Origin of the sequence: Dongia sp. (assembly GCF_041910485.1) — a bacterium.
GTDB lineage: Bacteria > Pseudomonadota > Alphaproteobacteria > Dongiales > Dongiaceae > Dongia.
On sequence record NZ_JAYRQR010000052.1, the window covers coordinates 1 to 54,408 of the forward strand.

Consider the following 54,408-nt stretch of genomic DNA (forward strand, 5'->3'; position numbering starts at 1 on the left):
GCCACCTCGAGAAAGGCGCGTCTGGCACCACGCGCCGCGGCATCGCCCATCAGCCGGTCGAGGAGGGCGTGACCGAGTCCCTTGCCGCGGGCGGACGGCAGGGTTCCCAGCAACAGCAGCTCGACCTCGTCAGCAGCCTGCAAGGTCAGGCCGAAGGCAAGCGGTGCATCGGCGTCGCTGGCGATGAGGGAAGCGGCACCGGGCATGGCCAGAACGTCGCTGAAGGATTTCTCCGACCAGGGCTGGTCCCAGCCTTCGGTGAAACACAGGCGATGGAGCTCGGCGAGGAGGGGCGCGTCGAAGAGCCCGGCGCTGCGGAAGCTCGGTGGCATCATGCGCCGGCAGCCGGTTTGGGCTTCGAGACGTCGGCTTCGCGGATATAGAGCGGCAGCGGCTTTTCGGCATAACGCGCTTCGCCATCGGCCGCGAGGCGCAGGATGCTCAAGGCGTCGCCGGCCGCCGGATGAAGGACGGTTCCGGGGGCAAAGGGATGCGGCCACAGGCCCGTGCCATCGCCGGTCACCAGCGCCGGCGGTGCCGCTGCGATGTCGGCTGCAATCTCGGGGAGCGACATGAAGCGCGGCGCTGCGCGGTAGCGCAGGGCGGTATCGAGGCGGGCGAGATAGGGTTCGTCGCGCCGGCTGTCGATGAGGACCAGGATGTCGCCGGTGAGATTCGCGCGGATGTCAGCGGGCACGGTTTCTGCCGCCGCGCGGAAATTGCTGATGCCGATGACCGGGCAGTCCAGGGCCAGGCCCAGGCCCCGCGCGGTCGCCAGCGCGATGCGGAGCCCTGTGAACCCACCGGGGCCGATGCCGGCAGCAATGAGGTCGAGATCGGCAAGGGCGATGTCGGCCAGGTCTGCGACACGCTCCAGCATCGGTACCAATTGCGCGGCGTGGCCATGCTTCATCACCAGCTTTTCCTGCGCCAGGACGACAAGCTCATCGCCGCCCGCCCGATCATTTCCAGCCCGATCATTTCCAACGCGGCCGATCGCCGCCGAGCAGGAATCGCCGGCGGCGTCGAGGGCCAGGATCAGGCGGGCGGGCTTTTGGCCATCGGGCATCGTCGGGTCCGGATCGTTAAGGGCGTTGCATGTCGCCGGCGGGTCTATCTCGCCAGCGGGCAATCTGCTAAAGGCGGTTTAGAACGCTGACGCAACGGTGGCAAGATGAGCCTCATTGAAATTACGCCGCAGGAATTCGACCTCGATATTTCGCTGGTCTATGCGACGCCCGACAATCTTTCCGGCAAGATCATTTACAGCAATGCCGATTGCTATCTCCAGGAGAAGGCCGCCGACCATCTGCGCAAGGCCGTCCACCTCGCCCAGCCGCTGGGCCTCCGGCTGAAGATCTTCGACGCCTACCGCCCGTCCGAGGCGCAATGGGCGCTGTGGAACGCCCTGCCGGACCCGGAATTCGTCGCCGATCCTAGGCGCGGCTCGCCCCATACCAGGGGGGTCGCCATCGACCTTACCCTCACCGATGCGGCGACGGGGCAGGAACTGGAGATGGGGACGGGCTTCGACGAGGCGGTGCCGCAATCGCATCACGGCTCGACCGAGGTCCCGGTCGCGGCCCAGCGCAACCGCTTCATCCTGATGGGGATCATGATGGCGGCGGGCTGGGACAATTACAAAAACGAGTGGTGGCACTACCAGCTCTTCAACAGCCGCGACTATCCGCTCATTGAACAGGCGCAGCTGAAGCGGCCGATGGTCACCGCCGCCTGATCCAGGCTAGGCCTAATCCGCGACGGCGTGGAGTGCCGGCCCGTCGCTCACCGGCCCGTCGCTCACTGGTCGGCGCGGCTTCCGGAGCAGCAGCAGCAGCGGCAGGGCGCACAGCGTCACCCACATCATCAGCACGAAATCGTCGATATAGGCGATGCCGGCCGCCTGGCGGTTGAGCTCGGCGTCGAGGGCGGCAAGGCCCGCCGTGGAATCGAGCGACCATTGCGGCGGCGCATAGGGCGCATGCATCAGCGGGTTGAAGATGTTGACATGCTCGCCGAGGATCGCGTGGTTGATCTGCGTGTTGCGCGAGAGCAAGGCGGTGACGATCGAGATGCCGATCGAGCTGCCGATATTGCGCATCAGGCTGAACATCGCCGCCGCTTCGGTGCGGAGATGCGGCGCCAGGGTCGAGAAGGTGAGGGTGCTCAGCGGCACGAAGATGAGGCCGAGGCCGAGCCCCTGGATGATGCCGCTCTCGACCAGCATGTATTCGGTGACGTCGAGGTTGAAGCGCCCCATTTGCCATAGCGAGAAGGAGGTGAGGGCGAGGCCGAAGAAAATGAGGATGCGCGTATCCACTTTTCCCATCAGGCGGCCCACCAGCATCATCGAGACCATCGTTCCGAATCCGCGCGGCGCCAGCAGATAGCCGGTGGTGACGACCGGATAGCCTTTCAAGTGCTGCAGGAAGGGCGGCAGCAGCGCCATCGTCGCCAGAAGAATGATGCCGACGATGAAGATGAAGACGAGACCCACCACGAAATTGCGGTCGAGGAAGAGATGCCGGTCGAGGAACGGGCGGTGGTGCGTCAGCATGTGGGCGACGAAAAGATAGAGGCCCAAGGCCGCGATGCCACCTTCGATCACGATCTCGGTCGATTCGAACCAGGCCTGCAGCTCGCCGCGGTCGAGCATCATCTGCAGCGCGCCGATGGCGATGGCGAGGAAAGCGAAGCCCAGGAAATCGAACGGCCGGTCGGGGTCCTTCTGCGTCTCCGGCACGAAGGCGAGAATGCCGGAGAGCGCCAGGATGCCGAAGGGCAGGTTGATGAGGAAGACCCAGCGCCAATTGTAATATTCGGTGAGGAGCCCACCCAGGGTCGGCCCCAAGATCGGGCCGATCATGACGCCCACACCCCACATCGCCATCGCCTTGCCGTGCTTTTCGCGCGGGAAGGTGTCGAGGAGGATGGCCTGGCTCAAGGGCACGAGGGCCGCGCCGAAGACGCCCTGCAGCAGGCGATAGAGCACGATCTGATTCAGCGTGAAGGCAGCACCGCATAGCAGCGAGGCGGCGGTGAAGCCCACCACCGACCAGACGAAGAGCCGCTTGCGGCCGAAGCGCGTGGCGATGAAGCCGGTGGCCGGCGTCATGATGCCCGCCGCCACGATATAGGAGGTCAGCACCCAGGAAATCTGGTCCTGGGTCGCCGACAGCGAGCCCTGCATGTGCGGCAGCGCCACATTGGCGATGGTCGTGTCCAGCGCCTGCATGATGGTCGCCAGCATCACCGAAACGGTGATGAGGGCCGGCGATGATTTGCCCGAAAGTGACATGGCGGTCGGCTGCGGCCTTATTCGACGCCGACCCAGGCCGCCGCCGATTTGATGAAGCCCGGCAGCAGGCGGTGATGCTCGGTGTCGATGTCGACGACGGCGCTCATGCCGGCGCGCAAGGGCTTGTCGGCCCCTTCCGCCGTGGGGAGGATATGGAGGCGCACGGGTATGCGCTGCACCACCTTCACCCAATTGCCGGTGGCGTTCTGCGCGGGCAGCGCGCTGAACTCGGCACCGGTCGCGGCGCCGATGCTTTCCACGGTCGCCGCGAAGGTGGTGCCGGGATAGGTGTCGACGCTGATCTCCGCCTTTTGCCCCGGCCGCACGAAGGTCAGGTCCGTTTCCTTGAAATTGGCTTCGACCCACATCTCCTTTTCCGAGACCAGGCTGAAGACCGGGCGGCCCGCCGTCGCATAATCGCCGGGGCGCAGATTGTCGATCTGCGAGATGATGCCGTTGTCGGGGGCGAGGATCACGGCATGGCGCAGGTCGCGTTCCGCCGCGTCGACCTTGGCCTGGGCAGCGCGGATGCGGGGATGATCCTCAGGCCTCACATCGGGATCGCCGCCGAGCTCGGCGAGGATCCGGTGCATGTCCTCGCTGATCGAGGCGACCTGGCGCTGCGCCACGTCGCGCTCGTTGCGGGCGGCGTCGAATTCCGATTCCGAAATCACCTTGCCGGCGATGAGCTTCTGGCGGCGGTTATATTCGCGCTGCGCCATGCCGAGCGTGGAATTGGCCGCTTCGAGATCCTGCTGGCGCTGGCGGTAGCTGGCCTTCAAGGCCGCGATCTCGTTCCCCACCGCATCGAGATCGGCCTTCGCCTGGGCGAGGTTGATGTCGAGCGGCTCGGTATCGAGGCGCAGCAACGGATCGCCGGCATGGACGGCCTCATTCTCATGCGCCAGGACCTCGGTGACGCGGCCGGAAATATCGGTGCTGACCTGCACCATATGCGCCTTCAGATAGGCATTGTCGGTATCGACGAAACGGCCGCCGGTCACATAGACGTAGAGCGCACCGGCTGTGACCAGCGCGGGGACGGCCCCCAGCAGCAGCGGGCGGCGCCAGCGCTGCCAGGCCGACCGGCGCGGCGCAAGCTCGGTGGTTGTAAGCGGGGTGGGATTTCCATCAGGCATTTGTTGCTTCTCGGATCGTGGGAGCGGCCGCAGCCGGCCCAGGGTTCTGCTCGGGATTCTTCAGGGCATTGGCAAGATTGGCGCGCATCTGGATGAGGTTGCGGTAGAGCGCCTCGCGTTCGCTGTCGGCGAGGCCCGCCAACATCAGGTCGCGGGTCTCAGCGCCGAGGATCTGCATCTCAGCGAGGATCGGGCGCGCCTTTGCGGTGAGATAGATGAGCCGCGCGCGGCGGTCCTTGGGGTCGATGCGGCGCTCGATCCAGTCTGCTTCCTCCAGCCGGTCGAGCAGGCGCACCAAGGTGATGGGCTCGACATCGAGGACGTCGGCGATGGCGGCCTGGTTCGATCCCTCGTTGCGCGACAGATGCGCGAGGACCGACCATTGCGCCCGGGTGAGACCCAGCGCCTTCGCCCGTCGGTCGAAATCCCGCCGCATCAGCCGCGCCGTGTCATAGAGCAGGAAGCCGATGCTGGGTTCCGTCGGATCAAAAGGTTTGTTCACGCCACACCTCGTTACTAGACGAGGCATAATATAAGCTAGCTTATTATATGTTCAAGCAGATGATTTTAGAATATTAACTAATTGATATTGCTGCTATTCCATCGCCACCCCACCAATCCGCCGCGAAATGGTCTGCGATTGGGGCGTGAGGAAGGGGAACCTGCTTCTTAAGGGAATCTTTGCAGCTGGCGTGATTTCTGCGCCGCATCAATTCGGCGCCGCGCCGAAGAATCAGACGAAGTTGACTATCTTGGCTCTATCGGGACGCTACCGCAGAATTACAGACACATCGTTCCTCCAGACCTGCTCGCCGGCTGTCGCCGACTATTATCGCTATTGGGACGGCAAGCGCCGTGGCCGGGCGATGCCGGCGCGGGCCGATCTCGATCCGCTGGAGATGAAGCCCTGGCTGCCGGGAATCATCCTGGTTGATATCTTCTCCTATCCGGACCGGATGGTTTACCGGCTCGTCGGATCGCAATCGGTCGAGATGCGCGGGCGCAATGTCACCGGCCTCACCGTGCAGGAAGGGTTTCACGGCCCCAGCCTTGATGAAGTGATCGAAAACTACCGGCTGGTCGTCACCGAACAGAAGCCGGTCTACGACATCGAGGGGCTCTATTCGGCGAACGGCAATCTGAAGGACAGCGAATCACTGCTGCTGCCTTTGTCGAGCGACGGGGTCACCGTCGACAAAGTCATCATCTATATCGTCATCAATCCCGTGCTGCACGATCTGCCGAGCTTCTGATCTGCTGTGACGGCTAAATCCAACTCGGGCGCGTGGTGGGGGCCAAGCCGGATTCCGCTGCATCGGCACATTGGGCGAGACTGCCGAAGCGGACGGCACGCTGGGTGAGCCCCGGCGCGTAATGCGCATATTTGCCGGAATTGGTCATGAGCACCTTGGCCGTCGGTGGGAAGACCGGCTCCGAGATCGAACACCAGCAAAGATCGGGCACGATTTTGACGCCGGCCGCTTTGAGGGTGGCGGCGGTGCCATCAGCTTCGATCGACGCCAGCGTCGCGCGGCCCAGCGTGATGATGGCGGCAACGGTTTCATGCACCTGGCGGCCGGCGATCAAGGCGGCAAAGGACCGGCACTCGGCCGCCGAGAAATGCGGGCTGCCCAGCGCCACGAGATCGATCTTCTCGGGACCGGCATTGAACTGATCCCAGAGGCGACGGAAATCGGCGCCATCGATGCGAACAGTCTCGGCATCTTCGACCGGCGGCAGATCGGCTTCCGGCGTGATGCCGGCAATGTGCAGCATGGGTGCGGCCGACGTAGTGCCGAAGGCGCCGCAGAGTGCCTTGAGATCGTCTTCGCTCGGCGCGCATTTTTCGAGACCGCGGATCAGTGGAATGCGATCGGGTGCCGCGCGGCCGACCAGCCAACCCAGCATGGGCCAGAAGGCATCGTCGGCGCCTTGGGGTTTCGCGACGTCGATGATGAGGCGCGGGCGGCGGTTCTCGGGAAGATAGACGCCCGATTGCGGTGCGCGGCCGGTCAGCGCCATGCAGAGGTCGAGAAAGTCGGGATGCTTCACCGTGCGTGCGCCCAGCACGCTGTTGGCATAGATGACGGCATTCGATTCCGCCCAGGCGATATCCTCGCCCTTCGCCGGATTGTCGCCCAGCAAGTAGGGCGCGCAGGTGAAGCTGGGTCGGGCGCCCATCTCGACATAAGCATCGGCCAGACGGCTCGCCGGCCCGCCGAAACTTTCGGCAACGCCCTGCGCCCGCCAATTGGCGTGATCGACCGAGATGGCGTTCATCGTCGTCGGCACGGCGACGCGCCCGCCCATATCGGCCATCTTGCGCGCGAAGGTGAGGAAGGCAGGCCCGGCATAGATGCAGCCGTCGATATGGACGCGGCTGATGTCGGTCAGCTGTTCGGCCCCTTGCGCGGCAGCCATGCTGCAGATGATTTCCATCGCCGTCCGCGCGGCAGGGCCATTCTCGCCCGCGAGCAGGGCACGGTCCCCTGCCGTCAGCTTGAGAGCGGTGCCATTCACCGGTGTCAGGTCGATCCGCAAATCGCCGGCAACCAGTTGCGTCGGCGTGATCGACGCGGTTTCCTTGCGGGCAACGGCCTCATAATCGTCCGGCGTCAGGCGCAGCACCGCAATCTTGCGGTCGAACATCTGGCTGGCGACGAGGGCGCCCAGGGTGAGCACATCCTCGGCCTCGCGGAAGATGAGTGCCGCAGGCGCGCGACCAACCAGGGCAAGGCCCAGCAGGACACCGCTGCCGGTACAGGAGCCACGGCTGGTCGGCATCAGCACGACACGCCCGGCGAGCGATTGCCCATGCTGCGGATGGTGGGCGTCGATGATAGTGCCCGTTTCGGGATCGACACCGCCCCAGAAACTGAGGCCCTGTTCGCAGACAAGGACCGGGCCGGCAATCGTGGCGGGAACGATGATCCGTGCCATGATTTTCTCGCCCTGTCCTCTTGCCGTGGGGGGGGCTATTGGCGCCGGTAGTCGAACTTCCGCGCCAGCCAGCAGCCGAGTTGCAGGCCCGTGACCTTGCCGGCGCTGTCGCGCTGCAAATCGATGGTCCAATCGCCGGGCGGAAAATGATCGATCCCGCGCGGACAGGGCATGACCCAGAGATCGCGGCCGATCGCTTCCAGCTGTTCCATGCGCCCGTCACCGAGAGCACCCGAGCAAGCTGCATAAAGCGCGCCGCCGGCATCGGCGATGTCGAGTGTCGCACCAAGTTCCGCGCAATGGTAGGTGCCGGCGAAATCCGCCTTGGCCTCGCCGTTTCGCGCGACCAGCAGTGAGCGCTGATTGTCGGCTGGGATGTCGAGCCAGATGCCGTCAGTGGTGGGGCGGATACGTGTGCCCGATCGATCCTGCACGGCCGAGCCGTCATCGAGAAGCGTCAGGGTCTCGGGGCCCGTCGCATAGTGCAGCTGGATCTGCCGCGGTCCCGACTTGGTCAGGCGAACGGAAAGGCCGGTTTCAGGTTCCAGATAGGTACCGAGCCAAGCGGGCGCCGGCAGTGCGCTGCCCTCGGCCGGTTTCTCGATGCCGAGGATGGCGGACAAAATTTCGTCGGCAGCGGCACCCGGGCTTGCATCGTGATTGAACATGACGACGACCGAAAGGCGCTCGTCGGCCAGGTGGACGCGTTGGCTGCGCCAGCCGCGCAAGGCACCGCCATGCCGTGTTGACTGACGGCCGGACACGGTTTCTCGCGCCAGGCCGTAGCCATAGCCGGCGACGGCGCCATCATTGAAGGTGACCGGTTCCGAGATGCGGCGATAGAGACCCTTCACATCGTCGCGCGTCGCGTCGATGAAGGCCTCCCAGGCAATCATGTCGTCGAGCGAGGCGCCGATCGAGGCATCGCCGCCGGACCAGAACATGCCGTTGGCGGCCGGGCGGAAGCCGGTCGCAACCGTGCCTTCATAGCCGTCGGATCCGTCCGGCATCGAGCGCGTGTCGGCGGCGATGAAGGCGCTTGTCATGCCGACGGGACCAAAGATGCGCGCGCGAATGAGCTCGGCATAGGAGCGGCCGGTGCGGGCGGTGAGGATATCGGAGAGGATGCGGAAGTTCTGATTGCAATAGGAATAGCGCGAACCCGGCGCGAATTGCCTGCCGCGCGTATTGTTGATGAGGCGAGCCGTCTCGCGATCGGCGAAGGGCGTTTCAGCCAGTCCGCCCATCAGCATGGCGACGGCCCAGTAATCCTTGAGGCCCGATTGGTTGTGGGCCAGCTGCTGGGCGGTGGGGATCGCACCTTCAAGATGCGGCAGGCGTGCCTTCACATCGGCATCAAGCACGCTCATATCCGGAAAGGCGTCGCGGATGAGGGCGCAGGTGAAATGCTTGGTGATGGAGCAGATGCGGAACAGGGATTGCGGCGTGAAAGGCAGTCGCCGCTCCAGATTCGACCAGCCCCAAGTGTGGCGCACGATCGGCTTGCCATCCTTCAGAACGGCGACGGCGCCGCCGGGTCCGGCATAGGTCTGCGGCAGAGTATTGAGAACCCGGTCGAGGCGGGCGGCAAACGACATGATCTGATCCCGGATGGTGTTGGTGCGATAGGTTCAGCGCCGCTTGCGACGGCGGTCAAGCGAATCCGCCAGCAGGCAGAGAATCTCGAACATCAAGGTCGCGCCGACCAGGGCCGTGTTGCCGGTCTGGTCGAAGGGCGGCGACACTTCGACGACATCGCCGCCGATGAGGTCGAGCCCCTGCAGGCCCCTGAGCACCGTCTGGGCTTCCAGCGTCGTATAGCCGCCGATTTCCGGCGTGCCGGTGCCCGGCGTAAAGGCCGGGTCGATGCCGTCGACATCGAAGCTGATATAGGTGGGGCCGTCGCCCACCACGCGGCGCGCCTCGGCGATCACCTTCTCGACGCCGATCCGGGCGAACTCCTCCATATAGATGACGCGCATGCCGCTGCTTTCGGCAAAGGCCATGTCGTCGGCGCTGTAGATGGAGCCGCGGATGCCGATCTGCACCGTGCGCTTGGGATCAAGGAGGCCTTCCTCGACCGCGCGGCGGAAGGGCGTGCCGTGGGTATAGAGATTGTCGCCGAAATAGCGGTCGTTGGTGTCGGAATGGGCATCGAAATGGATCATGCCGACGGGGCGCTGGCGGGCGATGCCGCGAAAGATCGGCAGCGTGATGAGATGATCGCCACCGGCCGAGAGCGGCACGGCGCCGGCGGCATGGAGCTTGGCATAGAAGGTTTCGATCCGCTTCAGCGCATCCATGAGGTCGATCGGGTTGACTGGGGCATCGCCGAAATCGGCGACGCGGGCGAGTTCATAGGGCGCGATGCGGCTGACATGGTGCACCTTGCGCATGAAGCTCGACATGTTGCGGATTTCGCGCGGCCCGTGGCGGGCGCCGGCGCGGTTGGTGGTGCCGCCATCCCAGGGCACGCCGATGAGGGCGATGTCGACCGCGGCCGGGTCGGTCATGTGCGGCAGGCGCATGAAGGTCGGAATGGCGCCGAAACGCGGAACGATGACGGCGTCGACGGGTTGCGGATTGCTGTTCTGGCCGCTCACGATGCTTCTCCCCAAATTCAGTCGGGCGGAGCATACAAGGGCGGAACCGGCAAAGTCACGGGCCAATGGCGCAGGCAAGATCGGTGCAGTGGTTCCCTAAGCGATGCGGCCCCCTAGGCGACTCGGTCCCCTAGGCAATCCGGCCTGTTAAACAATCCGGCAGGCCTCGGCAAAATCGAGGCGCGGGTTGCGGGGATGGAGTGCCGCCTTGTCGCCATAGCCGATATTGCAGATGAAGTTCGACCGCCAGCTGGTGCCGCCGAAGAAAATCTCATCGACCTTCTTCTTGTCGAAGCCAGACATCGGCCCGCAATCGAGGCCCAGCGACCGGCAGGCGATGATGAAATAGGCGGCCTGCAGTGTGCTGTTGCGAAAGGCGGTCTCCTCGATCGCGGCGGGCTTTCCGGCAAACCAGGAACGCGCCGTGGGATCGTGGAAGAGGCGCGGCATCAATTCATAGAATTCCATGTCCATCGCGAAGATCGCCGTCACGGGTGCCGCCATCGTCTTGGCACGGTTCCCTTCCGAAAGGCACGGTTCGAACTTCTTCTTTGCCTCCGCACCCTTCACGAAGAGGATGCGCATGGGCTGGGAATTGCCGCTGGTCGGTCCCATGCGCGCCAGTTCATAGGCCTGCTGCAGGAGAGCATCGGGCACCGGCTGCTGAAGCCATTTCGCATGCGTGCGCGCTTCGCGGAACACGAGGTCGAGGGCGGCATCATCGAGCGGGCGGGGTTGGCTGTTCATCTGGTCGTTCCTGCTTGGCCCAAGAAGGTGGGCATGAATCGAAAAGGGCGCCGCTGGGGCGCCCCTTTCTTGTCTTGGTGATCGGTTCAGACCGGCCGGACTTCGAGGACTTCCGGCACATAATGGCGCAACATGTTCTCGATGCCCATCTTGAGGGTCGCGGTCGAACTCGGGCAACCCGAGCAGGAGCCCTGCATGTGCAGATAGACGACGCCGTCCTCGAACGAGTGGAAGACGATGTCGCCACCGTCCTGCGCCACGGCCGGGCGCACGCGGGTCTCGAGCAGTTCCTTGATCTGGATGACGATCTCGTCGTCATCCTCGTCGGTGGCGGCCGGTGCGCTCTCACCCTCGCCCAGCATGACGGGCTGGTTGGTGGTGAAATGCTCCATGATGACACCCAGGAGCGCCGGCTTCAGCAGCGCCCAATCCTTCTCGTCGGCCTTGGTCACGGTGACGAAATCGTTGCCGAGGAAGACGCGGCGCACGCCATCGACGCCGAACAGGCGGCTGGCGAGGGGTGAACGCTCGGCACCTTCGGCGCGGGCGAAATCGGCGGTGCCTTCGCCCATGACGGCGCGGCCGGGCAGGAATTTGAGGGTCGCCGGATTCGGCGTCTCTTCGGTCTGGATGAACATGGCGGAACTCCGCTGAAAAAGAAGCTTCTGTTGGTCCCCAAGGTAGCGCGCGCGGCCGGGCCTTCAACCCTTATTTTGCGCGGCACTTTCACCCCTAATGGCAATGTGGTCACAGGGCTTCTAGCCGGGCAGAGAAATTTCGGGGTGCAGCCATGCAGGTATTTCTCCCTGCCGGGCCTCTTTTTGGTTAAGCTGTGACTGCCTAAATAGCATTCGCATCCTTGCCAAGGCTTCCTGAATGGCCACGTCGCCGCAACCGCATATGCCCGCCAATGACGACGATCTCAGCGACGGCATGCCGCGGGTCATGCAGCCGCGCGAGGCCAGCTCTGCGCCGGCCGCAGATGTGCGGGCGCGGCGCGATGGCGCATTTCGTCCGGCAAAGGGCCCGCACGCCGATCCCAGCATCGCCTCGCCCCATATCGTGCCGCTGGTGGCCCGTGCCATGGCGGGCGAAGCGTGTCTCGGCTGTCCGGCGGTCGAGCAGGCGTTCAGGTGGCTGCTCGATGAAGGCCGCCTCATCGGCGATCTCGGCGAGCTGGTGACGTCGCTCGCCCACCTCCTCAGCGACAATGGTTTCCCGTTGCTGCGCTTCTTTGTCTCGGTGCGCACGCTGCATCCGCAGATTGCCGCCATCGGCTATGCCTGGAGCCGCGGCGACGAGCAGGCGCGCCGCGTCGCCCGCGACCATGCCGTTCTCTCCAGCCCCGAATTCCTCACCTCGCCGCTGCGCATTCTCTATCAGGGCGACGAGCCGGAAATCCGCCGTCGCCTGACCGGTCCGGAAGCGCGCTTCGACTTTCCGATTCTCGAGGACATGAAGAAGGCCGGCGCCACCGACTATGTGATCTTCGCCATCCGCCTGCCGGGCGGCGTGCGGTCCTCGGTCTCGATCACGACCGATGCGCCGCAGGGTTTCCAGGACTTCCAGCTGGACTCCTTCCGCACCCTCATCCCGCTTCTCAGCCTCGTCATCGAAGCGCGGGAATGGGCCTATATCGCGCGCTCCTTGATGCATGTCTATCTGGGGCAAGGGGCGGGCCAGGCGGTGCTCTCAGGGCAGATCCAGCGCGGCGATGCGCGCACGATTGCGGCCGCCATCTGGTATTGCGACCTGCGGCATTTCACGCAGATGTCGAACGAGATGCCGCGTGATCTCGTCATCGCGACGCTCAACGATTATTTCGACACGATCGCGAAGCCGGTGGTCGAGCGCGGCGGCGAGATATTGAAATTCATCGGCGACGCCATGCTGGCGATCTTTCCGATGGAGGACGATCTCGACCGCGACAACAAGATCCGCATCGCCCTCGACGCGGCGCTGGGGGCGCTTGATGGCCTGCGCGACCTCAACGAATTGCGCATGGCGAACGGCCAGCCGGCGCTCCATGTCGGCATCGGGCTCCATGCGGGCTCGGTCTCCTATGGCAATATCGGCGCCGTGCAAGGCGAAGATGCGCGGCTCGATTTCACCGTCATCGGGCCGGCGGTCAATCTGGCGACGCGACTCGAAGGGCTTTGTCCGCAGCTCGACCAGCCGCTTCTGGCCTCGCGCCAGTTTGCGTCCGTTTGCGGCTCCCGCCTCAAGTTCCTGGGGACCCATCCGGTGCGCGGTTTCGCCGAGCCGCAGGATGTTTTCGGTCTTCCTTAACTGAATATCAGTTAATCAGCGGATTTGCTGCAATGCGGCAGTCGATCTGAAAGAAAAACCATTTCATTTCAATATATTAACGGCAGACCGACTGCGTTAACAGATTCATGTTGCGCTGCGGTATTAGTATGATTATAGTTGGATCAGGTTCTGGGAGGCTGCTGAAAGACAAATCCTGAAGGACCATTCACATGCAGCTTCTGTCGACGATCAATCTCACCCTCCGCCGCTGGCAGCGTTACAGCGAAGTGCGGCGAGAACTTGCCACCTATACCGATCGCGAACTCGCCGATATGGGCCTTGGCCGTGGCGACATCCGCACCATCGCCCAGGAAGCGGCCGCCGCGGTGGTTCTGCCTGAGCCGGTTGCGCGCCCGCATTTCGCCAAGGTGGCGCACTCCTGACAACCTTTCGTCCGGCTTGATGGGGATCGCGACGGCTTCTGCCGTCAGCGATCCACCATGCTCATATGCTGGGCGCCATAGCGGGGGCCGGCGACCTTGCCCGGCGCCAGCGCCGCATCGAGGGCCTGCAGCTCCGCCGCCGACAAGGTGAGCGTCGCGGCGGCGAGGTTTTCGAGGAGATAGCTCTCCCGCTTCGTCCCCGGAATGGGGACGATGAACGCGCCCTTGGCGAGCAGCCAGGCGAGTGCCATCTGCCCCGGCTTCACACCCTTCTTGGCGGCAAGGTCTTGCACCAGCGTCGCCGCCTTCATGTTGGCGTCGAAATGGTCGCCCTGAAAGCGCGGATCGTTGCGGCGGAAATCGCCCTCCCCATAGCTCTCGCCGCGCTGTGCCGTGCCGGTCAGGAACCCGCGCCCCAGCGGACTGAACGGCACCAGGCCGATGCCGAGTTCCTTGAGCAGCGGAATGATCTCCGGCTCCAGATTGCGCTCCCACAGCGAATATTCGCTCTGCAGCGCCGAGACCGGATGAACCTTGTGCGCGCGGCGGATGGTGGCGGTACCTGCTTCGGAGAGGCCGAAGAAGCGGACCTTGCCCGCCTTCACCAGATCGGCGACCGTGCCGGCCACATCCTCGATCGGCACATTCTTGTCGACGCGGTGCTGGTAGAGCAGATCGATATGGTCGGTCTTGAGGCGCTTGAGCGATGCCTCGACCACGTCGCGGATATGGCTGGGGCGGCTGTCGGTGCCGGTGATCTTGCCATCCTCGATCCGGAAGCCGAACTTGGTGGCGATCGTGACTTCATCGCGCTTCCCCGTCAGTGCCCGGCCGAGCAGTTCCTCGTTGCGGAAGGGGCCGTAGACCTCGGCGGTATCTAGGAAAGTGCAGCCCTCGGCGATGGCGCGGTGGATGACGGCGATCGATTCCTGATCGTTCGCCGGCCCGTAGGATTGGCTCATCCCCATGCAGCCGAGGCCGATCGCCGAAACCTCAAGACCTTCTGAACCCAGTTTGCGTTTCGGTATCAAAGCAGACCTCCTGGACATGAAAGACGCGCAGGGATACCCCATCGCGCGCAGGCATATTCTATTTTGAATGCGGACGGCGCCCGATCAAGTCCGCGTCCTTGCTCGAAACTCGCCAGATCTGGCTCGTTTCTGCTGGGCACAAAAAGAAACAGCGCGCCCACCGGATGGCGGGCGCGCCGAAATTCCTTGATCCGATCTCGCGCGGTTACTTCGGCGCGATCGTCATGATCATCTGGCGGCCTTCGAGCTTCGGGTAGCTTTCCACCTTGATCAGCTCGTCGAGCTCGGTCCGCACCTTGTCGAGCACTTTCATGCCCAATTCCTGGTGCATCATCTCGCGACCACGGAAGCGCATGGTGACCTTCACCTTGTCGCCTTCCTCAAGGAAGCTTTTGATCGCGCGCATCTTCACGTCGTAATCATGCTCCTCGATGCCGGGGCGCATCTTGATCTCTTTGACCTCGATGACCTTCTGCTTCTTCTTGGCTTCGTTCTTGCGCTTCTGCGCTTCGTATTTGAACTTGCCGTAATCGAGGATCTTGCAGACCGGCGGAACCGCCGTGGGCGAAATCTCAACGAGGTCAAGGCCGGCATCGGCCGCCATGTTGAGGGCGTCGCGGGTGGAAACCACACCCAACATCTCGCCATCTTCCTTGACGAGGCGCACTTCGCGCACGCTGATCTGATGATTGACGCGGGGACCCTTGTCCTGGGTGGGCGCGGCTTCTTGGGACGGGAACCTAGCTATGGTCTTCTCCTATCGTGGTGTGCCAGTCGACTGGCGGGATAATGCCTCTTGGAAGGCAATGCACCCGCCGATGTTCCCATCGACGGGTGTATGCAGGTGATTATGCCAAAATTTCAGGCAACCCCGCAAGGTGGGCTTGCAAAATAGGCCCGCAGGGCAGGGTGCTGCGACGGCGTGTCATGAGCGGTCGAGCGGCGATTTCGCCTCTTCGGCCAAGGCCGCCACCGCTTCGTCGAGCGTAAAGGTTTTCTGTCCTTCCTCGCCCAGGCGCCGAATGGCAAGCGTCCCAGCCTCTTCGTCCCGCTTGCCGACGGCAATGATGACGGGAATCTTCCCCAGACTGTGTTCGCGGACCTTGTAATTGATCTTCTCGTTGCGGAAGTCGGTTTCGACCAAAAGACCGGCCTGCGCCAGGCGCTTGGCGATCTTCTGCGCATAGGGCTCGACGTCAGAGACGATCGAACACACTACAGCTTGCGTCGGCGCCAGCCACAGCGGGAACTTGCCGGCATGGTGCTCGATAAGGATGCCGACGAAACGCTCCAGCGACCCGAAGATGGCGCGGTGCAGCATCACCGGCCGGTGCTTCTGTCCGTCCTCACCCACATAGGAGGCGTCCAGACGCTCGGGCAGCACGAAGTCGCATTGCAGCGTCCCGCACTGCCAGTCGCGGCCGATCGTGTCGCGCAGCACGAATTCAAGCTTGGGGCCATAGAAGGCGCCTTCGCCCGGATTGAGCGTGAATTCGAGCCCGGCGGCGGTGGTTGCGGTCTTCAGTGCCTCTTCGGCCTTGTCCCAGATCGCATCCGATCCAGCGCGCTTTTCCGGCCGGTCGGAGAATTTGACCTTCACTTCCTCGAAGCCGAAATCCTTGTAGACCGACAGCAGGAAGTCGCAGAACGCCTTCGTCTCGCTGACGATCTGGTCCTCGGTGCAGAAGATATGCGCATCGTCCTGGGTGAAGGCCCGCACGCGCATGATGCCGTGGAGCGCACCCGAGGGTTCATTGCGGTGGCAGGCGCCGAACTCAGCCAAGCGGATGGGTAGGTCGCGGTAGCTCTTCAATCCCTGGCGGAAGATCTGCACGTGACCCGGGCAGTTCATCGGCTTCAGGGCCAATTGCTTGTTCTTGTCCTCATCGTCCGGGATGATGAACATCGCTTCGCGGAATTTCTCCCAATGCCCCGACTTCTCCCAGAAGGAGCGGTCGAGAATCTGGGGCGTCTTCACTTCCTGATAGCCGTTCTGTTCCAGGCGGCGGCGGATATAGCTTTCAAGCTTGCGGTAAAGGCGCCAGCCGCGCGGATGCCAGAAGACCGAACCCACCGCTTCTTCCTGCTGGTGGAACAGGTTCATCTCGCGCCCCAGGCGCCGGTGGTCGCGCTTCTCCGCTTCCTCAAGCTGCAGCAGATAGGCCGCCAGCTGCTTCTCGTCGGCAAAGCAGGTGCCATAGACGCGCTGCAGCTGCGGATTGTTGGCATCACCCCGCCAATAGGCACCGGCGACCTTCATCAGCTTGAAGGCCTTGCCGAGCTTGCCGGTCGAAGGAAGATGCGGGCCGGTGCAGAGGTCGAGCCACTTGCCCTGGCGATAGATCGAGATGTCTTCATCGGCCGGGATCTCGCCGATCCATTCCGCCTTGAAGCGCTCGCCGATCGTCTTGAAATATTCGACCGCCTGGTCGCGCGTCCAGATCTCGCGCGTGATCGCCTCATCGCGATCGACGATCTCCTTCATCTTCTTCTCGATGGCGGCGAAATCCTCGACGCTGAACGGCTCGTTGCGGAAGAAGTCGTAATAGAAGCCGTTCTCGGTCGACGGACCGAAAGTGATCTGCGTCCCGGGAAAAAGCTCCTGCACCGCTTCGGCGAGCACGTGCGCGCAATCGTGGCGCAGCAGCTCCAGCGCGTCGGTGTGGGTTCGGGTGACGATCTCAACCTTGGCGTCGGCGGCGATGACGGTTGAAAGGTCGCGGACCTTCCCGTCGAACTTGATAGCCAAAGCGGCCTTGGCAAGGCCGGGGCCGATGGACGCGGCAAGTTCGGTGCCCGTAACTGGGCCCGGAAACTCGCGCTTGGCGCCATCCGGCAGCGTGATCGTCAGCATGATACCCTTGAAATTGCGTGGTTTCAGGTGGATTTCCAGCGGCCTTCCGGCCCGGAACGGCGGACTTTAGGGGGATTCCGGGGGCTGTCAAGAAGTCGCGCCAGCGCAGCCCTCAGCCAGCGAGGAGCGATCTCTCGCGAGACGGCGGGGCGTCAACCGTCGGCAAAGGCTTGTCCACACGGCGCAGCATCAAGGTGAAACGGGCGCCACCACCCGGATTGTCGCTGATGCGGAGCGAGCCGCCGTGGGTTTCCGCCAGACGTTGGGCGATTGCGAGGCCCAGGCCCGCACCGCCGCTGCCTTCGCGGCCCTGGCTGTCGCGCGGCCGACGCCGCGCCCCTTGCCAGAAGCGGCGGAACAGCATTTCCCGTTCCTCCGGCGGCACACCGGGGCCGTGATCGCTGACCGTGACACCGCCCTCGTGATCGACACTGATCTCGACCTCGGTCTCGGGCGGCGTGAAGCGCAGGGCGTTCTCGACCAAATTGCGCAACGCCTGGTGGATCGCATCCTTGTTGCCGCGCACGAGCACCGGATGCTCGGCCCCACTGACGCCGACACTGCGCCGCCGCCGAACCGCGAGCGGCGCAAACAAAGCGGCGAGGTCGATAGCGATTTCAGCAAGATCGGCCGTGTCTTTCGGGTCGATGGTCAGGGACTCGAGCTGGGCGACCAGGAGCAGCTGGTTGACGAGGCGCGTCATGCGCTCGACATCGCTTTTGAGGGCATCGGTTCCAGGATTGCGCGGCAGCGTATCCAGATGGGCCGAAAGAATGGCCAGCGGCGTTCTGAGTTCATGTGCGGCATCAGCGAGGAAATCCCGCTGCGCCTGGAAGCCTTGGTCGAGACGGTCGAGTGCCCGATTGATGGCAAGGACCGGCGATTGCAGCTCGGAAGGCAGTTCCTCCGTCGGCAGGCGCAATCCCGTCTGCTGCGGGCCGATGCGGGCGGCAAGGCGCCGCAGCCTTTCAAGCGGCCGCAGGGCCGAGCGCAGCGACAAGGTCAGCGCCAGCACAAGGACCAGAAGAAGTGGAATGCCGACCGGCACGAATTCGCCCAGCCACTCATAGACCAGGGCGTAAAGACCTGAATCGGTCGGTGTGTCGATATCGGCGAATTCAAGGATGAACTTCTGACCCGAGACGCTGATGGGAACGGCTATGACGTAGATATTGTCGCCGCTGACACTGTCGATATGCCAGGTGAGATTATAGCTGTTCTCCGGCAGATCGCCGGTATGGTGCGTCACCGACATTTTCTGGATGGCGGCCAGCGTGTCCTTGTTGCCGCCCCGCGTGATCTCGGTTCCGTCACCGCGCCGGAGCACGAAGGCCTTTTCGTCGTAGAGCCTGACTTCATCGACAGTAACGGCACCTCCATCCCCAACATGTATCCGGGGCTCGATGAGGTCGATATAGCTGAGGAGGCTGTCGGTCGGCAGTTCCGTATCGTCGCTGCGCGACAGCAGAAAGGTGGCGAGGCCCGTCAGCAGGAACGCAAGAATGAACACGCCGAGCAGGCGCACGGTGAGCCGCGATTGCAGCGATGATCCGAGACGGGACATGAAGCAAGCCTAACCCCCAAGGGCGGGCTGGGTCTAGGTCGCCGGTTCCATCACCATGTAGCCGACGCCGCGCACCGTGTGGAGGTTGATGTCGGCGCCGAGCGAGCCCAGCTTCTTGCGGAGGCGCGAGACCAGGACCTCGAGCGCGTTTGAACCGACTTCGTCGCTGAAGCTGTAGAGTCCCTCTTCGATGGCGCCGCGGCTGACCACCTTGCCGGGACGCCGCAGCAGAATTTCCATCAGGGCGAGCTCACGCCGTGTCAGCGTTGCCGTGTGGCCCTGGATCATGAAGCTGGGTCCAGCCGTATCGAGGCAGATATTGCCAAGCGTCAATTGAACGCCGAGCGCGGCACCGGGCCGGCGCAGCAGCGCCTTTACCCGCGCCACCAGTTCCTCCATCGCGAAGGGCTTGGCCAGATAATCGTCGGCCCCGGCATTGAGGCCGCCGACGCGGTCGCTCAACCCGTCGCGGGCGGTGAGGATGAGGACCGGCGTCCGGTCCCCGGCGCCCCGCCGCTCCTTGAGGAGCGTCAGGCCATCGCCATCCGGCAGGCCCAGATCCAGGATCACCGCATCGAAGCGGCTGGCATCGAAAGCAGCTGCGGCTTCGGCGAAGGAGCCGGCGCGGTCGATCGCAAAGCCCGCATCGCTCAGGCCTTTTTCCAGGAATTCGGACAGGCGGTCATTGTCTTCGATCAGCAGCAGGCGCATGGGTCGATCTTCCAATCTGGCAAAGCTGCATCACGCTAGTTTGGACCGCTGACAGGAACCTGACAAGCCTCGGAATTCTGTCAGCTGCAAATTCCCGTGCCGAAACCGCTACTTAGATGATATTCAGCCAGCATGATGCAACGATTTGACCCGGACTTGCCGATCGCGCCCCTGCTGCCTGAGATCAAGGCCGCTTTGGCGGGCGGCCCCAATCTGGTGCTGGAGGCACCGCCCGGTGCCGGCAAAACCACCCAGGTCCCCCTGGCCTTGCTGGACGCTCCCTGGGGCAATGCCGGCAAGATCATCCTCCTCGAACCCAGGCGCCTCGCGGCGCGAGGGGCGGCGGCACGGCTTGCCGCCCATCTCGGTGAATCCGTCGGCGAGACGGTCGGCTACCGCGTTCGCCTCGACCGCAAGATCGGGCCGAAGACGCGCATCGAATGCGTCACCACCGGCCTTTTCATGCGCCAGCTGCAGGGGGATCCGGAGCTTAGAGGCGTCGCGGCACTTCTTTTCGACGAGTTCCACGAACGCAGCGTCGACGCCGATCTGGCGCTGGCCTTCGCGCTGGAAGCGCAAGCCGGTTTGCGGCCGGATCTGCGCCTTCTCGTCATGTCGGCGACCCTCGACGGCGCCGCCATCGCGCGCCTGTTGCCGGCGGCGAAGCGCCTGACCAGCGAAGGCCGCGCCTTTCCGGTCACGACCCATCATCTGGGCGATGACAGTTCGACTTGGATCGAGAAGCAGATGGCCGCTGCCATCCGTAAGGCCCTCCAGGAAGAAACGGGCGACATCCTTGCCTTCCTGCCGGGCCTCGCTGAGATCCGGCGCACCGAGCGCGAGCTGGGCCATGTCCCCGGTGCCGTCGTACTGCCGCTGCATGGTGATCTGCCGCTGCCCGAACAGGAGCGCGCCATCCGTGCCGACGATGCCGGCCGGCGCAAGATCGTGCTTTCGACCAGCATCGCCGAAAGCTCGCTCACCATCGCCGGCATCCGCATCGTCATCGACAGCGGGCAGCGCCGTGTGGCGCGCTTCGATCCGGCAACGGGCATGACGCGCCTTGTCACCGCCAAAGTGTCGCTTGCCAATGCCGAGCAACGGCGCGGCCGTGCCGGTCGCCTGGGGCCGGGTGTCTGCTATCGCCTGTGGAGCGCCAACAGCGAGCGCGCCTTGGCGCAGCAGCCGGCACCGGAGATTCTGGAAATCGATCTGGCGCCCTTGGCGCTGGAGCTGGCTGCCTGGGGTGTTGAGGACCCGGCCACCCTCGCTCTCCTCGATCCGCCGCCGCCCGCCGCACTCATGCAGGCGCGCGAATTGCTGCGGGAATTGGGCGCGCTCGACGATGCGCATCGCATCACAGCGCATGGCCGCGCGATGGCGGAACTGGGGCTCCATCCCCGGCTGGCGCATATGTTGATCACCGCCAAGGGGCGCGGGCGCGGTGCCTTGGCCTGCGATATCGCGGCGCTTCTGTCCGAGCGCGATCTGGTGAGCGGGTCGGGGCGCGGTGCCGACCTTGGCGAACGGCTGGAGCTGCTGCGTTCTGGTGGTGGCGACCGCGCCGCCCGCGCGCGCATCCAGCAATCGGCCAAGGATTGGCGCCGGCAATTGGGCATCGCCGCCGATGTCGACGGCAGCCGCCAGGAAGCCGGCAGCATCGTGGCCCTCGCTTATCCCGATCGCCTGGCGCAGCAGCGCGGCGGCAAGGGGCAATACCGCCTCGCTTCCGGTCGCGGTGCCGAACTTGCCATCGAAGATCCGCTGTCGCGCGAGCCCTATCTCGCCGTGGCGACCCTCGATGCCGGCCAGAAATCGGCCCGCATTTATCTCGCGGCGCCGATCTCGCTCGGCGATATTGAAACGGACTTCGCCGACCTCATCGAGACGCGCGAGAGCGTTACGTGGAACAGCCGCGACCAGATCGTCGAGGCCAAGCGCGAGCGGCGCCTCCTCGCCCTCGTGCTCGAGGAAAAGCCGCTGCAGAAGCCAGATCCCGAGCTGGTGCGCGCGGCGATGCTGGGCGGCATTCGAGAGATGGGGCTCGATGTTCTTCCCTGGAGCGCGGCGACGAAGACCTTGCGGGCGCGCGTCGCCTTCCTGGCGCGCACTCTGCCGGAAAAGGATTGGCCGGACTGGTCCGATGCGGCGTTGCTCGACACCTTGCCCGGCTGGCTGGGGCCGCATCTCGACGGCATCTCGCGCCGCGCACATCTCGACCGGCTCGATCTCCATGCCGCCTTGTGGGAATCGCTCGATTGGCAACAGCGCCAGGCGCTCGATCAACTGGCGCCGACTCATCTCGATGTTCCTTCCGGCTCACGCGTGCCGCTCGATTATGACAGCGGCGATCAGCCGGTGCTGGCCGTGCGGCTTCAGGAGATGTTCGGTGCCCTTGAGACACCGCGCATCGCCGGTGGCCGCGCGCCGGTGCTGCTGCACCTTCTCTCGCCGGCGCGGCGGCCGGTCCAGGTGACGCAGGACCTCGCCAGTTTCTGGAAGAATGCCTACAAGGCGGTGAAAGCCGATTTGAAAGGCCAATATCCGAAACATTATTGGCCGGACGATCCCTTGATCGCCGAGCCCACGGCGCGGGCGAAGCCACGGCCGCGCTAACGCGGCCCGCGCCAATACCGATAGCGGTAAAGCTCCCGCACAAATCCCATGCCGCGATAGAGGCGGATGGCGATGTCGTTGTCGGCGACCACTTGCAGGCAGGCGCCTTCGACACCTTGCTCGATGCCCCAGGCGAGTATGGCGCCGACCAGGCGCTTGGCATGACCGCGCCCCCGATGCGCCGCATCCGTGATGAGGGATTCCACCACCAGCAGCCGGTCATGAAGGGCGACGAAGCCCATCGCGACCACCGCGCCATCGATGGTCAACGACATGAAGGCGGCGGGCAGGGTGAGTTCGCCGACGATGGCGCGATAGGTGGCGCGCTCCTTGTCGCTTAGGCCCTTCATCGCCCACATGCGTGCGAACCAGGCTTCGTCCGGCAGGCTTGCAATCGTCACATCCGGGTCGCGCCGCATGCGTCCCGGCGGCAAATCGCAATAGAGGGTCAGCGTCTCGCCTTCCGGCCGATAGGAATGGGTGGCGAGCTGCGCCGCGATCTCCGGCGGCGGCAGCTCGGGCGTACGGATGATGGTGGGCAGGCCCGCTTGCGCATAGGCTGCATCAGCGGCCTTCAGCATGGGCGTGATGTCGCTGCCGGTCGCCCGCAACGGATTGGCCGAATTGCCGCGCCGGCTGAGACCGCCGGAGAAGCGGAACACCCAATCGCCGCAGATTTCTTCGCTCAATGATGGCCAGGCGAGATGGCAGGCGCGCTCCACGCGCCAGGAAAGATCGACCCCATCCAACATCAATTGCCCACGATCAATAGTCCCCGGTCTCGCCCGGCGGATTGCTGAAAGCGGGGAAGGAAGCGAGATGCCGGACACTCGCGAACTGAGTCAGTGCCCAGCGCACCGAGGGGAAGGCAAGCTCGCCCCAGGGAATGTCGGCATAGTCGAAAAGACCCACTTCCAGGCTTTCCTCCCCGGCGCTGATGGCGGGATCGACCAGGCGCGCGCGATAGATCAATTGGACCTGGGAGAGGCGCGGGATCGTGTAGGCGGCCAGCAGCCGCTCGATCTCGATCTTCGCATTGGCTTCCTCCCACGCCTCCCGCGCGGCACCCGTCTCGGCGCTTTCATGCAACTCCATGAAACCGGCGGGCAGGGTCCAGAAGCCCTTGCGCGGGTTGATGGCGCGGCGGCACAGCAGGATTTTCTCACCGCTGGTGACGACGGCTCCCACAACGACCTTGGGGTTTTCATAGGCGATGAAGCCGCAATCGGCGCAGACCTGGCGCAGCCGGTTGTCGCCTTCCGGCACGCGGTGCTCGAAATTCGGCTCTTTGGTCACTGGATTGGTCAAGGGCGTTTCCGGCATGGGTCAACTGTGGCGGAAGGTGGGTGACGCCGCAAGCATTCCTCGCCTATCTTGCCGCAAGACATGCAGCCGATTCCAACCCAGCCCTCCCAATCCAACGAATGGCGTGACGATTTCGGGTCGCCGACCGGCGCGCGCCGTGCCGGCGTGCGCGCCGCCATCGGGGCGCCCGCGTTGGTGCTCGGCGCCAGCTATGTCGGTTTCGGCGCCTTCGTGCATCAATCGGGGCTAACGCTCTTCCAGGGCCTCGCCTCCACGACGACCGGCTGGGCGCTGCCTGGGCAGATCGCCCTTATCGAGATCTTCGCCGCCGGGGGGTCGATCCTTGCCGCCGCCATCGCCGTCGGCCTTGCCAATGCGCGCCTCCTCCCGATGGTGGTGACCTTGCTGCCCATCCTGCGCCAGGGCGAAGGGTCGGCCAGCCCGCGCCTCATCCACTATTTCGCGGCGCATTTCATCGCGCTCACCGGCTGGGCGGTTTCCATGCAGCGCGCGCCGGACATGCCGCCCGACCAGCGCCTGCCCTTTTTCCTGGGCTTCACCAGCGTCATCTGGTCGGCGACTTTCTTCGCGACGGGGCTTGGCTTTTTCCTGGTCGGTATTCTGCCGACACCGGTGACGCTGAGCCTCGTCTTCCTGAACCCGCTTTACTTCATGCTGCTGTTCATCGCCGATCTCGCGCGCAAGGAACGTGCCCTCGCCCTCATCATCGGCGCGATCGCGGGGCCGCTCCTCCATCTTGTCAGCCCGGATTGGGGGCTGCTGATAACCGGCATCGGTGGCGGCACCATCGCCTTCCTGCTCACCCAGCGGGGGCGGCCGTGATGCTGGCTTGGTGGTTCATCCTTGTGGGTGCCCTTGTCACCTATGCCTGGCGGGCGGCGGGCGTGGCGCTTTCCGGCCGCATCGATCCCAATTCGGCGCTGATGCGCTGGATCTCCTGTGTCGCCTACGCGCTGCTTGCCGGCCTCATCGCCCGCCTCATCGTGGCGCCGCAGGGTGCGGTGGGCGAGGTTGCCCTCTGGATCCGTCTTGGCGCCGCGGGAATAGCGATTCTCGCTTATTTCCTGTTCCGCCGCTCGATCCCGCTGGCCGTCGCCGCCGGTGCGGGCTTCCTGATGGCGATCACGGCTGTTCTTTGACCAGATTCGCCTCGCCATCCCAATAGCGGCGGCGCGCCGACATGTCGAAGACGCAATCGGCGCTCTCCAGGACATTCAGCGCCATCTTGTTGGATTGGGGATAGACACAGACATCTCCCGCCTTGCGTTCGCCCACCATCAAATAGCGGCAGGGGCCGGACCCACTGTTCATGAAGGAATGGCCCAACTTTTGGCCGGCCGGAAAGCAGACATAATCGCCGGGCTTCAGAACGGTTGAGTCGGTTCCTTGCAGCAGCGTCACTTCGCCCTCCAGGATCAGTGCCTGCTCTTCTTCCGCCATGTGATAATGCAGTGGGCACAGACGTTGCCCCGGCGCCGGCGCCTCGATCATGACGCCCACATGATAGTCGCGCCCGACCGCCGCCATGGTCAGATGCTTGGCGAAGCCACCGAAGCGCGCATCGATCCGGGTTTCCTCCCACGCCAGATCATGGGCCGAGATCGGCGCGTGCGGCGGTGGGTCCGCCACGGTGGACGCCGTCTTTGGGGTGGGCGGAGCGGCCCCTGCCGGCACTTCGCCGTCCCAATAGCTGCGCCGGGCCGCAAGATCCAGCACGGTTCGATCAAGCCCGCGTACCAGCACCTTGTTGGAGTCGGGATAGACGCAGACCTCGTTCGGGTTGCGCTCGCCGATCACCACATAGGTCGCAGGCTCAGTGCCTTCGTTGATCAGGCAATGCCCGGCCTTCTGCCCGGCGGGGAAGCAGACATAATCTCCTTCTTTCATCGTGTGCCGCCTGTCGCCCAGCCGCAATGTCACCGATCCCGACAGGATGAAGACATGCTCTTCCTCAAGGAGGTGATAGTGGAACGGGGCGCTTTGGTTGCCCGGCGGCAGTTCCTCGATCGCCATGCCGACATGATAGGTATCGCCGACGGCCGCACGCGTCAGATGTTTGGTGCGCGTGGCAAAGCGCGGGACATCGGCCCATTCCTCCCACGGCATATCCTGGGTGGCGATGGGTGTACTGCGTGGATCGGTCGGCATCGGCCGGCAACCTCCGTGGCGAAGAATATGCCGACAATCTAGGCCCGGCCTGTCCCCTTCATCAATCGCAGCCCATCCGTTTCCGCAGGATCGTTCAAGATCGACGCCGAGCTTTGTGCTTCGCTCATGCCATGCAAGAAACATTGAGCTTTGTCGTCGCCGCCCTGGCCCTTACCGGCAGTCCCGGTCCGGCGACCTTGGGATTGGCTGCAGCGGGCGCCGCCTTCGGCCTTCGTCGCAGCCGGTGGCTGATCGCCGGCATCGTGGCCGGTGTCCTCGCTGTTCTGCTGCTGACCGTCAGTGGTCTCTTCGCCCTCATCCTGGCGCAACCGGGCTTGGCCCTTGCCGTCACCATCGCTGCGGCACTCTACATGCTCTATCTCGCCTTCCGCATCGCGACCGCGCCGCTCATCACCGAACAAGTGCCTGGGGCTGCCGCACCCGGTTTCGGGCAAGGGCTCTTTCTGGGGCTCGGCAATCCAAAAGCCTATGCGGCGATGGCGGCACTTTGCTCCGGCTTCACCTTGCTGCCGGGCCAACCGTTCCCCGATGCGCTGGCAAAGCTCGCACTCGTGGCGGCTACCATCATTCCGGTCAACATCGCCTGGAGCCTGCTCGGCGTGACGCTCACGCGCTGGCTCCGCGACCCGCGCCTGGGGCGCGCCATCAACGTCCTCTTTGCTCTGCTGCTGATGGCCTCGGTCGCGCTGACATTCCTCGTCTGACGGCGATCGCGCCGACAGAGCCTAATCGTCGAAATCCTCGATCTCGAGCGTCGCGAACATGGCGACGAGGGCTTTGCCCCTGGCTGACGTACCGCTGGCTGACGAACCGCTGGCCGATGTGCCGCCGATATTGAGGTCGATGCCCAAGGCAAAGGGTTGCGTCGTGGAGATGTTCTCGTTGACCGCGACCCCGGCTATGCGCAAGCCATCGACCATGTCGAAGTCGAATCTGACGCCGGTGACGCCGCCGAAGACGAGCGCGCAGGGCCGCTCACCGGGATAGTCCGGCGACCCTTCGAGACACCAATAGAGGTCGTCCACGAAAATACGCAGCGCCTGATCTTCGACATCGACCGTGATGCCGTTGATGCCGACATCGCGCAGCCCGCCCAGCGCGGCGAAGAACTCGATCGGATCGTCGATCACGTCGCTTTCGGTCTCGTCGCTCATGATTTCAGCGCCGTGACGCCGGGCAATTCCTTGCCCTCAAGCCATTCCAGGAACGCGCCGCCGGCCGTCGAGATATAGGAGAAATCATCCTCCGCCCCGGCATGGGCGAGGGCCGCGACCGTGTCGCCGCCACCGGCGACCGAGAGCAGCTTCTTTGCCTTCGACAAGGCGGCGGCATGCTTGGCAACCGCGACCGTGCCCTGGTCGAAGGGCGCGGTTTCGAAGGCGCCGAGCGGCCCGTTCCAGACCAGCGTCTTTGATTCATCAAGATGCTTGTTGATGGCGGCGATGGATTTGGGACCCACATCCAGGATCATCTGGTCGGCGGGAACGGCCTTCACGTCCACCACCTTGTTGGCGGCGCCGGCTTTGAACTCGCCCGCGACAACGGCATCGACCGGCAGCACGATGGTGCAATTGGCGGCCTTGGCTTTCGCCAGAATTTCACGCGCCGTGTCGGCGAGGTCGCGCTCGGCCAGCGACTTGCCGACCTCGATCCCTTGCGCGAAGAGGAAAGTGTTGGCCATGCCGCCGCCGATCACCAGCCGGTCGACCTTGGTGACGAGGTTGCCGAGGAGGTCGAGCTTGGTCGATACCTTGGCACCGCCCACCAGCGCCGTCACGGGCCGCTGCGGCTTCTCAAGCGCTGCACCCAGATGGTCGAGCTCTTCCTGCATCAGGCGCCCGGCGGCGGCGGGCAGCAGATGCGCGAGCCCTTCCGTCGAGGCATGGGCGCGATGCGCGCAGGAGAAGGCGTCGTTCACATAGATGTCGCCGAGCTTGGCAAGTGCCGCCGCGAACGCTTTGTCATTGGCTTCTTCGGCATCGTGGAAGCGCAGGTTCTCAAGGAGGGTTACCTCGCCATCCTTCAAGGTCGCCACCACGTCTTCGGCCGGCTTGCCGATGCAATCCTCGGCGAAGGCCACGCTTTTGCCCAAGGCCTTTGCGAGCGGCTCGACCAGCGGCTGCAGCGAAAACTCCGCCGCGCGCTTTCCCTTCGGCCGACCGAAATGCGACAGGATGATGACGCGACCGCCTTTCGCAGCGATCTCCTTCAAGGTCGCGGCGGAGCGTTCGATGCGGGTCGCGTCCGTGACCTTGCCATCCTTCATCGGCACGTTGAGGTCGCAGCGCACGAGCACGCGCTTGGCCGAAAGCTGAAGGTCGTCGAGGGTGCGGAATTGAGGCATTGGTTAAGGTTCCCGGGCTGCAAAGGGGATGAAGCGTCTGGCGGTGAGGTGCCATAGCTCATCCCCGAATGCAACAGCGGGTGCCGGGTGCGCGTCCGGCCTCGATCGGCAGTCCAGCTATTTGGTAAAGGGCAGGGTCGAGATCACGGCGCGCCGCAGGCCGGCGGGCGTTTCAACCTCGACCGCCCCGCCCGGGGCCCAATGCCCGCGATCGAGCATGGCAAAGGCCAGATTGGCGCCGAAATCGGGCGAATAGACGGCCGAGCTGACGGCGCCGACGCGCTTGCCTGCCACAAGGACCGGCCAGGGCTCGACGCAAGAAGGCAGTACGCCATCCGCGATGCGCAGGCCCATGATCTTGCGCGCAACCCCGTCGGCGGCGATGCGCCGCAGGGCCTCGGCACCGATGCAGGTCGGGGCGGCATCGATCTGGCAATATTTGTCGAGGCCGCATTCCAGCGGGTTGTTGGCAATCGTCATATCATTGCCATAGGAGAGAAGGCCGCCCTCGATCCGCTCGATGAGATTGGGGCAACCGGGTCCAATCTCAAGATCCGCACCCGCCGCCATGCAGGCATCCCACAAGGTGAGGCCAAGCTCGGCGCGGTCGAGATAGATCTCGAACCCACCCTGCTTGCTCCAGCCCGACCGGGCGACGATCAGCGGATGGCCCTGGAAGGACAGGGTGCGGAAGCGGAAGAAGCCGATGCTGCGCACATCCTCGCCGAAGATACGCGCCGCCACATCCTCCGCCTTCGGCCCCTGGATGGCGAGCGGCCAGACATCGGGCTCGCTCACCCGCACGTCGAGGCCGTAGCCGAGCGCCAGCCCCTTTGCCCACAGCAGCACGTCCGAATCCGCGATGGAGAGCCAGAAGCGATCCTCGGCCAGCTTCAGGATGACCGGATCGTTGATGAGCATGCCCGCCTCGTCGACCAGCGGGGCATAAAGGCATTGCCCGACCTGCGCCTTCGACAGGTTGCGCGGCGTCATCATCTGCACCAGCTTGGCGGCGTCGGGACCTTTGACCTCGACCTGACGCTCGCAACCCACATCCCAGACCTGCACATGGGATTTCAGATGCCGGTAATCCTCCTCCATCGAACGGAAGGCGGTCGGCAACAGCATGTGGTTGTAGACCGTATAGCCCTGAACGCCCGACGCCTCGACGCGGGGCGTAAAGGGTGTCGCGCGCGTGCGGCGCGAGACGGCCAGGATGGGGCGCTGGGATGGCAACGACATGGAACGAACCTCAGGCTGATTGATTTTCAGCATGATCGGCGGTTTGACGCCCAGTAAAAACGGGCCTAATAGTGATCCATTCATCAATAAAATCGATGATCAGGATGCGCCATCTGCCACCCTTGCGGGCGATCCGCGCCTTTGAAGCCTGTTACCGGCTGGGCAGCTTCACCCGCGCCGCAGCCGAGCTCAATGTCGGCCAGCCGGCGATCAGCCATCAGATCCGCCTGCTCGAAGAAGATCTCGGCGCGGACCTCTTTGAAAAGCGGGGACCGGTGTCGCGGCCGACCGCCATCGCCGATGAATTCTACGGCAGCGTCGCCCTGTCCCTGTCGGGCCTTGCGGAAGCGAGCCGCCGTATCCGCCGCCGCGGCGCGCAGGACATGCTGACCATCGCGACCTATCCGGGGATCGCGACCTTCTGGGTCCTGCCGCGCCTTGCCGCGCATCGGGTGAAGGCGGGGTCGGTTGACAACGCCACTTTGTCCTGCCGCGTGGTGACGGCGGAACGCGATGCCGATATCGACTTGGCCGACGTCGATGCGGCCATTCTCTTCGGCGATGGCACTTGGCCGGGCTTCGAGAGTCGCCTGCTGTTGTCCGAGCGCGTCGTACCGGTGGCGAGCCCCAACCTGGCGCGGCAATTGAAATCGAAGAGTGCCGCCGATCTATTGCGCGACGGTCCGCTCATTCATCTCGAAGATCCGGAAGCGCGCTGGTTCACCTGGCGCGATTGGCAGCAGCAATTCGCGCCGAAGGCGAAATCGATCGACCAGAGCCTCGTCGTCACCAATCATGGTGTCGCCATCTATCAGGCGCTGCAGGGGGCGGGCGTCGCCCTGGGTTGGCAGGGCGTCATTGCCGATCTCCTTGCCAGCGGTGTGCTGGTCAGCCTCTCCGATCAGCCACTGGAATCGCCGCGCGGCTATCATCTGGTGAGCCGCCCGGGCTGGCTCGACGGGCCGGCCGGCCGACGCCTGCTGGCCCATCTGGGGCATGAATCCGCTTAAGCATTGGCCCATCTTCGTTTCTGGCCTAGACTCGGGGCCTATTGGCAGCGGCGGGAAAAAGAGCGTTCATGAGCTATCAATCGGCCCTCATCACCGGCGCGTCCTCCGGCATCGGGGCGGCCTTCGCCCGGGCCTTGCCGCGCGCCACGGCCCTGCTGCTGCATGGGCGCGACCGCGACCGCTTGAACGCGCTGGCGCAGGAACTGGCGCTCAACGGGCGCCAGGTGCGCACCATCGTCGCCGATCTCGTCGATCCGGAAGGGCGCTATGCGGTGATCGGTGCCGCCGAGAATGCCGGCGTCGACCTCGTCATCAACAATGCGGGCATCGGGCAATTGGGCCGCGTCATCGACAATCCGGATCTTCGTGAGATGGAGATGGTGCAGGTCAATGTGGCAGCGCCGGTCGAGATCACGCGCGGGCTTCTTCCCATGCTGCTGCGCCATGCCCATGAACGGGGAAGCCGCGCCGGGCTCATCAATGTCGCAAGTACGGCGGCCTTCGCGCCGATGCCGCTCTTTGCGACCTATGCCGCCACCAAGACCTTCCTGCTGAACTATACCGAGGCGCTGGCCGAGGAACTGGCCGATGAGCCCATCGATGTGCTGGCGCTCTGCCCCGGTGCGACTGAGACCCGCTTTTTCGAACGCGCCCAGGCCGGCCGGCCGCCGATGACGACGATGCACAGCGCCGAACGCGTGGCCCAGGAAGGCCTGCGCGCCCTGGGTCAGGAACGCGTGCATGTGGTGGGACCCACCAACTATCTCGCCTCCATCGCCATGCGCTTCCTGCCACGCCGTTTCCTCACCGCCGCCGTCGAGAACACGCTGCAGAAGTGGAAGTGAGCCTTAGCGCTGCCGCTTCAAGAGGACGTAGAGCGCGCCTTCGCCGCCATGTTCGGGGCGGGCTTGCGAGAGGGCGAGGACCAGGCGGCGGAACGCGGGCTCGTTGAGCCAGCGCGGCACGTTGGTCTTGAGAATCCCGGATTTCGACTGGGTCATGCCCTTCCCCGTGATGACAAGGACCTTGCGCTTCCCGTGCTTGAAGGCGCGTTCGAGGAAGTGCAGCAGGGCGTCATGCGCCTCGGCCTGGGTGCGGCCGTGGAGGTCGATCTTGCCTTCGATGGGAATCTGCCCACGGCGGAAGCGTTCGGCCTGGCGCTGGTCGATCCCGGGCATGGCGCCGGGGGCGGGGTTGGGGACCAATGGGGGCGGTGGTGCCTTCGCCGCAGGGGGTGATTTCGGCGTCGGAGAAGGGCCTTTCGGGGGCGTTTTCGGACGCTTCCCCGGCGGTGCCGGCGGGCTTTTTTGGGGCTCCGCCTCGGTTGCCTTCAGGGCCGCCTTCTTCTGGCGTTTGGGCTTGAGCGGCGTCACCGTGCTGGCAACAGCCTGCCACAGGGCAAGCTCTTGCTCGGAGAGACGCCGCTTCCCAGCCACGGGATCAGGTGGGGGTCAGAAAACGGTCAGCCGGCCGCCTTCTGCGCCTCGGCCTGCTTCAGCATTTCCTCGCGGCGCTCGCGGTACATGGCGACGAAATCGACCGGGTTGATGAGGAGCGGCGGGAAGCCGCCGGCCGCCACCGCATTGGCAATGACCTGACGCGCGAAGGGGAAAAGGAGGCGCGGCGCCTCGATCATGACCAGCGGCAGCACATGCTCCTGCGGCACGCGCCCGAGGCGGAAGGTGCCGGCATATTCGCATTCGGTGAGATAGACCGAGCGCTCGCCGATCTTGGCATCGACCGACATGAACAGGGTGACTTCGATATCCGGCGGGGTCAGCGGCTTGACGCGGACATCGACGCGGATCGTGCCGGTGGGCGCCTCGGTGAGCGCTGCCGGGGTTTCGGAGCCCAGCGGATTCTCGAACGAAAAATCCTTCAGGAACTGGTGCACGACCACCAAGGCCGGGCCGGTCTCGGCCGGGTCCTGCGCGCCGTTGCCGGTCGGGGTCTGGTTCTGGTCGGTCATGCATCGCTCCTGAAAACAAATGGTCCTGAAAGGTCGCGGGTTCGCTACCACCCTTTGCCCTGGAAAGGCAACTGGCACGCATGGGTGCTTGATTCGGATGCGCCTCCCTGCGCAAGCTGTGCACTGACTTTTTCATGAGAGGAATCAGCAGGATGGCCCGTTACGCGATCATCGTCGGCACCGGTTCGGGCCTGTCTGCAGCCCTGGCGCGCGCCGCCGCCGCCGATGGGATGAAACTGGTCCTCGTCGCCCGCGACATCGCCAAATTGGCGCCGCTGGTGGCGGAACTGGGCGCCCGGGCCGTCGCCTGCGATGCGAGTGAGGCTGCGGGCGTCGCCCGCCTGTTCGCCGTCGCCGAGCGGGATTTCGGAGTCCCGGAACTGGTCGTCTTCAATGCCAGCTACCGGGCACGGGGGCCGATTGCCGAGATCGACCCGGTCGAGGCCGAGGCGGCCCTGCGCAACAGCGCGCTGGCGGGCTTCCTGGTGGGCCAGGGTGCCGCGCGGCTGATGCTGGGCGAAGGCAAGGGCTCGATCTTTTTCACCGGCGCCACCGCCGGGGTCAAAGGCTTCGCCGGCTCGGCGCCCTTCGCGATGGGGAAGTTCGCGCTGCGGGGGCTTGCCCAAAGCATGGCGCGCGAACTCGGTCCCAAGGGCATCCATGTCGCCCATTTCATCATCGATGGCGGGATCGCAGGGACACGCGGCGCGCGCGCGGCCAACGAAGACGATGTGCTGCTGTCGCCCCAGGCGATTGCCGACACCTATCTCAACATCCACAAGCAGCATCGCAGCGCCTGGACCCATGAGATCGATCTGCGGCCGTGGAACGAGAGCTTCTAGGGGCGGCTCAAGCTTTCTTCAGCGACAGGTAGACACTGTCGAAGAATTTGCCGCCGATCTCGAACGTATCCTTGGCAAAGCCCACGCGGCGGAAGCCGTTGCGTTCAAGGAGGCGCAGCGAGGCGGCATTGTCGGGATCGACGTCGGCCGTAAGCTCGTCGAAGCCCAGTTCATCGAAACCGAAGGCGATCATCGCCTTCAGCGCCTCGCTCGCAAAACCCTGTCCCTGAAAAGCGGGATCGAACAGGAAACCGAGTTCCGGCCCGTCCCAGAAGGCGATGCGGCCGATCATGTGCCCGCCGCTGAGGACGGCAAAATCATGCGCCTTCCCTTCGGCCTGGGCTTCGACGCTGGCCCGCACCCAGCCTTCCGTCTGGGCAAGGTCGGTGTGCGGCAGGGTCGACCAGAAGCGCATCACCTCAGGGTCGATGAACCAGGGATGCAGGGCCGCCGCATCCGTCAGCACCAGCGGTCGCAAGGTGAGGCGCGGTGTCGTGAGGCGGCGATCCATCAGCGGTGCCTTCGATCAGGCCCGGGCACGGAGATTCCGCGCGCGCGTCGGGTCGAAGGGGACCAGCTCGGCATTGGCGGCGGAATGGCCGGTCAATTGCAGGATGAAGCCCCAATGGCTCACCACCGCGACATGCTGCCAATCGGTGAAGGCGGCAGCGCGGGCATGGAAGGTCTGGCAGCGCGCCTCGACCTGCTCGCGCGTTTCGTCGAGATTGGGCCACCAGATTTCGTCGATATGGTCGAAGCCGAGCGCAGGCCAGCGTTCCTGAAGGAGGCTCCGCGCCGTGCCGATGTCGCAATGGTAATGCGCATGTTCATGGACGCTGTGCTCGATCTCGATCGGCACGCCCAGGGTGCGCGCCACGATCTCGGCCGTTTCGATGGCGCGCGTATAGGGGCTGGCCAGCACGCGGCGGATCGGATGAGCGTGCGATTTGAGCTTTTCGGCGCTCATCGCCACCTGGCGGCGCCCCAGGTCGGTGAGCTTCGGATCGGGAATGCCGGGATCGCGCCCGGTTCGTTCCTGGTGGGCGTTGAATTCGGACTGGCCGTGGCGGATCAGGATCATGTCACTCGGGTCGCTGGTCGATGATGGGTGGGGCCGGGCGCCGCTTCTCTCCGGAAGATGCCTCTTCCTCCGGCTCGACCACTTCGAACTCACCTTCGATAATGGTGGTGCCGCGCCGGTCGAAGGGGCCGGATGAAGAATAGGTGCCGGTGTCGCGGCGGTAAATGCGGGTTTCGAAATGCCGCGCCATGCGCCGCAGCAGGAAGTTCCGCGTCGGCGGCAGGAGCAGGATGAGGGCGAGGGCATCGCTGACGAAACCCGGTACGATGAGGAGGATGCCGGCCGTCACCATCACCGCCGCGTCGATCATGCTGTGACCGGGTTCGCGCCCTTCATTCATGGCGGTCTGCAGCTTGATCAGCGCATTGACCCCGCCGTGGCGGATGAGGCTCAAGCCCAGCAGCCCCGCCAGGAGCAGCCATAACAGGGTGAAACCGAGCCCGATCCGACCGCCGATGACGACGAAACCGGCGATTTCCAGGATGGGGAGGGCGCAAATGATGGCGACGATGATGCGAATCATGGCCGGGCCCGGCTTAAATCGGTGAAATTGGCGTGAAACCAGCGGGTTGCCGGCCTGTTGGTGCATGGAAGGGGCACGATTTCCTGTTATCCGTGTCTCGTGGGGCGGATGATCGCCCGCGACTTGCTGTAACTGGGCCGACTTACTATGTAGAATGCCGGTTCAACGCTTTAGCCCATGCCTGCGGGTGGGTCCAGCCGGCTCGGCCGCGCCCGATCCCGTGACTAGGTGGTGCCGGTGCTCCTGCAGGGCAAGGGCACCGCACGAGCAACAAGGATTTCTGCTTTTGCAGCATCTCGATATCGTCTTTTTCGCCATCGTCGCCGTGGTCCTGGGCTGGAAGCTCTATTCCGTGCTCGGCCGCCGCACCGGCAATGAGCGCCGGGTCGATCCCTTTGCCCGGCCGGACCCGAAGGATCTGGGGACGCCGAAGGATCTGGGGCGCAACCGCGAGACTGGCGAGGCGCCGACGCCGATCCGCCGGCCCACCCTCGTCCGGTCCGACCGGGAACCGGCCGTGGAGCCCCAGGCCGAACCCGCCTCGCGTAGCGGCATGTCCCCGCGCGACCGGCGCCAAATCGAAGCCGATATCGCCCGCGCATCCGATTCCGTCCGTGACGGCCTTGCCGCCATCGCCAAGGCGGACCCGACTTTCAACCCGGTCGATTTCATCGGCGGCGCCAAGATCGCCTTCGACATGATCGTCGAGGGCTTTGCCGCCGGCGAAACCAAGATGCTGCAATCGCTGCTGGCGCGGGACCTTTATGAAAGCTTCGCGTCGGTTATTGCCGACCGTCAGGCCAAGGGCTTGAAGCAGAAGACCGAGGTCATCGGCATCACCCAGGCGCAGATCGTCGGGGCAGAGCTCAGCGGCCGCATTGCCCGCGTCACGGTGAAGTTCGTCAGCGAACAGACCAGCGTTACCGAGGATGCGCAAGGGAATGTGGTCGAAGGCGATGCCACCCATGTCGACAGCATCATCGATATCTGGACCTTCGCGCGCGACACGGGTTCGCGCGATCCGAACTGGCAATTGGTGATGACCGAACAGCCCAACTGACGGTCGGCAGATTCAATCAAAGGCTTCGGGGGAAGCGATCCGGGGATGCGGGGGACGAGCCATCAGAACGGTAGGAGGCGGTGGCCGGCACGCATCGGCGCCGCCCTGTCGTTCGTTCTTCTTGCCGCCTGCACGCCGCCCGAAGCGCCACCCGGACTCAAGGTCAGTCCGGCCGCCTATTCGATGTTGCCCGGCTGGGATGCGGATGCCTTTGACGGCGTCGTTCCGGCCCTGCTCAATTCCTGCAAGGCGATTGCGAAACAAGCCGACGATGCCGAGATCGGCCCGAAAGCCTTGGGTGGCGTCGCTGCCGATTGGCGCCAGCCCTGCGCCGCGGCCAAGGAATTGTCGGGCACCGACACAGCGGCCGTGAAGGGTTTCTTCGAACGCTGGTTCGTCCCCTTCCAGGCCGAGGATGTGCGGGGGAACGGCGGTCTTTTCACCGGCTATTACGAAGCCGAGATCGAAGCCGCGAAATCGCCGGATTCGCTCCACATGTACCCGCTCTACCGGGCGCCCAAGCAGGCCGTGACCTTCACGCGGGCCGAGATCGAGGCAGGCGCCCTGCGCGGCCAGGGGCTCGAGTTCCTGTGGCTCAAGGACCCGGTCGACGCCTTCTTCCTGCAGATCCAGGGGTCGGGCATCGTCAAGCTGGCGGGCGGCGGCGAGATGCGCGTCGGCTATGCCGGCAATAACGGCCAGGCCTTCGTCGCCATCGGCAAGCTGATGATCGCGGAAGGGATCATCGACAGAAAATCCGCCTCGATGCAGACGATCCGCGACTGGCTGCGCGCCAATCCGGGTAAAGCCCAGGCAATGATGAACCGCAACCCGCGCTTCATCTTCTTCCGCGAGGTGAAGGAAAACGGCCCAGTGGGGGCGATGGGTGTGACACTCACCGCCGGCCGCAGCTTGGCGGTCGATCCGGCTTTCGTGCCGCTGGGCCTGCCCTTGTGGCTCGACACCACCTGGCCCATCGCGCATGGCGCCATCAAGAAGGGCAGCCCCTTGCGCCGCTTGATGCTGGCCCAGGATGTGGGAACCGCCATCAAGGGACCGGTGCGCGGCGATTTTTTCTGGGGCAGCGGCGAGGAGGCCCTGAACTTTGCCGGCGCCATGAAGAATCCCGGCAAATGGTACATGCTCTTGCCAGTGACGGCGGCAGCGCGCAAAACTCTCAACGTCGTCGATATCGTCAGCAGTCTGAAGTGACCCAGCCAGAAGTGAGCCAGTGTGAGTAGCCAGCCGGTAACGACCCCGAACCCAAATCGGGTGGGTGGGGTCAGTGGCGCCAATGTCGCCTTGTTCGTAACTTGCCTTGTCGATCTGTTCCGCCCCAGCGTCGGCTTTGCCGCGGTGAAGCTGCTGGAACAGGCCGGTTGCCGTGTCCATGTGCCCGACGCGCAGACCTGCTGCGGGCAGCCCGCCTATAATTCCGGCGACCGCGACATGGCCGTGGCGTTGGCGCAGCAGACCATCGCCGCCTTTGAGGGGTTTGACTTCATCGTGGCGCCCTCAGGTTCCTGTGGCGGCATGATCAAGCACCACTACCCGCAATTGCTGGCCGAGGATGCCGAATGGGGCCCGCGCGCCAAGGCCGTCGCCGAGCGTACCTTCGAGCTGACGCAGTTCCTCGCTGAACAATGCGGCCGGACCGATTTCGGGGCGGCACTCGACGCGCATTGCACCTATCACGATTCCTGTTCGTCCCTGCGCGAGATGAATGTGAAGGCGGCGCCGCGCCAGCTGCTTGGCAAGGTGGACGGTCTGAAGCTCACCGAAATGCAGGAGACGGATGCCTGCTGCGGCTTCGGCGGCACCTTCTGCGTCAAATTCCCCGACGTCTCCAATTCGATGGCGGCCCGCAAGGTGGAGACGATCAACGCGACCGGCGCCGATTTGCTGCTCGCTGGCGATATGGGCTGTCTCATGAATCTTGCCGGCAAGATGCAGCGCGACGGATCGAAGGTGAAAGTGCGCCATGTGGCCGAAGTGCTGGCCGGCATGACGGAAGAGCCGGCGATCGGTGAGGAGCGCGGCTCATGAGCATGGTTCCCACCAGCAATGCCTTCAAGGAGAACGCGACCGGCGCCTTGAAGGATGCGCCGTTGCAGGAGGCCCTCGGCATCGCGCGCTCGCATTCGATCCAGACGCGTCTCAACACCATCGCCAAGATGCCGGAATTCGAGCGCCTGCGCGATATCGGCCGCGATTTGAAGAATCACGTCATCGCCAATCTCGACACCTATCTGCTGCAGTTCGAACAGTCGGTGATCGCGCGCGGCGGCCATGTGCATTGGTGCCCGGATGGCGAATCCGCCCGCGCCAAGGTGCTCGAAATCTGCCGCACCGTGAATGCCAAGACCGTCACCAAGGGCAAGACGATGATCGGCGAGGAGATCGGCATCAACGATTTCCTCTTTTCGAACGGGATCGAGCCGGTCGAAACGGATCTCGGCGAGTACATCATCCAATTGCGCGGCGAGACGCCGAGCCACATCATCGGTCCGGCGCTCCATGTGACGCAGGCCCAGGTCGAGGAAACGTTTCGCGAAGCGCATACGGATCTCGACCCCAAGCGCAATCTCGAAGATCCGGCGACCTTGATGGCCGAGGCGCGCGAGAAGCTGCGCACCGGGTTCTTGAAGGCCGATGTCGGCATCACCGGCGCCAATTTCCTCATCGCCGACGAAGGCGCCACCACCATCGTCACCAACGAGGGCAATGGCGATCTGACGCAGACCCTGCCGCGCATCCATATCGTGCTCGCCTCCATCGAAAAGGTGGTGCCGAGCCTCAAGGATGCGATGACCCTGCTGCGCATCCTGGCGCGTTCGGCGACGGGCCAGGAACAATCGGTCTACACGACCTTCTCCAGCGGGCCGCGCCGGCCGGGCGATCTCGACGGGCCGGAGGAATTCCACGTCGTCCTCATCGACAATGGCCGTTCATCCTATCTCGGCACCGAGTTCGAGGAGATGCTGCGCTGCATCCGCTGCGGCGCCTGCCTCGATCATTGCCCGGTCTATCATTCGGTCGGCGGCCACGCCTATGGCTGGGTCTATTCCGGTCCGATCGGCTCGCTGCTGACACCGGCCATCGTCGGTGTCGAGAACGCGAAGCCCTTGCCAAATGCCTCGACGCTCTGCGGGCGCTGTGAATCGGTCTGTCCGATGCGCATTCCGATCCCGAAGATGCTGCGGCATTGGCGCGAGCAGGAATTCTCCCGCGCCATCACGCCGCCCACGGAACGTTCGGGCCTGCGCTTCTGGGCCTTCATGGCGCGGCGGCCGAAACTCTATCGTCTCGCCACCCGCATCGGGGCGCGCGTGTTGAGGGGCCTCGCCGGGTCACGCGGCCGTTTGGCCACGGCACCCTTGGCTGGCGGCTGGACCAAGCATCGCGATCTGCCGGCACCGCAAGGGAAGACCTTCCACGAACTCTGGAAAGAGAAACAGGGAGGCCGCCCATGAGTGCTGGAAACATGGGGGGCACAGGCCGCGACCGCATGCTGGCCTCGATCAAGGCAGGCATCTCGCGACAGGCCGAGCGTCGCCACGGGGCGGCCGGACCCGCCAAGCCGACACCGATCATCCCGGCACGCGCCACCGCGCCGGGCGTCGATGTGGTCGATCTCTTCCGCACCATGCTCATCAATGCCAAGGCAACCCTCGACGAAGTGAAAACCCGCGATGAGGTGCCGGCGGCGGTGCAGAAATATCTTGCCGCCAACAATGCCGAGGCGCGCATCAAGGTTTCGCCGGATCGCCGCGTGAGCTCAATCCCCTGGGGCAATGTGCCGTTGCTGGAGATCTCCAGCGGCCGCTCGCACGGGCTCGATCCGACCAGCGTCACCCCGGCGGTGGCGGTGGTGGCGGAGACCGGGACCGTCATCCTGCAATCCTCCGACGAAACGCCGACGACGCTGCATTTCCTCCCCGACCAGCATGTGGTCGTGGTGTCGAAAAGCCAGATCGTCGGCACCTATGAGGATGCGTTGGCGCGCGTCAAACGCGGCCCCGATGGCGGCCTGCCGCGCACGGTCAATTTCGTGACCGGCCCGTCGCGCAGTGCCGATATCGGCAAGATCCTGCTGATGGGGGCGCACGGCCCCAAGAAACTCCACGTCATCGTGGTAGACGAGGAACTCTGATGGGGCAGCGCCTCCGCAGATTCGGTGGGGCAACGCCCGGCGGGTCCTGGGAGGCAATCTTCGCGACGCCCGACCCACGCCTCAAGCGCGCGATCCTCGGCGACTATCAGGGATGGGTCGAGCATGGCAGCAAGCCCGTGCTGCGGCGGCACCTGCCCAATGTCATGGTGCCGGTCATCATCAATCTCGGGCCTCTCTGGCAGGTGACGTCGCCGGCACTTGCCGGTGGCAAAGAGGTGACGATCGACTCGTTCCTCGCCGGCATGCACGACCGCTTCGCCACCAGCTATTCCAGCGGTAACAGCTGCTGCATCCAGGTCAATTTCACCCCCCTTGGCGCCTATCGCCTGTTCGGCCTGCCGATGGCGGAGCTCACCAACACGATCGTCGGATTCACCGAACTGCTCGGCGCCGAGGCGGACCGCCTCATTACGCGGCTGCGCGAGAACGGCGATTGGGCGGCGCGTTTTGCCATCCTCGAAGATTTCCTGCTGCGGCGCCTCGCCGCCGGGCGGGAGGGGCGGCGCGAGATCGCCTTCGTGTTGCGGCAGCTGGAGAAGAGCGCAGGGGCCTTGCCGATCGGCGATCTCGCCGCGACGATCGGCTGGAGCCGCAAGAAGCTGATCCACAGCTTCCAGCGCGAAACGGGTCTCGCACCCAAGGGCATCGGGCGCATCTACCGGCTCAACCGCATGCTGTCGCTGCTGCACGGCATCGGGCAACAAAGTGGCGACCGCGTCAGCCTCGCCGAACTCGCCCATGAAAGCGGCTATTACGACCAGGCGCATTTCAATCGCGATTTTCGGAGTTTTGCCGGTGTCACGCCCGGCGACTACCTGGCCGAGATCGCGCCGGACGTCCTGCGCGGCCCGGCCAATTAGACGGCGGGAAAATTCGTCCAAGACCGGAACCAATGCCGCCGGCTAACGTCCCGCCATCAAGACGATGGAGGATGACATGGCGGCAAAGCTTTTCCCGGCGATGAAATTCGACGATGCGCCGGAGGCGCTCGACTGGCTGAAATCGGCTTTCGGATTCGAGCCTCATGTGGTGCACAAGGACGAGAGCGGCGGCATCGCCCATGCCGAGATGAAACTCGGCGACGGGCTCATCATGCTCGGCGGGAAGCGACCGCCGGAGGCGACCAATCCCTGGTGCACGGAGCCGATGGGTGTCTATGTCTGCGTCGAGGATATCGAGACGCATTATGCCAAGGCAAAGGCGGCCGGTGCGGAAATCGTTCGCCCGCTCAGCGACACGCCCTATGGCGCCCGCGAATACTCCGCCCGCGATTGCGGCGGGCATCTCTGGTCTTTCGGAACCTATGATCCGTGGAAGGCGTGAGGGGGGGGAGTGAGGGGCAGCCTATTGCAGCCAGATCGCTTCCTTGAGCTTGGCGATGAAGGCCTTGTGGGCGGCGCGTTCTTCCTCGCTCGGCGCGTGCGGGCGCGGCGCGCGCACCGGGCGGTTGCCGGCCGAGCCGCGCTTGGCGAAATTGAGATCGATGGTGGCGCTCGTTTCTTCCGCCAGAATGAGGCCCGTCTGCCGTCCGCCGAGGAGTTCGAGATAGACGTCGGCCAAGAGCTGCGCGTCGAGCAGCGCCCCGTGGAGCGTGCGGTTCGAATTGTCGATGTTGAAACGCTTGCAGAGCGCATCGAGCGAGGCGGGGGCGCCCGGAAACTTGGTGCGCGCCATCTTCACCGTGTCGATCGCGCGCTGGAAGGGAATGGCGCGGCTACCGGCCTTTTCGAGTTCGAAGTTGATGAACTTCATGTCGAATTCGGCATTGTGGATGACCAGCGGATCCTCCGCCACGAAGGCGATGAACTCTTCCACCACCTCGGCGAATTTCGGCTTGTCGGCGAGGAAGGCGGTGGAAAGCCCGTGGATGCGGAACGCGGCATCCGGCATCTCGCGCTCGGGGTTGATATAGCGGTGGAAATTGCGCCCGGTCGGGATGTGGTTTTCCAGCTCGATACAGCCGATTTCGACCAGCCGATCGCCGGTCAGGGGATCGAAGCCGGTGGTTTCGGTGTCGAGGACGATTTCACGCATGCAGCTCTATCCGGGCGGTGTGGGCGGGCAGGTTCCGCCAGGGAAGATGCCGGGGAAAGAAGCGGCTGGCAAGGTTTGCGACCAGGGTCGGATCGCCGGTCGTGTAGGCGCGGATTTCGGCGGGCAGATTGCCGAAATGCTTCATTTCCGGATGCCGGAAAAGATAGGCGGTGAGCGACTCGGCCGTGCGCAAGGGCTGCGACAGGATGCGGACATTCTCGGGGAGGGCCGCGCGGAAGAGATGCTCGACGAGCGGGTAATGGGTGCAGCCGAGGACCACGCTGTCGAGCGGCGCACCATCCAACTGCGCCAGAAGTTCGCCCACATAGCGCGTCACCATCGCGGCGAGCTCCGCTTCCTCGGCGCCCGCCTCAATGCGGCCGGCAAGGTCCGGGCAGGCCTGCTGGAAGATGCGCACGCGCGGCGCCCGTTTTTCGACCTCATGCACATAGGCGCCGGATGCCACCGTGGCGCGGGTGGCGAAGACACCGAGCGTCTCAGGGGCCCGGGCCCAATCGCTCGCACCCGCTTCGGCATGCCAGGGATTGTGCGCGATCTCCTCGATCATGGGGACGAGGACGCCGAGGCACCGGTGATGGGGAAAATGCTGCGGCAGCCATTCCTGCTGCAGGCGACGGAGGGCCACCGCCGCCGCCGTGTTGCAGGCGAGGACCACCAAGGTGCAGCCGAGCGCAAAGAGGCTGGCGACACCATCTCTCGTCAGTTGGTAGATCTCCTCGGGCGAGCGCTGGCCATAGGGCGCGTGGCCGTGATCGCCGAGATAGATGAAGCCCTGCCGCGGCAGGCGCCGGTGCAGGGCATCGAGAATGGTGAGGCCGCCATGGCCGGAATCAAAGAGGCCGATCATCGCCCTAGTCGATTGCACTCCTCCATTTCGATCGAGCGGATCGATCGGATTTGAGTTGGCCGACGATGCGCGCCAGGGCGGCGAGGGTGGGGCGGCGGCCGAGGCCCGTATCCACCACCCAATCCGCCCGGCGGCGCTTTTCCCGGTCGGGCATCTGCTGGCCGAGGATCTGCTGGAACCGTGCCGGCGACATGCCCGGCCTTTTCATTACACGCTGACTTTGGAGGAATTGTGGCGCCGTCACCACGATGACGGCATCGCAGCGCTTTTCGCCCCCGGTCTCGAACAGCAGCGGAATGTCGAGCACCACCACATCGTGCCGGGCGTGGCGGCAGCGGTTGATGAAGGCACGCTCCGCTCCGCGCACCAGGGGGTGGAGGATGGCTTCAAGCCGTTTGAGTTCGGCGGGCTGGCCGAAGACCCGGGCACCCAGCGCCTTGCGGTCGACGGCCCCCGCCCGGGTGACGCCGGGAAAGGCCGCCTCGACTGCCCCGACAGCCTTGCCGCCTTTGCCCAGCAGGGCATGGACGGCGGCATCGGCGTCGTGGACGGGTAGCCGCAGCGCCCGCAGCATCGAAGCCGCGGTCGATTTCCCCATGCCGATGGAACCGGTAAGACCCAGGATGATCATGGTCATCGATTGGCCTGCCGGACGGACCCGTGTCAAGCGCCCTCGGCCGAGAGGCGTCTTTCTCTTGTGTCCCCCGTCACCAACCCTGCGGATGGCATTTGGACCCGGCGCCGTTTCATGGGCTATAAGGGTCGGAACGGCTCAGTTCTGCGAAAAATCAGGCATTCCGCTTTCATGACCTCCACCGGCCTCGTCGTTTTCGGCCTCGTCAGCCTGCTCGGCCTCATGAGCCTGCTGCCGCCCCTGGCGGGCCGGCTGCGCCTACCCTATTCGGTGCTTCTCGCCGTGGTCGGCGTGACGCTCGGCATCGTCGTCACCCTGCGGCCGGATCAGGCCATCCCCTCGTCAATGCTGCATGACGTGATCGACGCGTTGGGCAGCGTCGAGGTCTCGTCCGAAGCCTTCATTCTCATCTTCCTGCCGGCACTCCTTTTCGAGGTGGCGCTCGCCATCGACGTCCGGCGCCTGGTCGACGACATCGCCCCGGTCCTCACCATGGCGGTGGTCGCGGTGGTCATCTGCGCCCTGACCGTGGGCTTCACACTGGCGCAAGCCTCGCCCTTCGGCCTCATCGCCTGCCTGCTCTTGGGCTCGATCGTCGCCACCACGGACCCGGCGGCCGTCGTCGGCATCTTCCGCGAGGTGGGTGTGCCCAAACGGCTCACCACCCTGGTCGAGGGCGAGAGCCTCCTCAACGACGCCGCTGCCATCGCGATCTTTACCCTGCTCCTCGACATGCTGCTTTCGGGTGGCGACGGCAGCATCGGCGGCACGGTCGGGCGTTTCTTCATCAGCTTCGGTGGCGGGGCGATGGCAGGCTTCCTGATGGGGCGGGCCGCCTGCGCTCTCTTTCCGCTGCTGGGCGGCTGGCCGCAGGCCGAGATCACCCTCACCATCGCGCTCGCGTATCTGAGCTTCGTGGTGCCAGAACACTATTTCCATGTCTCCGGCGTCGTCGCCTGCGTCACGGCGGGCCTGGTCCTGGGGTCCATCGGCAAGACGCGCATGCACAGCCACACCTTCGAGCAGATGGAGGGTGTGTGGGGCCAGCTCGCTTTCTGGGCCAACTCGCTCATCTTCCTGCTCGCCGCCATGTTCGTGCCGCGCATCATGGAAGGGACCAGCCTCAAGGAAATCGGCTTCATCATCCTGGTCTATCTGGCGACGCTTGCCGCCCGTTTCTGCACCGTCTTCGTGCTGCTGCCGCTGCTCACGCGCGCTGGGCTGATGCAGCGCATCAACAATCGGATCAAGACGGTGATCGTCTGGGGCGGATTGCGCGGCGCCGTGTCATTGGCCCTCGCCCTCGCCGTGATCGAGAACAAATCGGTGCCGGCGGCGACGCGTGATTTCATCGCCACCTCGGTCACGGGCTTTGTGTTGATGACGCTTTTCATCAACGGCATCACGCTGCGCCCGATGGTGGGCTTCTTCCGCCTCAACCGCCTGAATCCGGTGGCGCGGGGTGTCCGCGACCGGGCCAAGCTGATGACGCTGACCGATGTGGCGGCACAACTGGCCGACATCTCCCAGCGCGAAGGCGTCGACCGCGAAATCGCCGACGCAGCGCTCTCAAATCTCGAAGCCCGTCTGGCCGTCGCCCGCGCCCGTTCGCATCGCGGCGTCGAGTTGATGGCGGACGAGATGGTGAAGGTGGGACTGACCGTCGCCGCCGCCCACGAGGTGGAGCGTTGTTATGCTCTCCTCAACGCCCGCATCGTCGACCGGCATATCGCCGAAATGCTGTTGCGGGAAGCCCAGTATGTGCGCGAAGCCGTGCGCGGCAGCGGGCGCAAGGGCTATGCACGCGCCGCCGAGCGCGGACTTGGCTTCGGTCCCGCCTTTCGTCTTGCCTTGTGGCTGCAGCGCTATCTCAGGATCGAGCGGCCGCTCGCGGATGCCCTTGCCGACCGGTTCGAGTTCCTGATGATGCAGCGGCAGGTGCTCTCCGATCTGGTTCCCTTCGCCCGCGACAAGTTGCAACCGCTCATCGGCGAGGAAGCGGCGGGTGAGATCGTCGCCATCTCCGCGCGCCGCAGCGAACTGGTCGAGGAATCGCTCCTCGCCCTCAAGCTGCAATATCCGACCTATGCCGCCGATCTGCAGCGGCAATATCTGGGCCGCATCGCCCGCCAGCGGGAAAGCGCCGCCTATCAATCCCTCGCGGCCAATCTGGTGGTGAGTGGCGAGGTCGAGCGGGAACTGAGGGCCGAACTGGAGCGGCATTGGACCGGCCTCGACGGCAGGCCCAAGCTCGATCCGGAACTCTCGGCCATCGATCTCGTCGCCCGCGTGCCGATCTTCCGCGATCTCGACATCAAACGGCAACAATCGATCGCGCAAGTTCTCTCCCCGCTCCTGGTCCTGCCCGACAGCCCGATCGTGCGCCGGGGCGACAAGGGGGACGCCATGTATTTCATCGCCTCGGGCGCCGTGCGGGTCGTCGTCGATCCGAGCGTCGAGTTGGGCTCCGGCGATTTCTTCGGCGAACTGGCCCTCCTCACCGGCCATCCGCGCAATGCCGATGTGGTGTCGCTGGGTTTCTGCAAGCTGCTGGCGCTGAAAGCCAGGGATTTCAACCGGCTGCTGGCCGCCGATGCAGGCCTTAAGGAGCGGATCGAACGCGTCGCCAAGGAACGCCTCAATCTTGGCTGAACCGCGCACCCAGACGGCCGGCGAAAAGCAGATCGCCGGCGACCGCCCCCTGTTCGGTATCCTCTGCCTGGTGACGGCGGGATTCGTCTTCTCCTTCTTCAACGCCATCGTCAAATATCTGTCGACCAATGGCATGCCGGTGATGGAGGTGGCCTGGGGGCGTTATGTCTTCCACCTGATCTTCGCCCTGGCCTATGCCGGCATCGCCCGCCATGTCGAACGCCCGGTGGCCGCCACACCCGTGACCCATTGGTTCCAGCCCTGGCGTGAAATGCTGCGGGCGCGGAAATTCGGCCTCCAATTCCTGCGCTCGCTGCTGATGCTGGCGACCACCCTGCTGTTCTTCCTGGCGGTGAGCCATATCGATCTCGCTTCAGCCACGGCGGTCGCCTTCGTCGAGCCGATGGTCATCACCATCCTGTCGCATTTTCTGCTCAAAGAACGGGTCGGTGTACGGCGCTGGGCGGCGGTCGCGATCGGCTTCGTCGGCGTGCTCATCGTCATCCGGCCCGGCTTCGGCATGGTGAGCTTTGCCATCCTTCTGCCCGTTCTCTCCGCCTCTACCGGTGCCACCTACAACGTGCTGACCCGGATCGCCGCACGCTATGACAGCAATGTCACCTCGCTTTTCTATGCCGCCCTGGTCGGCTGCCTGACCTTGAGCGCCTTCCTGCCCTTGGTCTGGCAGGCGCCGACCTGGCAGGAATGGCTGCTGCTGGCGGCACTCGGTTTTTCCGGCGGTCTGGCGCACACCCTGGTCATCCGCGCCTTTTCCTTCGCCTCGGCCTCGATCATCGCGCCCTTCATCTATCTGCAGCTCGTCTGGGCCACCGCCATCGGCTATGTCTGGTTCGACATGCTGCCGGCCATCACCACCTGGATCGGCGGCGCCATCATCATCGCGACCGGTGTCTATACCGCCCACCGCGAACGCATCCGCGCACGCGAACGCCTTGCCGCGATCAAGGATGAAGAAATCTGCTAGCGGACCGGCGTGCCGGCGCTATTCCTAAAGGGATATAGCGACACCCTGTCGCGGGAGCGAGAATGGCGCCCGACCGCCCCTAGCCGGGGAATTCGGGCCGATGCTATAAGCTCAACCCGAGCCAAGGCCGGCCGAACAAGGCGAAGAAGCCGATAGCCATCAAAGGCCCGGAAAGTCGGGCCGCAACGCAAGGGAGAATGTGGCCATGAATCTCGATGACGCCAAAAAACTCGACAAGAAATCGTTCAAGAAATACGCCGACAAGCTGAAGTTCGAGACGCGCAACTTCATCGACGGCAAGTTCGTCGATGCGAAGAAGGGCAAGAAGTTCGAGACGATCAACCCGGCGACGGGCGAAGTCATCACCTCGGTTGCGCGGTCGGATGCGTCCGACGTCGATCTCGCCGTCAAAGCCGCGCGCAAGGCATTCAAATCGGGTGTCTGGTCCCGCATGGCGCCGCGCGATCGCATGGCGGTCATCTACAAGTTCGGCCAGCTCATCACCGACAACGCGCTGCAATTCGCGCTCCTCGATTCGACCGACATGGGCAAGCCGATCAGCGAAATGCTGAACATCGACATCCCCGGTGCGGCGATGACGTTCCAATATTTCGGCGAGACGATCGACAAGATCGAAGGCACCGTCACCTCGACGGCGGCGAGCGAGTTTCATTACATCTTGCGCCAGCCGCTCGGTGTCATCGGCTGCATCGTGCCGTGGAACTATCCGCTGATGATGGCCGCCTGGAAGATCGCTCCGGCGCTCGCCGCCGGCAATTCGGTCATCCTGAAGCCCGCCGAACAATCGCCGCTCTCCGGCAACCTGCTGGCGAAGCTGTTCATGGAAGCAGGCGGTCCCGCCGGCGTCCTCAACGTGGTGCAGGGTCTCGGCGAAGAAGCCGGCAAGGCGCTGGCGCTCCATATGGATGTCGACAAGATCGGCTTCACCGGCTCGACTGAAGTCGGCAAGCTGATGATGGTCTATGCCGGCCAGTCGAACATGAAGCGCGTCACCACCGAATGCGGCGGCAAGACACCGCAGATCGTGACTGCCGATGCGCCGGATCTCGACACCGCCGCGCAATATGCGGTGAACGGCATCTATGGCAACCAGGGCGAGGTCTGCAACGCCGGCTCGCGCATTCTGGTCGACGCCAAGGTGCATGACGAATTCGTGGCGAAGTTCCTGGAGAAGGCCAAGGCCAGCTTCAACCCCGGCGACCCGCTCGACCCGGCGACGACGATGGGCCCGCTGGTGACCAAGGAACAGCAGAAGCGCGTCCTCGGCTATATCGACATCGCCAAGAAGGAAGGCGCCAAGCTCTCCCTCGGCGGCAGCGTGCCCAAGGGTCTCGAAAAGGGTTGCTATGTGGCGCCGACGCTCTTTACCGGCGTCAACAACAAGATGCGCATCGCCCAGGAAGAAGTGTTCGGTCCGGTCGGCACCATCCTGCCGTTCAAGAAGCTCGACCAGGCGATCGAGATCGCGAATGACTCGATCTACGGCCTCGCCGCGTCGATCTGGACCTCGGATGTTTCGGTCGCCCACAAGGCGGCGCGCGATATCGAAGCCGGCATCGTCTGGGTCAATTGCTTCGACCACGGCGACATGACCTCGATCTGGGGCGGTTTCAAGCAGTCCGGCATGGGCCGCGACAAGTGCCTGGAAACGCTCACCACCGTCACCCAGACCAAGTCGGTCTGGATGCATCTCGGCTGACGGTCGGCGCATCGATGGAAATGGGGCGGCAGGGCAACCTGCCGCCCTTTTTCTTTGCAAGACATTTCCCGCTACGTCATAAAATTGTACCGGTTCGTTCTGGAGGGAGTGGTCGGCTTGCCTGAATATCGCTTTCCGCGTGCCCTGGAATTGGTCGCACTCATCTTCCTTGGCCCCGCCATGAACCTCCTTTCCGCCGGCGCAGCATTGGCAGACAACGCAACGCAGTGCATGTCGAGCCTCAGCCTCGACGGCCAGCTGCACAGCGGCGCGGACGCGGCCAAGGTGGCCGACGCTTGTCTCGCCGCTGCCGGCAACAGCCCGCAGACCAGCTATCTGGCCGGAATTGTGCTGGAGAAGGGCATCGGCAAGCCCAAGGATGCGGGCAAGGCCGAGGATTGGTACCGCAAGGCCGCCAACAAGGGGCAGGTCCAGGCGCAGATGGCGATGGGTCGCCTCGCCGAGGGCAAGCACAAGAACGACCAGGCCCTGGCCTGGTACAGCCGGGCGGCACTCAAGGATTTTGCGCCCGGGCGCGAGGCCCTGTTGCGCTTGCGGGTCGAGGACCCTTACGCCATGTGGGACGCGGCCGAATTCGCCATCGCCATCGATGACAGTTTGGGACGCGATGCGGATTTCACCAAATCAGGCTCGGGTATCGTCATCGGCGACAATCTGGTGGTGACCAACGAGCATGTGGTGGCCGGCTGCAAGAAGATGGCCGTGTCGCCCGGGCTGCCGGCGCGCGTCCTTGCCAGCGATGCAGCGCGGGACCTTGCCGTCATCAAGACCAGCATTCCCCTCGGGACACCCGTCGCTATTGCCTCCGGCAATGAGATCGCGCCGGAAATGGCGCTTTATACGGGCGGCTATCCGGGCCTCGGCGATGACGATCCGACCTTCGTCATGACCGACGGCCGCCTCGCCGACCGCAAGCTCAAGGGCGATGACGTTCTCAATTACTGGCTGCTCACCAACCAGATCCACTCCGGCAACAGCGGTGGTCCGCTTCTCGACAGCAGTGGGCTGGTGGTGGGCGTCGTCGCGGCGGAGCTGCCGGTGACCGGCATCGTCAAGAAGGACGCGCCGAAGAACGCGCGCAACGGCATGGCGATCCGTGCCGAAATCCTGCGCGGCTTTCTCGACGAACATGACATCGCCTATGGGCGCGCCGACAAGGGGCCGGTTGCCGATGCGGCGGCGGGCATGAAACGCCATGCCGCCGCCATCACCGTCCTGGTCGAATGTTTCGGTAGTTAAGACTGCGTCTCAGCGGGCTTCGGCCTGAAGCGCCTCGGTCTGAAGCGCCTCGGCCGGCATGGGCGGCAGCGGCGTCTCGACGAGCCCCGGCACGGCGACCTGGCGGCCGTGGATGTGCTGGATCTCGCCGCTGATCTCACCCAGGATGCCGCGCTTCAAGGGCGCCACCTGCAGCCGTTCGGGCCGCTTCTCGCCCGGCATGACGAAGCCGTGCGGCGTCGCCGGCACGAAGCCGAAGCGCTTGTAATAGTCGACATCGCCCACCAGCAGCACCAGGTCGTGGCCCATTTCGGCGGCGCGTTCCAGCGTGCGGAAGGTGAGGGTGCGGCCGATCCCCTTGCCGGCCAGGCGCGGCGTGATGCCGAGCGGGCCCAGAAGCAAGGCGGGATGGCGCGAGGGGCCGACCAGGATCGGCCAATAACGGATGGTGCCGACGACCTCATTGCCGATGGTCGCCACGTAAGAGAGTTCCGGCACCGGCTGGACACCCTCTCGGAACAGATAGGAAGCCTTGTCGAACCGCGTCGGCCCGAAGACGAAATCGAGCATCTGCTCGACCTCTCCGGTCAACGCGGCAGGTTCAGGCTTGATGGTGAATTTCGGCGATTTGGTGTTGAGGTCGGTCATCAAAGGAGATCCTCGTCAAAGAAGCGGTTTTTAGGTGAAGGCAGGGCCTTGGCATCGGCCCTCGCGTTCCGCTTCGGATCTCCAGGGTGTCGTCCGACACCCTTTTTGCATCCTATGCCTCTCGCGCAGCCGATACCGCCAGCCGCTGGGAGCGAAGCCCGGCGGTGGTCAGCGATCGTCGTCGGAGACACAGGGTGGACATGGAATAGCCAATCGGCTGTTGCAAGTGTTGGGTTACATAAGACACCTTGCCCCCTGAATCCATAGAAAATTCATGGCGGGCTGATGACATTTGCGAGAGTTGCAAAATTGTCGCGCGACGCCACCGGTGGCAGGTGGCGCGCATGGACCTCAGCGCCGGGCGGTGAGAGGAGCGAGGCTTGTCACCGCACGACGGTGACGGGAACCAGACTTGTCACCGCACGACGGTGACGGGACAGTGCGCCAGGTTGACCACGTCGGATGCCACCGACCCGATCAAGAAACGCTTGGCGCCGGTGAGGCCGGCCGACCCCATGACGATATGGTGGTAGGAGTTCTTTTCGGCGTAATCGACAATCGTCTTGGCGATCTCGGAACCCGGTGCCCGCACGGCGGCGACCCGCCGCAAGCCGGCCTTCAAGGCCTGCTCGACACCGATGAGCAGCGATTTGTCGACCGGCAAGCTGCCGGCGAGGAGGGCTGCCGAGTCCCAGATGGTGGGTTTCTCACCCTCCTCGATGCTGACGACGGTGAGGAAGGAGAGCGGCAGGGCCAGGCGCTGGGCAAGCTCGATGGCAAAGGCCACGGTCTTGGCCGATGTCGGCGACCCGTCGGTGGCGCACAGGATCTTGTCCATGGTCACGGTCATCGTATTGCCGCCCTCTCCTTGGTTACAGGCTCTCGCGCTTCAGCGGCCGCGACAGCAGGCCTCCCACCTCGGCCGCCAGATTGCTGCCTTGGTGCAGAATCCGGTTAACCGCCTCGGCGATCGGCATTTCAACGCCCAGTTTGCCGGCCAGGGTCGTCACCGCCGGCGCCGTGGTGACGCCCTCGGCGACACTATGGCGGCCGGCCATGATCTCGGCCAAGCCTTTACCCTGGCCCAGCTCCTGGCCTAGGGACATATTCCGCGACTTTGGCGAAGAACAGGTTAATATCAGGTCACCAAGACCGGCGAGGCCCATCATCGTCTCCGATCGGCCGCCCTTGGCAAGCGCCAGGCGCGATACTTCGGCCAAGCCCCGTGTAATCAGCGCCGCCCTGGCATTGTCCCCGAGCCCCGCCCCCATGACCATGCCGCAGGCGATCGCCAGCACGTTCTTGACCGCCCCGGCCACCTCGACACCGGTCAGATCGCTGCTGCCATAGGGGCGAAAGGCGCCGTGGCTCAAGGCCAGCATCAGCGCCTCGACCAGGGCCTCGTCATTGCCGGCAATGGCGACGGCGGTGGGCAGGAACCGGGCTGCGTCGGCGGCGAAACTGGGGCCGGACAAAGCAGTGACCGCCACGCCGGGCAGCGCCTCGGCGGCAATCTCATGAAGCAGCAGGCCGGTCTTCTGCTCGATCCCCTTGGCACAGAGGACGAGGACTGTTCCGTGCTGCCAATTCGGCCTGGCCGCGGCGCAGAAAGCGCGGAAATGTTGCGCCGGCTGGGCATAGAGCACCGCATCGGCCACGAGCGCCTGCTGCAAATCGGCGCCAACCGAGATCGATTCCGGCAGGCCGATGCCCGGCAGATAATCGGGATTGGCGTGGGCGGCGGCAATCTCGGCCGCGAGTTCCGGTCGGCGGGCGAAGAGGTGCGTGTTGCGCCCGGCACGGGCGGCGATGAGGGCCAAGGCCGTGCCCCAGGCACCGGCGCCGATGACGGAAATGCGGTCGATGTTCATTTGAGGAGAAACCCGCCGCCCAAGGGATCGCCGGGCTCGACCGTGAAGACGCTGCTGCCGGTGTAAAAGGCGCGCCCGGCCACCTCGGCGCGGATCGCCGGAAATTCCCCGGTGGTCAGAGTCTCGGCGACGCGCCCTTCGAACAGGCTGCCAGTGACGCTTTCGAAGCGGCGCCATTCACCCGGTGCCGCCTGGCCCCGCGCCGCCATCAAGGCAAGGCGCGCGGTGACGCCGCTCCCCGTCGGGCTGCGGTCCACTTCTTCGGCGGCGAAGACGCAGATATTTGCTGTGGGCGATGTGTTGCCGTCGCCGCCGTCGGTAAGGATCGTGCCGTAGAGGAAGGCAAGATCAGGATCGTCGGGATGATGGAGCTGGACTTGCGCCTTCACGGCCTCGGTCACGGCGCTGGCCGCCGCCACCAGATCCTTGGTGCGCGAGCGTCGCACGTCGAGCCCGAACGTGCTGGCGCTGAGGAAGGCATAAAAGGCACCGCCATAGCCGATATCGAGCTTGACGCGTCCCTTGCCGGGAAGATCGATCTCGCGGTCGAGGGCGAAGGCGAAGGCCGGCACGCTGCGGAAGCGCGCGGCACCGTCGGCGGCGACGCTGACCTCGACCAACCCGCAGGGGCATTGCAGGTTGAGGCGCGCCGTGCCGTCCGACCCGGCCTTGATGAGGCCCTGGTCGAGCGCATAGCGGCCGAGCGCGATGGTCGCGTGGCCGCACATGGTGCTGTAGCCCTCATTGTGGATGAAAAGGACCGCCATGTCGGCACCGGCGATATCGGGTTCGACCGGCAGCACGCCGTACATGTCGAAATGGCCGCGCGGCTCGAACATGATGAGGCGGCGATAGGCGTCGAGATGCGCGCGCGCATGGCGGCGCTTCTCCAGAATGGTGCGGCCGGGAATGGGCGGATAACCCTTGGTGACGATCCGCACCGGCTCACCGCCGGTATGCATCTCGACCGTCTCGATCCGTGTCCCTGCATCCGGGCGCAAGGTACCGCTATCGTCCGACTCTGTCGTTGCAGCACGCATCCGCCGCCAAGCCCTCATGTTTGCGCAAATACCCCACCGCCTGTAATCTGCCGCGACGTCTTTATCAAGCCTTCCCGTGGACCGGGTATCCCCGCCGATGCTGTCATTTTTCATGAACTCCTGCCGCCGCTCCGTCCTGTTGGTGGCGCTGCTTATCGCCGCCCAGACCTTGCCGGCCGGCGCCGAGAGCGGGCGTGCGACGCTCCGCGTGGCGCTCCCCGACGGTCCGCCCACCCGCGCCGCCGGCTTTCTCATCGCCCAGCAGCGCGGCTATTTCGCGGATGCCGGCATCGACATCACCTTCACGCATCAAAGCTATGGCAAGTCGCCGATCGATGCGCTGGGCGAGGGCCAGGCGGACCTCGCCGTCGAGATCATGCCGATTGCCCTCTCGCGGCGCGCCAAGGGCATCGATGCGGTCCATGTGGCGCAGATTTTCCAGCAGGCGACCCTGATGCTGGTCTGCCGCAGCAATATCGACCAACCGGGAAAGCTCGCCGGGCACAATGTCGGGGTCTGGTTCGATGGCTGGGAAAGCCCCTTCTATGCCTGGCTGGCGCAGCTTGGCCTTTCCTACTTTGCGACCGGCGGTGGCGTCACCATCGTCCGACAAGGCACTGATGCCGAGGTCTTCACCGAGAACGAAGTCGATTGCATGACGACCACGAGCTACCGCGCCCCACTGGTTCTGCCGGAAAGCGACAAGGCGCCCAACAATTTCATCATCTACAAATACCAGGAGCTCGGCTTGGGCGTTTTGGAAGACGGGCTCTATGCGCGG

Annotated in this window: 56 protein-coding genes (1 of these 56 only partly in view); 23 read left to right on the forward strand and 33 right to left on the reverse strand. The window is 64.6% G+C overall.

Annotated features, from left to right (window positions below):
• The coding region (locus tag ACE3PP_RS17775; protein ID WP_374384600.1) for a GNAT family N-acetyltransferase at positions 1–335 on the reverse strand (335 nt) is incomplete at its 3' end.
• Positions 332–1,069: a tRNA (adenosine(37)-N6)-threonylcarbamoyltransferase complex dimerization subunit type 1 TsaB gene (gene tsaB, locus ACE3PP_RS17780; protein WP_374384601.1), complete on the reverse strand. Its 738-nt coding sequence runs from the start codon at positions 1,067–1,069 to the stop codon at positions 332–334. The genes ACE3PP_RS17775 and tsaB, both read right to left, overlap by 4 nt.
• Positions 1,070–1,174: 105 nt before the next feature.
• Between tsaB and ddpX the strand changes: the two genes are divergently transcribed.
• Complete coding sequence (gene ddpX, locus ACE3PP_RS17785) at positions 1,175–1,738, forward strand: D-alanyl-D-alanine dipeptidase (protein WP_374384602.1); 564 nt, start codon at positions 1,175–1,177, stop codon at positions 1,736–1,738.
• Positions 1,739–1,750: 12 nt separating this feature from the next.
• On the opposite strand, the gene ACE3PP_RS17790 is transcribed toward ddpX, so the two are convergent.
• Genes ACE3PP_RS17790 through ACE3PP_RS17800 form a run of 3 tightly spaced genes read right to left on the reverse strand, consistent with a single transcriptional unit; the run spans position 1,751 to position 4,939 of the window.
• The gene (locus tag ACE3PP_RS17790; protein WP_374384603.1) at positions 1,751–3,298 is read right to left on the reverse strand and encodes a DHA2 family efflux MFS transporter permease subunit; all 1,548 of its coding nucleotides are present in this window, start codon (positions 3,296–3,298) and stop codon (positions 1,751–1,753) included.
• A 17-nt stretch (positions 3,299–3,315) separates the two neighbouring features.
• The gene (locus ACE3PP_RS17795; RefSeq protein ID WP_374384604.1) at positions 3,316–4,437 is read right to left on the reverse strand and encodes an HlyD family secretion protein; all 1,122 of its coding nucleotides are present in this window, start codon (positions 4,435–4,437) and stop codon (positions 3,316–3,318) included.
• Complete coding sequence (locus ACE3PP_RS17800; RefSeq protein ID WP_374384605.1) at positions 4,430–4,939, reverse strand: MarR family winged helix-turn-helix transcriptional regulator; 510 nt, start codon at positions 4,937–4,939, stop codon at positions 4,430–4,432. Before ACE3PP_RS17800 ends, ACE3PP_RS17795 begins: the two co-directional genes overlap by 8 nt.
• A gap of 250 nt (positions 4,940–5,189) precedes the next feature.
• On the opposite strand from ACE3PP_RS17800, the gene ACE3PP_RS17805 reads away from it, so the two are divergent.
• On the forward strand, positions 5,190–5,690 hold the full coding sequence (locus tag ACE3PP_RS17805; RefSeq protein WP_374384606.1) for a PAS domain-containing protein: 501 nt from the start codon (positions 5,190–5,192) through the stop codon (positions 5,688–5,690).
• Between the two features lie 13 nt (positions 5,691–5,703).
• Here ACE3PP_RS17805 and ACE3PP_RS17810 read toward each other — a convergent pair whose 3' ends face one another.
• From ACE3PP_RS17810 to ACE3PP_RS17830, 5 genes are all read right to left on the reverse strand, one after another.
• Positions 5,704–7,377, reverse strand: coding sequence for an aconitase X (locus ACE3PP_RS17810; RefSeq protein WP_374384607.1), 1,674 nt, complete (start codon positions 7,375–7,377; stop codon positions 5,704–5,706).
• A 35-nt stretch (positions 7,378–7,412) separates the two neighbouring features.
• Positions 7,413–8,975 (reverse strand): D-aminopeptidase, encoded by a 1,563-nt coding sequence (locus ACE3PP_RS17815; protein WP_374384608.1) that lies wholly within the window; start codon positions 8,973–8,975, stop codon positions 7,413–7,415.
• Positions 8,976–9,008: 33 nt separating this feature from the next.
• A complete protein-coding gene (gene speB, locus ACE3PP_RS17820; RefSeq protein ID WP_374384609.1) occupies positions 9,009–9,980 on the reverse strand; it encodes an agmatinase in 972 nt (323 codons plus the stop codon).
• Between the two features lie 147 nt (positions 9,981–10,127).
• Entirely contained in the window at positions 10,128–10,727 is a 600-nt protein-coding gene (locus ACE3PP_RS17825) for a malonic semialdehyde reductase (RefSeq protein ID WP_374384610.1), read from the reverse strand.
• An 86-nt stretch (positions 10,728–10,813) separates the two neighbouring features.
• Positions 10,814–11,365: a NifU family protein gene (locus tag ACE3PP_RS17830; protein ID WP_374384611.1), complete on the reverse strand. Its 552-nt coding sequence runs from the start codon at positions 11,363–11,365 to the stop codon at positions 10,814–10,816.
• Positions 11,366–11,603: 238 nt separating this feature from the next.
• Here ACE3PP_RS17830 and ACE3PP_RS17835 point away from each other — a divergent pair, with 238 nt between their 5' ends.
• Complete coding sequence (locus ACE3PP_RS17835; RefSeq protein WP_374384612.1) at positions 11,604–13,016, forward strand: adenylate/guanylate cyclase domain-containing protein; 1,413 nt, start codon at positions 11,604–11,606, stop codon at positions 13,014–13,016.
• Positions 13,017–13,207: 191 nt separating this feature from the next.
• Positions 13,208–13,420, forward strand: coding sequence for a DUF1127 domain-containing protein (locus ACE3PP_RS17840; RefSeq protein WP_374384613.1), 213 nt, complete (start codon positions 13,208–13,210; stop codon positions 13,418–13,420).
• 44 nt (positions 13,421–13,464) lie between these two features.
• Here ACE3PP_RS17840 and ACE3PP_RS17845 read toward each other — a convergent pair whose 3' ends face one another.
• The 5 genes from ACE3PP_RS17845 to ACE3PP_RS17865 form a co-directional block, all read right to left on the reverse strand.
• The gene (locus tag ACE3PP_RS17845; protein ID WP_374384614.1) at positions 13,465–14,451 is read right to left on the reverse strand and encodes an aldo/keto reductase; all 987 of its coding nucleotides are present in this window, start codon (positions 14,449–14,451) and stop codon (positions 13,465–13,467) included.
• A gap of 205 nt (positions 14,452–14,656) precedes the next feature.
• Positions 14,657–15,199, reverse strand: a complete 543-nt coding sequence (infC, locus tag ACE3PP_RS17850; protein WP_374384662.1) for a translation initiation factor IF-3 — start codon at positions 15,197–15,199, stop codon at positions 14,657–14,659.
• 177 nt (positions 15,200–15,376) lie between these two features.
• The gene (gene thrS, locus ACE3PP_RS17855) at positions 15,377–17,305 is read right to left on the reverse strand and encodes a threonine--tRNA ligase (protein WP_374384615.1); all 1,929 of its coding nucleotides are present in this window, start codon (positions 17,303–17,305) and stop codon (positions 15,377–15,379) included.
• A gap of 112 nt (positions 17,306–17,417) precedes the next feature.
• Positions 17,418–18,869 (reverse strand): sensor histidine kinase, encoded by a 1,452-nt coding sequence (locus tag ACE3PP_RS17860; RefSeq protein ID WP_374384616.1) that lies wholly within the window; start codon positions 18,867–18,869, stop codon positions 17,418–17,420.
• Between the two features lie 33 nt (positions 18,870–18,902).
• Positions 18,903–19,580: a response regulator gene (locus ACE3PP_RS17865; protein WP_374384617.1), complete on the reverse strand. Its 678-nt coding sequence runs from the start codon at positions 19,578–19,580 to the stop codon at positions 18,903–18,905.
• Positions 19,581–19,712: 132 nt separating this feature from the next.
• On the opposite strand from ACE3PP_RS17865, the gene hrpB reads away from it, so the two are divergent.
• Positions 19,713–22,196 carry an ATP-dependent helicase HrpB gene (hrpB, locus tag ACE3PP_RS17870; RefSeq protein ID WP_374384618.1) on the forward strand — a complete coding sequence of 828 codons (2,484 nt, stop codon included), beginning with the start codon at positions 19,713–19,715 and terminating at the stop codon, positions 22,194–22,196.
• On the opposite strand, the gene ACE3PP_RS17875 is transcribed toward hrpB, so the two are convergent.
• On the reverse strand, positions 22,193–22,948 hold the full coding sequence (locus ACE3PP_RS17875) for a GNAT family N-acetyltransferase (RefSeq protein WP_374384619.1): 756 nt from the start codon (positions 22,946–22,948) through the stop codon (positions 22,193–22,195). The two genes, hrpB and ACE3PP_RS17875, sit on opposite strands and share 4 nt — an antisense overlap.
• A gap of 13 nt (positions 22,949–22,961) precedes the next feature.
• The gene (locus ACE3PP_RS17880) at positions 22,962–23,519 is read right to left on the reverse strand and encodes an NUDIX domain-containing protein (RefSeq protein ID WP_374384620.1); all 558 of its coding nucleotides are present in this window, start codon (positions 23,517–23,519) and stop codon (positions 22,962–22,964) included.
• Positions 23,520–23,582: 63 nt separating this feature from the next.
• Here ACE3PP_RS17880 and ACE3PP_RS17885 point away from each other — a divergent pair, with 63 nt between their 5' ends.
• Both ACE3PP_RS17885 and ACE3PP_RS17890 read left to right on the forward strand, forming a co-directional pair.
• Positions 23,583–24,344 (forward strand): AzlC family ABC transporter permease, encoded by a 762-nt coding sequence (locus tag ACE3PP_RS17885; RefSeq protein WP_374384621.1) that lies wholly within the window; start codon positions 23,583–23,585, stop codon positions 24,342–24,344.
• On the forward strand, positions 24,344–24,661 hold the full coding sequence (locus ACE3PP_RS17890; RefSeq protein WP_374384622.1) for an AzlD domain-containing protein: 318 nt from the start codon (positions 24,344–24,346) through the stop codon (positions 24,659–24,661). Before ACE3PP_RS17885 ends, ACE3PP_RS17890 begins: the two co-directional genes overlap by 1 nt.
• Here ACE3PP_RS17890 and ACE3PP_RS17895 read toward each other — a convergent pair.
• Positions 24,645–25,670 carry a cupin domain-containing protein gene (locus ACE3PP_RS17895; RefSeq protein WP_374384623.1) on the reverse strand — a complete coding sequence of 342 codons (1,026 nt, stop codon included), beginning with the start codon at positions 25,668–25,670 and terminating at the stop codon, positions 24,645–24,647. The genes ACE3PP_RS17890 and ACE3PP_RS17895 overlap by 17 nt on opposite strands.
• 131 nt (positions 25,671–25,801) lie before the next feature.
• On the opposite strand from ACE3PP_RS17895, the gene ACE3PP_RS17900 reads away from it, so the two are divergent.
• Positions 25,802–26,395, forward strand: a complete 594-nt coding sequence (locus tag ACE3PP_RS17900) for a LysE family translocator (protein WP_374384624.1) — start codon at positions 25,802–25,804, stop codon at positions 26,393–26,395.
• Between the two features lie 21 nt (positions 26,396–26,416).
• Here the strand turns inward: ACE3PP_RS17900 and ACE3PP_RS17905 are convergent, their stop codons facing one another.
• The 3 genes from ACE3PP_RS17905 to ACE3PP_RS17915 all read right to left on the reverse strand — a co-directional run bounded on the left by ACE3PP_RS17905 (position 26,417) and on the right by ACE3PP_RS17915 (position 29,277).
• Positions 26,417–26,845 carry a hypothetical protein gene (locus tag ACE3PP_RS17905; RefSeq protein ID WP_374384625.1) on the reverse strand — a complete coding sequence of 143 codons (429 nt, stop codon included), beginning with the start codon at positions 26,843–26,845 and terminating at the stop codon, positions 26,417–26,419.
• On the reverse strand, positions 26,842–28,035 hold the full coding sequence (pgk, locus tag ACE3PP_RS17910; protein ID WP_374384626.1) for a phosphoglycerate kinase: 1,194 nt from the start codon (positions 28,033–28,035) through the stop codon (positions 26,842–26,844). The genes ACE3PP_RS17905 and pgk overlap by 4 nt, the downstream gene beginning before the upstream one ends.
• Positions 28,036–28,152: 117 nt before the next feature.
• Positions 28,153–29,277, reverse strand: a complete 1,125-nt coding sequence (locus tag ACE3PP_RS17915) for a dimethylsulfoniopropionate demethylase (RefSeq protein WP_374384627.1) — start codon at positions 29,275–29,277, stop codon at positions 28,153–28,155.
• Between the two features lie 95 nt (positions 29,278–29,372).
• Between ACE3PP_RS17915 and ACE3PP_RS17920 the strand changes: the two genes are divergently transcribed.
• Together ACE3PP_RS17920 and ACE3PP_RS17925 are read left to right on the forward strand one after the other, a co-directional pair.
• Positions 29,373–30,287: a LysR substrate-binding domain-containing protein gene (locus tag ACE3PP_RS17920; protein WP_374384628.1), complete on the forward strand. Its 915-nt coding sequence runs from the start codon at positions 29,373–29,375 to the stop codon at positions 30,285–30,287.
• Positions 30,288–30,355: 68 nt separating this feature from the next.
• Complete coding sequence (locus tag ACE3PP_RS17925) at positions 30,356–31,132, forward strand: SDR family NAD(P)-dependent oxidoreductase (RefSeq protein ID WP_374384629.1); 777 nt, start codon at positions 30,356–30,358, stop codon at positions 31,130–31,132.
• 3 nt (positions 31,133–31,135) lie between these two features.
• Here the strand turns inward: ACE3PP_RS17925 and ACE3PP_RS17930 are convergent, their stop codons facing one another.
• Both ACE3PP_RS17930 and secB read right to left on the reverse strand, forming a co-directional pair.
• Positions 31,136–31,723 carry a Smr/MutS family protein gene (locus ACE3PP_RS17930; RefSeq protein WP_374384630.1) on the reverse strand — a complete coding sequence of 196 codons (588 nt, stop codon included), beginning with the start codon at positions 31,721–31,723 and terminating at the stop codon, positions 31,136–31,138.
• Positions 31,724–31,749: 26 nt separating this feature from the next.
• Positions 31,750–32,256, reverse strand: coding sequence for a protein-export chaperone SecB (secB, locus tag ACE3PP_RS17935; RefSeq protein WP_374384631.1), 507 nt, complete (start codon positions 32,254–32,256; stop codon positions 31,750–31,752).
• Positions 32,257–32,408: 152 nt separating this feature from the next.
• Here secB and ACE3PP_RS17940 point away from each other — a divergent pair, with 152 nt between their 5' ends.
• Positions 32,409–33,098 carry an SDR family NAD(P)-dependent oxidoreductase gene (locus tag ACE3PP_RS17940; protein WP_374384632.1) on the forward strand — a complete coding sequence of 230 codons (690 nt, stop codon included), beginning with the start codon at positions 32,409–32,411 and terminating at the stop codon, positions 33,096–33,098.
• A 7-nt stretch (positions 33,099–33,105) separates the two neighbouring features.
• Here the strand turns inward: ACE3PP_RS17940 and ACE3PP_RS17945 are convergent, their stop codons facing one another.
• The 3 genes from ACE3PP_RS17945 to ACE3PP_RS17955 are packed head-to-tail and all read right to left on the reverse strand — an operon-like array spanning position 33,106 to position 34,702.
• Complete coding sequence (locus ACE3PP_RS17945; RefSeq protein ID WP_374384633.1) at positions 33,106–33,609, reverse strand: GNAT family N-acetyltransferase; 504 nt, start codon at positions 33,607–33,609, stop codon at positions 33,106–33,108.
• 15 nt (positions 33,610–33,624) lie between these two features.
• Positions 33,625–34,179, reverse strand: a complete 555-nt coding sequence (locus ACE3PP_RS17950; RefSeq protein WP_374384634.1) for a histidine phosphatase family protein — start codon at positions 34,177–34,179, stop codon at positions 33,625–33,627.
• A gap of 1 nt (position 34,180) precedes the next feature.
• Complete coding sequence (locus ACE3PP_RS17955; RefSeq protein ID WP_374384635.1) at positions 34,181–34,702, reverse strand: FxsA family protein; 522 nt, start codon at positions 34,700–34,702, stop codon at positions 34,181–34,183.
• 286 nt (positions 34,703–34,988) lie between these two features.
• On the opposite strand from ACE3PP_RS17955, the gene ACE3PP_RS17960 reads away from it, so the two are divergent.
• From ACE3PP_RS17960 to ACE3PP_RS17990, 7 genes are all read left to right on the forward strand, one after another.
• Positions 34,989–35,762 carry a Tim44/TimA family putative adaptor protein gene (locus ACE3PP_RS17960; protein ID WP_374384636.1) on the forward strand — a complete coding sequence of 258 codons (774 nt, stop codon included), beginning with the start codon at positions 34,989–34,991 and terminating at the stop codon, positions 35,760–35,762.
• Positions 35,763–35,807: 45 nt separating this feature from the next.
• Positions 35,808–36,974, forward strand: coding sequence for a murein transglycosylase A (locus tag ACE3PP_RS17965; protein ID WP_374384637.1), 1,167 nt, complete (start codon positions 35,808–35,810; stop codon positions 36,972–36,974).
• A gap of 60 nt (positions 36,975–37,034) precedes the next feature.
• Positions 37,035–37,808 carry a (Fe-S)-binding protein gene (locus ACE3PP_RS17970; RefSeq protein WP_374384663.1) on the forward strand — a complete coding sequence of 258 codons (774 nt, stop codon included), beginning with the start codon at positions 37,035–37,037 and terminating at the stop codon, positions 37,806–37,808.
• 2 nt (positions 37,809–37,810) lie between these two features.
• Positions 37,811–39,235, forward strand: a complete 1,425-nt coding sequence (locus ACE3PP_RS17975) for a LutB/LldF family L-lactate oxidation iron-sulfur protein (protein ID WP_374384664.1) — start codon at positions 37,811–37,813, stop codon at positions 39,233–39,235.
• The gene (locus tag ACE3PP_RS17980; protein ID WP_374384638.1) at positions 39,232–39,915 is read left to right on the forward strand and encodes a lactate utilization protein C; all 684 of its coding nucleotides are present in this window, start codon (positions 39,232–39,234) and stop codon (positions 39,913–39,915) included. The genes ACE3PP_RS17975 and ACE3PP_RS17980 overlap by 4 nt, the downstream gene beginning before the upstream one ends.
• Positions 39,915–40,796 (forward strand): helix-turn-helix domain-containing protein, encoded by an 882-nt coding sequence (locus tag ACE3PP_RS17985; protein WP_374384639.1) that lies wholly within the window; start codon positions 39,915–39,917, stop codon positions 40,794–40,796. Before ACE3PP_RS17980 ends, ACE3PP_RS17985 begins: the two co-directional genes overlap by 1 nt.
• Positions 40,797–40,872: 76 nt before the next feature.
• Complete coding sequence (locus tag ACE3PP_RS17990; RefSeq protein WP_374384640.1) at positions 40,873–41,259, forward strand: VOC family protein; 387 nt, start codon at positions 40,873–40,875, stop codon at positions 41,257–41,259.
• 21 nt (positions 41,260–41,280) lie between these two features.
• Here the strand turns inward: ACE3PP_RS17990 and dnaQ are convergent, their stop codons facing one another.
• The 3 genes from dnaQ to coaE are packed head-to-tail and all read right to left on the reverse strand — an operon-like array spanning position 41,281 to position 43,469.
• Positions 41,281–41,970 (reverse strand): DNA polymerase III subunit epsilon, encoded by a 690-nt coding sequence (dnaQ, locus tag ACE3PP_RS17995; RefSeq protein WP_374384641.1) that lies wholly within the window; start codon positions 41,968–41,970, stop codon positions 41,281–41,283.
• Positions 41,963–42,838 (reverse strand): glutamate racemase, encoded by an 876-nt coding sequence (locus ACE3PP_RS18000; RefSeq protein ID WP_374384642.1) that lies wholly within the window; start codon positions 42,836–42,838, stop codon positions 41,963–41,965. The genes dnaQ and ACE3PP_RS18000 overlap by 8 nt, the downstream gene beginning before the upstream one ends.
• 4 nt (positions 42,839–42,842) lie before the next feature.
• Entirely contained in the window at positions 42,843–43,469 is a 627-nt protein-coding gene (coaE, locus tag ACE3PP_RS18005) for a dephospho-CoA kinase (protein ID WP_374384665.1), read from the reverse strand.
• A 174-nt stretch (positions 43,470–43,643) separates the two neighbouring features.
• Between coaE and ACE3PP_RS18010 the strand changes: the two genes are divergently transcribed.
• From ACE3PP_RS18010 to ACE3PP_RS18025, 4 genes are all read left to right on the forward strand, one after another.
• Entirely contained in the window at positions 43,644–46,124 is a 2,481-nt protein-coding gene (locus tag ACE3PP_RS18010; RefSeq protein WP_374384643.1) for a cation:proton antiporter, read from the forward strand.
• The gene (locus ACE3PP_RS18015; protein WP_374384645.1) at positions 46,117–47,109 is read left to right on the forward strand and encodes a DMT family transporter; all 993 of its coding nucleotides are present in this window, start codon (positions 46,117–46,119) and stop codon (positions 47,107–47,109) included. The genes ACE3PP_RS18010 and ACE3PP_RS18015 overlap by 8 nt, the downstream gene beginning before the upstream one ends.
• A 205-nt stretch (positions 47,110–47,314) precedes the next feature.
• Positions 47,315–48,829, forward strand: coding sequence for an aldehyde dehydrogenase (locus ACE3PP_RS18020; protein WP_374384646.1), 1,515 nt, complete (start codon positions 47,315–47,317; stop codon positions 48,827–48,829).
• Between the two features lie 117 nt (positions 48,830–48,946).
• Positions 48,947–50,089 (forward strand): tetratricopeptide repeat-containing serine protease family protein, encoded by a 1,143-nt coding sequence (locus tag ACE3PP_RS18025; protein WP_374384648.1) that lies wholly within the window; start codon positions 48,947–48,949, stop codon positions 50,087–50,089.
• A gap of 9 nt (positions 50,090–50,098) precedes the next feature.
• Here ACE3PP_RS18025 and ACE3PP_RS18030 read toward each other — a convergent pair whose 3' ends face one another.
• The 4 genes from ACE3PP_RS18030 to ACE3PP_RS18045 form a co-directional block, all read right to left on the reverse strand.
• Positions 50,099–50,716: a GNAT family N-acetyltransferase gene (locus ACE3PP_RS18030; protein WP_374384650.1), complete on the reverse strand. Its 618-nt coding sequence runs from the start codon at positions 50,714–50,716 to the stop codon at positions 50,099–50,101.
• A gap of 415 nt (positions 50,717–51,131) precedes the next feature.
• Entirely contained in the window at positions 51,132–51,566 is a 435-nt protein-coding gene (locus ACE3PP_RS18035; protein WP_374384651.1) for a universal stress protein, read from the reverse strand.
• A gap of 22 nt (positions 51,567–51,588) precedes the next feature.
• On the reverse strand, positions 51,589–52,587 hold the full coding sequence (locus tag ACE3PP_RS18040; RefSeq protein WP_374384652.1) for an NAD(P)H-dependent glycerol-3-phosphate dehydrogenase: 999 nt from the start codon (positions 52,585–52,587) through the stop codon (positions 51,589–51,591).
• Positions 52,584–53,627, reverse strand: coding sequence for a proline racemase family protein (locus ACE3PP_RS18045; protein ID WP_374384654.1), 1,044 nt, complete (start codon positions 53,625–53,627; stop codon positions 52,584–52,586). The genes ACE3PP_RS18040 and ACE3PP_RS18045 overlap by 4 nt, the downstream gene beginning before the upstream one ends.
• Before the next feature lie 97 nt (positions 53,628–53,724).
• On the opposite strand from ACE3PP_RS18045, the gene ACE3PP_RS18050 reads away from it, so the two are divergent.
• Positions 53,725–54,408, forward strand: the 5' portion of a protein-coding gene (locus tag ACE3PP_RS18050; protein WP_374384655.1) for an ABC transporter substrate-binding protein. 333 nt of this gene lie beyond the right edge of the window; only the first 684 of its 1,017 coding nucleotides appear in the window; it begins with the start codon at positions 53,725–53,727; its stop codon lies beyond the right edge, outside the window.

Excerpts from the sequence above, each read along its gene's own strand:
- tsaB (WP_374384601.1), bottom strand. The coding sequence starts at position 1,069 with ATGCCCGATGGCCAAAAGCCCGCCCGCCTGATCCTGGCCCTCGACGCC.
- ddpX (WP_374384602.1), top strand. The coding sequence starts at position 1,175 with ATGAGCCTCATTGAAATTACGCCGCAGGAATTCGACCTCGATATTTCG.
- ACE3PP_RS17790 (WP_374384603.1), bottom strand. The coding sequence starts at position 3,298 with ATGTCACTTTCGGGCAAATCATCGCCGGCCCTCATCACCGTTTCGGTG.
- ACE3PP_RS17795 (WP_374384604.1), bottom strand. The coding sequence starts at position 4,437 with ATGCCTGATGGAAATCCCACCCCGCTTACAACCACCGAGCTTGCGCCG.
- ACE3PP_RS17810 (WP_374384607.1), bottom strand. The coding sequence starts at position 7,377 with ATGGCACGGATCATCGTTCCCGCCACGATTGCCGGCCCGGTCCTTGTC.
- ACE3PP_RS17815 (WP_374384608.1), bottom strand. The coding sequence starts at position 8,975 with ATGTCGTTTGCCGCCCGCCTCGACCGGGTTCTCAATACTCTGCCGCAG.
- ACE3PP_RS17825 (WP_374384610.1), bottom strand. The coding sequence starts at position 10,727 with ATGAACAGCCAACCCCGCCCGCTCGATGATGCCGCCCTCGACCTCGTG.
- ACE3PP_RS17830 (WP_374384611.1), bottom strand. The coding sequence starts at position 11,365 with ATGTTCATCCAGACCGAAGAGACGCCGAATCCGGCGACCCTCAAATTC.
- ACE3PP_RS17835 (WP_374384612.1), top strand. The coding sequence starts at position 11,604 with ATGGCCACGTCGCCGCAACCGCATATGCCCGCCAATGACGACGATCTC.
- ACE3PP_RS17840 (WP_374384613.1), top strand. The coding sequence starts at position 13,208 with ATGCAGCTTCTGTCGACGATCAATCTCACCCTCCGCCGCTGGCAGCGT.
- thrS (WP_374384615.1), bottom strand. The coding sequence starts at position 17,305 with ATGCTGACGATCACGCTGCCGGATGGCGCCAAGCGCGAGTTTCCGGGC.
- ACE3PP_RS17860 (WP_374384616.1), bottom strand. The coding sequence starts at position 18,869 with ATGTCCCGTCTCGGATCATCGCTGCAATCGCGGCTCACCGTGCGCCTG.
- ACE3PP_RS17865 (WP_374384617.1), bottom strand. The coding sequence starts at position 19,580 with ATGCGCCTGCTGCTGATCGAAGACAATGACCGCCTGTCCGAATTCCTG.
- hrpB (WP_374384618.1), top strand. The coding sequence starts at position 19,713 with ATGATGCAACGATTTGACCCGGACTTGCCGATCGCGCCCCTGCTGCCT.
- ACE3PP_RS17875 (WP_374384619.1), bottom strand. The coding sequence starts at position 22,948 with ATGTTGGATGGGGTCGATCTTTCCTGGCGCGTGGAGCGCGCCTGCCAT.
- ACE3PP_RS17880 (WP_374384620.1), bottom strand. The coding sequence starts at position 23,519 with ATGCCGGAAACGCCCTTGACCAATCCAGTGACCAAAGAGCCGAATTTC.
- ACE3PP_RS17885 (WP_374384621.1), top strand. The coding sequence starts at position 23,583 with ATGCAGCCGATTCCAACCCAGCCCTCCCAATCCAACGAATGGCGTGAC.
- ACE3PP_RS17890 (WP_374384622.1), top strand. The coding sequence starts at position 24,344 with ATGCTGGCTTGGTGGTTCATCCTTGTGGGTGCCCTTGTCACCTATGCC.
- ACE3PP_RS17895 (WP_374384623.1), bottom strand. The coding sequence starts at position 25,670 with ATGCCGACCGATCCACGCAGTACACCCATCGCCACCCAGGATATGCCG.
- ACE3PP_RS17900 (WP_374384624.1), top strand. The coding sequence starts at position 25,802 with ATGCAAGAAACATTGAGCTTTGTCGTCGCCGCCCTGGCCCTTACCGGC.
- ACE3PP_RS17905 (WP_374384625.1), bottom strand. The coding sequence starts at position 26,845 with ATGAGCGACGAGACCGAAAGCGACGTGATCGACGATCCGATCGAGTTC.
- pgk (WP_374384626.1), bottom strand. The coding sequence starts at position 28,035 with ATGCCTCAATTCCGCACCCTCGACGACCTTCAGCTTTCGGCCAAGCGC.
- ACE3PP_RS17915 (WP_374384627.1), bottom strand. The coding sequence starts at position 29,277 with ATGTCGTTGCCATCCCAGCGCCCCATCCTGGCCGTCTCGCGCCGCACG.
- ACE3PP_RS17920 (WP_374384628.1), top strand. The coding sequence starts at position 29,373 with ATGATCAGGATGCGCCATCTGCCACCCTTGCGGGCGATCCGCGCCTTT.
- ACE3PP_RS17925 (WP_374384629.1), top strand. The coding sequence starts at position 30,356 with ATGAGCTATCAATCGGCCCTCATCACCGGCGCGTCCTCCGGCATCGGG.
- secB (WP_374384631.1), bottom strand. The coding sequence starts at position 32,256 with ATGACCGACCAGAACCAGACCCCGACCGGCAACGGCGCGCAGGACCCG.
- ACE3PP_RS17940 (WP_374384632.1), top strand. The coding sequence starts at position 32,409 with ATGGCCCGTTACGCGATCATCGTCGGCACCGGTTCGGGCCTGTCTGCA.
- ACE3PP_RS17945 (WP_374384633.1), bottom strand. The coding sequence starts at position 33,609 with ATGGATCGCCGCCTCACGACACCGCGCCTCACCTTGCGACCGCTGGTG.
- ACE3PP_RS17950 (WP_374384634.1), bottom strand. The coding sequence starts at position 34,179 with ATGATCCTGATCCGCCACGGCCAGTCCGAATTCAACGCCCACCAGGAA.
- ACE3PP_RS17955 (WP_374384635.1), bottom strand. The coding sequence starts at position 34,702 with ATGATTCGCATCATCGTCGCCATCATTTGCGCCCTCCCCATCCTGGAA.
- ACE3PP_RS17965 (WP_374384637.1), top strand. The coding sequence starts at position 35,808 with ATGCGGGGGACGAGCCATCAGAACGGTAGGAGGCGGTGGCCGGCACGC.
- ACE3PP_RS17975 (WP_374384664.1), top strand. The coding sequence starts at position 37,811 with ATGGTTCCCACCAGCAATGCCTTCAAGGAGAACGCGACCGGCGCCTTG.
- ACE3PP_RS17980 (WP_374384638.1), top strand. The coding sequence starts at position 39,232 with ATGAGTGCTGGAAACATGGGGGGCACAGGCCGCGACCGCATGCTGGCC.
- ACE3PP_RS17985 (WP_374384639.1), top strand. The coding sequence starts at position 39,915 with ATGGGGCAGCGCCTCCGCAGATTCGGTGGGGCAACGCCCGGCGGGTCC.
- ACE3PP_RS17990 (WP_374384640.1), top strand. The coding sequence starts at position 40,873 with ATGGCGGCAAAGCTTTTCCCGGCGATGAAATTCGACGATGCGCCGGAG.
- dnaQ (WP_374384641.1), bottom strand. The coding sequence starts at position 41,970 with ATGCGTGAAATCGTCCTCGACACCGAAACCACCGGCTTCGATCCCCTG.
- ACE3PP_RS18000 (WP_374384642.1), bottom strand. The coding sequence starts at position 42,838 with ATGATCGGCCTCTTTGATTCCGGCCATGGCGGCCTCACCATTCTCGAT.
- coaE (WP_374384665.1), bottom strand. The coding sequence starts at position 43,469 with ATGATCATCCTGGGTCTTACCGGTTCCATCGGCATGGGGAAATCGACC.
- ACE3PP_RS18010 (WP_374384643.1), top strand. The coding sequence starts at position 43,644 with ATGACCTCCACCGGCCTCGTCGTTTTCGGCCTCGTCAGCCTGCTCGGC.
- ACE3PP_RS18020 (WP_374384646.1), top strand. The coding sequence starts at position 47,315 with ATGAATCTCGATGACGCCAAAAAACTCGACAAGAAATCGTTCAAGAAA.
- ACE3PP_RS18030 (WP_374384650.1), bottom strand. The coding sequence starts at position 50,716 with ATGACCGACCTCAACACCAAATCGCCGAAATTCACCATCAAGCCTGAA.
- ACE3PP_RS18035 (WP_374384651.1), bottom strand. The coding sequence starts at position 51,566 with ATGACCGTGACCATGGACAAGATCCTGTGCGCCACCGACGGGTCGCCG.
- ACE3PP_RS18040 (WP_374384652.1), bottom strand. The coding sequence starts at position 52,587 with ATGAACATCGACCGCATTTCCGTCATCGGCGCCGGTGCCTGGGGCACG.
- ACE3PP_RS18045 (WP_374384654.1), bottom strand. The coding sequence starts at position 53,627 with ATGCGTGCTGCAACGACAGAGTCGGACGATAGCGGTACCTTGCGCCCG.